We start from the raw sequence: 56,093 nt of genomic DNA on the forward strand, positions 1-56,093 counted from the left end.
CCGCACCGTCTACACGCCGATGCACGGCGTCGGCAGGGACACCCTCCTCGCGGCCTTCGCCCGGGCCGGCTTCCCGGCCCCGGCCCTCGTCGCCGAGCAGGCCGACCCCGACCCGGACTTCCCGACCGTCGCCTTCCCCAACCCTGAGGAGCCGGGCGCGATGGACCTGGCCTTCGCGAAGGCCCGCGAGACGAACCCCGACCTGATCATCGCCAACGACCCCGACGCCGACCGCTGCGCGGTGGCGGTCAAGGACGGCGAGGGTGCAGCTGCCGACTGGCGCATGCTGCGCGGCGACGAGGTCGGCGCCCTCCTCGCCCTCCACCTCGTCAAGCGGGGCGCCCGAGGCACCTTCGCGGAGTCGATCGTCTCGTCCTCCCTCCTCGGCCGGATCGCCGAGAAGGCGGGCCTGCCGTACGAGGAGACGCTCACCGGCTTCAAGTGGATCGCCCGCGTCGAGGGCCTGCGCTACGGCTACGAGGAGGCGCTCGGCTACTGCGTGGACCCTCAGGGCGTGCGCGACAAGGACGGCATCACCGCCGCGCTCCTGATCACGGAACTCGCCTCCGTCCTCAAGTCCGAGGGCCGCACGCTCCTCGACCTGCTGGACGACATCGCGGTCGAGTACGGCCTGCACGCCACGGACCAGCTCTCGGTCCGCGTACAGGACCTGTCCCTGATCGCCGACGCCATGCGCCGCCTGCGCGAACAGCCCCCGACCCGCCTCGCGGGCCTGCCCATCACCAGGTCGGAGGACCTGACGCGGGGCACGGACAGCCTCCCGCCCACGGACGGGCTGCGCTACACCCTGGACGGCGCCCGCGTGATCGTCCGCCCGAGCGGCACGGAACCCAAGCTGAAGTGCTACCTGGAGGTCGTGGTCCCGGTCGCCTCGCACACCGACCTCCCCGCGGCACGCGCGAAGGCGACGGACCTGCTGACGACGATCAAGCACGACCTCGCGGCGGCAGCAGGCATCTGACCAGCCCGTGCCGCCCCCGTGACACAGCCCCGGTCAGTTCACAGACCGGGGCTGAACGCTCGACCCAGGACCGCTCAAACCAGGGCCGCTCAAGCCAAGGTGGCGCAAACCAAGGCCGCTCAACCCACCGCGAGCAGGACCACCAGCAGCACCGCTCCCGCGATCGCCGGGGCCATGATCTCCCACGACCACCGCACACTCGGCTCGCCCTGGGAGTCCGCGGCCTTGGCCCGCGCCTCGTACAGCTTGCGCAGGTCGTCCATGATCTGGTCGGAGGGGGCGCGCACGGGCCCCGTCTCCAGGGACGTCTGCCCACTGAGGTCCATCCGGGCGGGCGTCCGGCCGTCGTCCACGCGGGCCTGCCGCCGGTGGGCCTTCTTGCGGGCACGGAGCGAGACGGGGACGGACCAGAGCTGGTACTTGGTGCCGGACTCGTCGATCACCTCGTTCGTGTAACCGGAGCGCAGCGAGGCGATCGTGCCCCAGGGCAGCACGATCACCCGGAACGGGTTGCGCACCCGCAGCCGGTCGTCGTTCGCGAAGACGGCGGGCCGCACCGAGAAGGCGATCACCAGGGGGACGAGGCACAGCAGCGTGGCGAGCGCCAGCCACGGGGTACGGCCGTGGCCCGTGACGATCGCGTCGACGCCGAGCCAGCCCGCGATGGCGAGGAGCAGCACACCGCCCACGATCCCGCCGGGCGAGCGGTAGGCCCGGTCGTTGTACGCGGGCTTCGAGGGCTTGGCGGAATCCGAGGACTTCACGGACTCCGAGGACCCCGAGGACTTCACGGAATCCGAGGACTTCACGGACTCCGAGGACCCCGAGGACTTCACGGACTCCGTGGACTTGACGGACTCCGAAGACTCCGCAGCCTGCGAAGACTTCTCAGGCTCCGAAGGCTCCGGCTCGGGTGACTGCTGGTCGGAGGTGCTCATGGCCCCGATTGTGCCCGACGCCTCCGAGACCGCCCCGCCCGCGGTACCCCCATGACCCCGCTCCCCCCTCCCCGCACACCTCCCCGCACACCGCTCCTCTCGCCGCCTCACTCACCGCCTCGCGATCCAGCCATCAGGGCTGTACAGCCGCTACGCGCGTAGATATGCTCGTCTGGTGACCATGCCCATCCATGCACCTGCCTCGCACGCACTCACCGATGTGACCGCGTCCGACAGCACGCTGCGCCGCTTCCTCCACGGACTGCCCGGCGTCGACGCGGTCGGCCTGGAGGCGCGCGCCGCCTCGCTCGGCACCCGTTCCATCAAGACGACCGCGAAGGCGTACGCGATCGACCTCGCCATCTCGATGGTCGACCTGACGACGCTGGAAGGCGCGGACACCCCGGGCAAGGTCCGGGCGCTCGGCGCCAAGGCGGTCCGCCCCGACCCGACCGACCGTACGACGCCGTCGACGGCCGCGGTCTGCGTCTACCCCGACATGGTGGCCGTCGCCAAGGAGGCCGTCGCGGGTTCGGACGTGAAGGTCGCCTCGGTGGCCACGGCCTTCCCGGCGGGCCGCGCCGCGCTGGGCGTGAAGCTGGCCGACGTGCGCGACGCCGTGGCCGCGGGCGCGGACGAGGTCGACATGGTGATCGACCGCGGGGCGTTCCTCGCGGGCGACTACATGAAGGTGTACGACGAGATCGTCGCCGTGAAGGAGGCCTGTGGGACGAGCTCGCGCCTGAAGGTCATCTTCGAGACCGGCGAGCTCTCCACCTACGACAACATCCGCCGCGCCTCCTGGCTCGGGATGCTGGCCGGGGCCGACTTCATCAAGACCTCGACGGGCAAGGTGGCGGTGAACGCGACCCCGGCGAACACCCTCCTCATGCTGGAGGCGGTGCGCGACTTCCGGGCGCAGACCGGGGTACAGGTCGGGGTGAAGCCGGCCGGCGGCATCCGCACCTCCAAGGACGCCGTCAAGTTCCTGGTCCTGGTCAACGAGACGGTCGGCGAGGACTGGCTCGACAACCACTGGTTCCGCTTCGGCGCCTCCTCCCTCCTGAACGACCTGCTCATGCAGCGCCAGAAGCTGGCCACCGGCCGCTACTCCGGCCCCGACTACGTGACGGTGGACTGATCACCATGACCACGGAAAACATGGACAAGCAGCCGTCAAACACGAATAACCCGTCATCAAGCACGGACAAGCAATCATCAGGCATGAACAAGCGGTCGTCCGCGTTCGAGTACGCACCGGCACCCGAGTCCCGGGCGATCGTCGACATAGCGCCCTCGTACGGCCTGTTCGTCGACGGCGAGTTCACGGAGGCGGCCGACGGCAAGGTCTTCAAGACCGTCTCGCCGTCGACCGAGGAGGTCCTCTCCGAGGTCGCCCAGGCCGGTTCCGAGGACGTCGACCGTGCCGTCGGGGCCGCCCGCAAGGCTTTCGACAAGTGGTCGGCGCTGCCCGGCTCCGAGCGCGCCAAGTACCTGTTCCGTATCGCCCGCATCATCCAGGAGCGCAGCCGCGAGCTGGCGGTCCTGGAGACGCTGGACAACGGCAAGCCCATCAGGGAGACGAGGGACGCCGACCTCCCCCTGGTCGCGGCGCACTTCTTCTACTACGCGGGCTGGGCCGACAAGCTCGACCACGCCGGCTTCGGCGCGCACCCGCGGCCGCTGGGCGTGGCCGGCCAGGTCATCCCCTGGAACTTCCCGCTCCTGATGCTGGCGTGGAAGATCGCCCCGGCCCTGGCGGCGGGGAACACGGTGGTCCTCAAGCCCGCGGAGACCACCCCTCTCTCCGCGCTCTTCTTCGCGGACATCTGCCGTCAGGCGGGCCTGCCCAGGGGCGTCGTCAACATCCTTCCGGGCTACGGCGACGCGGGCGCCGCGATCGTCGCGCACCCGGACGTCGACAAGGTCGCCTTCACCGGCTCCACGGCCGTCGGGAAGGAGATCGCGCGGACCGTCGCCGGCACCCGTAAGAAGCTCACCCTCGAACTCGGCGGCAAGGGCGCCAACATCGTCTTCGACGACGCTCCGATCGACCAGGCCGTCGAGGGCATCGTGACCGGCATCTTCTTCAACCAGGGCCAGGTCTGCTGCGCGGGCTCCCGCCTGCTGGTCCAGGAGTCGATCCACGACGAGCTGCTGGAGTCGCTCAAGCGCAGGCTCTCCACCCTCCGCCTCGGCGACCCGCTCGACAAGAACACGGACATCGGCGCGATCAACTCGCCCGAGCAGCTGGCCCGGATCACCGCACTCGCCGAGCGGGGTGAGGCGGAGGGCGCCGAGCGCTGGTCCCCGGCCTGCGAACTGCCGTCCGCCGGCTACTGGTTCGCCCCGACGCTCTTCACGAACGTCACCCAGGCCCACACCATCGCCCGCGACGAGATCTTCGGCCCGGTGCTGTCGGTCCTGACCTTCCGTACTCCGGAGGAGGCGGTCGCCAAGGCCAACAACACCCCGTACGGCCTCTCGGCGGGCATCTGGACCGAGAAGGGATCGAGGATCCTCGCCGTCGCGGGCAAGCTGCGCGCGGGCGTGATCTGGTCCAACACGTTCAACAAGTTCGACCCGACCTCGCCGTTCGGCGGCTACAAGGAGTCGGGCTTCGGCCGCGAGGGCGGCCGCCACGGCCTGGAGGCGTACCTCGATGTCTGACAAGCCCAAGAACACCGAGAAGGCGGAACCGCGGCGCCTGAGCGTCTTCAAGACCTACAAGCTGTACGTGGGCGGGAAGTTCCCGCGTTCCGAGAGCGGCCGGGTGTACGAGGTGACGGACCCCAAGGGCAACTGGCTGGCGAACGCGCCCCTCTCCTCCCGCAAGGACGCCCGTGACGCGGTCGTGGCCGCCCGCAAGGCGTTCGGCGCCTGGTCGGGTGCGACGGCGTACAACCGCGGCCAGGTCCTCTACCGCGTGGCGGAGATGCTGGAGGGCCGCAAGGAGCAGTTCGTCCACGAGGTCGCCGACGCCGAGGGGCTGTCGAAGCCGAAGGCGACGGCACAGGTGGACGCGGCGATCGACCGCTGGGTCTGGTACGCGGGCTGGACGGACAAGATCGCCCAGGTGGTCGGCGGCGGCAACCCGGTCGCGGGTCCGTTCTTCAACCTCTCCTCCCCGGAGCCGACCGGTGTGGTCGCGGTCCTCGCCCCGCAGGAGTCGTCCTTCCTGGGCCTGGTGTCCGTCATCGCCCCCGTGATCGCGACCGGCAACACCGCGGTCGTGATCGCGAGCGAGAGGTCCCCGCTGCCGGCCCTGTCGCTGGGCGAGGTGCTGGCCACCTCCGACGTGCCCGGCGGTGTCGTCAACGTGCTGTCGGGCCGTACGGCGGAGATCGCGGCCCCCCTCGCGGCACACCAGGACGTCAACGCGATCGATCTCGCGGGCGCCGATGACGTCCTCGCGAAGGAGCTGGAGATCGCGGCGGCGGACAACCTGAAGCGGGTTCTCCGTCCACAGCCTGTGGACAACGCGGACGGCGTCGACTGGTTCGCGACTCCGGGCATCGAGCGCATGACCGCGTTCCTGGAGACGAAGACGGTCTGGCACCCGACGGGGTCACTGGGCGCGTCGGGCTCGTCGTACTGACGCAGAGCACCCGGAGACAGCCGAAAGAGCTGACGGAGCCGAACGAGCTGACAGAGCTGAGAGGGGCGCGGGGCGGGGACGACATGCGACCGCATGCGACTCCGCCCCGGTCGCCCTCAACCGTGCAGCAGCCCCGGAATCTGCCCCAGCAGCGGAATGCCGCCCACCGACGGCGCCTGGGCCACGGGCCGTGTCACGGCGCGGGAGGTCATCGGCGTGAAGTCGGCGACCTGTGTGCCGAGGCCGTTGTCGAGCGGGTCGACGCCCGTGCCCGCCAGCGCGTTGGGCTTGAGGGTCTCGACCGGGGCGGTGACGTGCCGGACGGACCCCGTCATGGCCTCGGCCCCGGCGGTGGGCTCGATCCCGCCGAGGACCACCGGCCGGGTGAGCACCCGGTCCTGGCCGGGTCCGGAGTCGGCGGCGGTCCCGGTGGCGCCCACTCCGAGGCCGATTCCCGCGGTCGTGAGGGCCAGCACCGCGCGCCGGGCGGTCGAGCGGCGGGGGGCCGAGTGTCGTGCCATCGCTTGTGCCACCTTCTGTCACTGAATCATTGCTCTGCGTAAACAGATGGATACATAGGGTAGTTGAGATGTGATCTCCGCTCCAACGGCGACCCGCTGTCTCGGCGGGAGCCGCGCGATGCCTCACACTGGACTCTCGTGAGTTCGCATCCTCCGACACCGACCCGAGTCGTCCTGCTGTCCGGCCCGTCCGGGTCCGGCAAGTCCCTTCTCGCCGCCCGTTCCGAGTTGCCGGTGCTCCGGCTGGACGACTTCTACAAGGAGGGCGACGACCCGACGCTGCCGCAGGTGGCGGGGAGTTCGGACATCGACTGGGACCATCCGCTGTCCTGGAGCGCGGACGACGCGGTCGCGGCCATCGAGGAGCTGTGCCGCACGGGTTCGACGACCGTTCCGGCGTACGACATCTCCCTGAGCGCCCGCACCGGCACGGAGACCCTCGCGATCGGGCGAACTCCGGTGTTCATCGCGGAGGGCATCTTCGCCGCGGAGATCGTTCTGCGCTGCCGCGAACTGGGCGTCCTGGCCGACGCCATCTGTCTCAGCCGCGGCCCGCTCACCACGTTCCGCCGCCGCTTCCTGCGCGACCTGAAGGAGGGCCGGAAGTCCGTTCCCTTCCTGCTGCGCCGCGGCTGGCGCCTGATGCGCCTGGAGCGCTCGATCGTGGCCCACCAGACGGCACTGGGCGCGCACCCCTGCGACCGGGACGAGGCCCTCGGGCGGCTGGCCGCGGCGGCCGCGGGGCGGGTCGTACAGGCGCGGACGGCCGCGTAGCAGGGGCACCGGCTCTTCGTACACGAAGGGCGGGAGAACACGAAAAGCGGGACTGGACGGACCCCCCGGCCCTCCAGTCCCGCTCTTCTGGTACTCCCCCGTACCCCCGTTTTCCCCGTACCCCCCGCTTTCCCCGTTCCCCCGCGTTCCCCCGTATCCCCCATTCCCCTTACCCCTCGGGCATTGCTCCCCCGTTGGCAGGCCTTCAGGCGACGAGTTCGCCGAAGGACTCCTCCTCGTCACGGCCGAAGCTGAGGACCTCGTCCTCACGCAGCCGGCGGAGCGACCGCCAGATGCTGGACTTCACCGTGCCGACACTGATGTCGAGGATCTCCGCGATCTCCGGGTCCGTGCGGCCCTCGTAGTAGCGCAGGACCAGCATGGTGCGCTGGAGCTCGGGAAGCCGGGCGAGCGCCTGCCACAGGACGGCGCGCAGTTCGGTGCCGCGCATCGCGTCCGTGTCGCCGACGGTCTCCGGCAGTTCCTCGGTCGGGTACTCGTTCAGCTTGCGGCGGCGCCACGCGCTGATGTGCAGGTTGGTCATGGTGCGGCGGAGGTAGCCCCCGACCGCGGCCTTGTCACTGATCCGGTCCCACGCCTTGTACGTCGAGAAGAGGGCGCTCTGGAGCAGGTCCTCGGCCTCGAAGCGGTCACCGGTCAGGTGGTAGGCGGTTGCGTACAGGGAGGCGCGGCGCTCCTGGACGTAGGCGGTGAACGCGGCTTCGGCGTTCACCGCCTCCGCCACCGGGCGACGCTCCCCCGAGGCCTCCCCGTACTCCGCCGCCCCCGTTCCCCCGTGGGCGTCAACCACCGTCATGTAGGGCTGGCGCCCTTGCTGCGCAGACGCGGTGTGCTGACGCCCGGCGCCGCGAGCGCACCCCCGCATTCCCCCACGCTCGAATGCGCTCGCGCGGGAGGGACCCCCATCGGCACCGGACTTCTCCGCACTCCGGGCGACATCGTGGAGCCGCGTGACAACTGCGCCAGTCCTGGTGCTCGGCAGCGTGTTCATCTCGCGCCCCCCGTCGTGGAGTTCCGGTTCTCGGTGGCTCGTCGGCCCCGCCCTCTCGTTCCCCCGGGGCGGTGCCTCCTTGCCTGTGCCGAAAAGCTTGCCGAGCCCACTTCATGGCCGTGTCCGCCGACTGTCACAGACCTGTCACAGGGGCCGTCCTCAGCCGGGGCACCCCGGACCGCACCCGGGTCGCGCTTGGATCGAACCGGCATCGCACCTGGCTCACCGCCGGATCACGGAGAAGAGCCGTACGGCTACACAGACGGCACGATCATGTGGCGGTCACGAGCAGGAGCCCGCCAACAGTCGATAGAGCACCTCACCATGGGCCAGAATGTGCCCGTGCCTTCCCTGTTGCTGATCGAGGACGACGACGCCATCCGCACGGCCCTGGAGCTCTCACTGACGCGCCAGGGGCACCGTGTCGCCACCGCCGCCAGCGGCGAGGATGGTCTCAAGCTGCTGCGCGAACAGCGGCCGGACCTGATCGTTCTGGACGTGATGCTGCCCGGCATCGACGGTTTCGAGGTATGCCGTCGGATCCGGCGCACCGACCAGTTGCCGATCATCCTGCTGACGGCGCGCAACGACGACATCGACGTCGTCGTCGGGCTGGAGTCCGGCGCCGACGACTACGTCGTCAAGCCCGTGCAGGGGCGGGTGCTGGACGCCCGCATCCGGGCCGTCCTGCGGCGCGGCGAGCGCGAGGCCAACGACGCGGCGACGTTCGGCAGCCTCGTCATCGACCGGGCGGCGATGACGGTGACCAAGAACGGCGATGACCTCCAGCTGACCCCCACCGAGCTGCGGCTGCTCCTGGAGCTGAGCCGGCGGCCCGGGCAGGCGCTGTCCCGCCAGCAGCTGCTGCGCCTGGTCTGGGAGCACGACTACCTCGGTGACTCGCGGCTCGTCGACGCGTGTGTGCAGCGGCTGCGCGCCAAGGTCGAGGACGTACCGTCGTCGCCGACCCTGATCCGTACGGTCCGCGGCGTCGGCTACCGGCTGGACACGCCTCAGTGAGTGATCGGCCCAGGGGATTCGGCGGCTGGTCCGCGGCGCGCAGGGCGGTCTCGTCGGGTCTGCGCTTCACGAGCCTCCGGCTGCGGCTCGTCGTCGTGTTCGGGCTCGTCGCGCTCACGGCCGCGGTGTCGGCGTCCGGTATCGCGTACTGGCTCAACCGCGAGGCCGTGCTGACGCGTGCGCAGGACGCGGCGCTGGACGACTTCGAGCGCGAGATGCAGAGCCACGCCGGCACGCTGCCCGTGCATCCGACCGAGGGACAACTGGCGTACGCGGCCCGGCAGATGGGCGACGACGGCGAGCGCTTCAGCGTGCTGCTGATCGCGGAGGGCAAGAACGGCGAGACCGTACAGGGCAGTTCCGGCAAGTCGGCGCTGGACGACTTCACCCTGCGGGACGTGCCGGAGTCCCTGCGGAAGGCCGTCACCAAGAAGCAGGAGCTCTCCTCCGGCAACAAGAACGAGTACCACCTGTACTGGCAGCGGGTCATCGACGGTGACACGCCGTACCTGGTGGGCGGCGCCAAGGTGATCGGCGGCGGGCCGACCGGCTACATGCTCAAGTCGCTGGAGCCGGAGGCGAAGGACCTCAACTCGCTCGCCTGGTCGCTGGGCATCGCCACGGGGCTTGCCCTGATCGGCTCGGCACTGCTCGCGCAGGCCGCCGCGACGACCGTGCTGAAGCCCGTCCAGCGCCTGGGTGTGGCGGCCCGGCGGCTCGGCGAGGGCAAGCTCGACACCCGGTTGCGCGTGTCCGGTACGGACGAACTGGCCGACCTTTCCCGGACGTTCAACCGTGCCGCGGAGTCCCTGGAGAAGCAGGTCGCCGACATGAGCGCCCGCGACGAGGCGTCCCGTCGCTTCGTGGCGGACATGTCCCACGAGCTGCGCACCCCCCTGACGGCGATCACCGCCGTGACGGAGGTGCTGGAGGAGGAGCTGGACGCGGAGACGGGCAGCGTCGACCCGATGATCGAGCCGGCCGTACGCCTGGTCGTCAGCGAGACGCGCCGCCTGAACGACCTCGTGGAGAACCTCATGGAGGTCACCCGCTTCGACGCGGGCACGGCCAGGCTGGTGCTGGACGACGTGGACATCGCCGACCAGATCACCGCGTGCATCGACGCGCGCGCGTGGCTGGACGCGGTGGACCTGGACGCCGAGCGCGGCATCATGGCCCGCGTCGACCCGCGCCGCCTGGACGTGATCCTGGCCAACCTGATCGGCAACGCCCTCAAGCACGGCGGCTCGCCGGTCACGGTGTCGGTCCGCGAAGACGCCGACGACCTCCTCATCGAGGTGCAGGACAACGGCCCCGGCATCCCCGAGGACGTCCTCCCGCATGTCTTCGACCGCTTCTACAAGGCGAGCGCCTCCCGCCCCCGCTCCGAGGGCAGCGGCCTGGGTCTGTCCATCGCCCTGGAGAACGCCCACATCCACGGCGGCGAGATCACCGCGGCGAACTCCCCCAAGGGCGGAGCGGTCTTCGCCCTCCGCCTCCCCCGGCACACCTCCCCCCTGGCCACCGAGGACCAGCCCAAGGCCACGGAGGGGAGCGGCGGATGAGACCACGGATAGCAGGCAGGCTCCGGGCGTCGGCCCGGCCGTGGCTCGCGGCCGGGGTGCTGGCGGTGGTGCTCACGGGGTGCGGGATACGGGCCACACAGGTGCCGACGGACTTCGGTCCGGCTCCGTCGCGGGTGCCGTGCGCGCCGGCGGTCGCGGACATCGCCCCGCAGAGCACGCAGGGGATCCCGGTGCAGGTCTTCCTGCTCTGTGCGCAGCAGTTGGTCGCGGTCGGGCGTGCCGTGAGCATCCCCGACGGCACCCCCGAAGCCCAGCGGCGCGTCCTCGTGGCGCAGGGGCTGCTCGACCAGCTCTCCGAGCGGCCCTCCGCCACCGAGGACCAGGCCGGATACGACACGGACGTGCCGAGCGGTCTGCGGGTGAGCGGTCCGCGGCCGGATGACCCCGAGGACGCACTGCGGCTGTCCACGGCCCCCGAGCAGCTGACGGAGTACGCCCTCGCCCAGATCGTCTGCACCTTCGCCGACTCGGCGGCGGCCGGGGGCGACGGCTCGGTGGTCCTCGGCGGCCCCGGCACCGAGCCGCTTCGACGCTACGAGTGCACCACGGAGGTCCGCTCGGAGCCCGGCGCCGAGAAGCCGCCCTCATCGGAGGTCGGAACGTCCTGAGGGGGCGTGGACGGGGGCGCCCACGGCCGTACGTGTGGCGCATCCCTCACCCGGTCGGGTCAACCAGGGCCTGTTCTGAGTGCCCCGTCGTCCGCGCGGAGCGCGGGCGCAGCGGCGGAGTGGGGGTACCTCCCGCCCGAGCCGTGCGAAGCGCGGTTCGAGGGTGGGGGAGCGTGCGATCGGCGTGCGGTGTCGCAGGTCATGTGGCGTGCCACCTGTCCTGCGACACCGTGCGGCATGGGGGTCCCCCCGGTCGAGCGAAGCCGAGTGGGGGAGTGCGTGCCGGGCGTCGCTGCGCAGGCGGGGAACTCAGAACAGGCCCCGGGGCACCGGCGCGGAACCGATCGTGCCGGGGGGCGCGTCTTGGGGTGCGTGCGTCAAGGTTCGAACGGCGGCAGCGCCGGGATCCGCGTCCGTGCGACGGGAGGTGCCCTCCTCGTCGCACACCTCGCGCTCGTCGCCTGGATCACGCTGCGCCCGCTGGACGTCCCCTGGGTGAGCGCCGCGAACCTGCGGCCGTTCGCCGGGATCAGAGCCGATCTGGCGCTGGGCTGGCCGGAGGCTGCCCGCCGTATCGGCGAGGGGCTCGCCCTCCTCGCGCCGCTCGGGGTGCTGCTGCCGATGGCGGACGGCAGACTCACCGTCTCCCCGCTCGCCTCCCTCACCCGTACGGTCGCCGCCGGCTCCCTGCTCTCGCTGGGCATCGAACTGTTGCAGACCGGGGTGCCCGGCCAGGTCGTCGACATCGACTCGATCCTGCTGGGCACGCTCGGTGTGGCTCTCGCCCACCTCGCGATCGTCCCCGCCGGTCGCGCCCGGCTGCGCCGTAGGGCCGAGACCAGGCGCCGGGCCGCCCTCCCCACGGAGGAAACGCCTCAGGGCCCGGCCGGCCCTCAGGGTCGCACCCCGACGATTCCCAGGGTCGGAATAGCTCCTTGGAGTGACGCTTCGTCCGCTTCGTCACCGTAGCGTGGAGGGTGTTGAGGACGACGGGGCAGCCAACGGGGAGGCCTCCGTCCACGGCTGACGAAGGAGCCCCCATGAGCCGCCTTGCCCGCCCCACCGACGGCCGGATGCTGGGCGGAGTGTGCGCAGCGCTGGCACGGCGCTTCGGCACCTCCGCGACCACGATGCGCGTGATCTTCCTGCTGTCGTGCCTGCTCCCGGGCCCGCAGTTCCTGCTCTACATAGCCCTGTGGATCCTGCTGCCCTCGGAGGACAAGGCCCGCACGGCATGGTGACCGGCACCGACCGGTGACCGACACGACGCATGGGGCACACCCACCGAGGGTGCGCCCCATGCGCGTCCGTTGGAGAACGGAGAGCCGAGAGCCGGGTACCGGGCGCCGAAGAGCGCCGGCACCGGGAAGGAGTATGGCTCAGACGGCACCGCCGAGCGGCAGTCCGTTCACGCCCTTCCCCTTGCCGGACAGGGCCTTCACCGGGAGACCGCCGAGCAGCTTGGCCGCCGGGTTGGTCGGGCCTCCGGACACCACCTTGTCGGTGGTGGGCTGCGCGGACTCCAGGCCGGCGCCGAGGGCGGACTGACCCTGGGTCACCACCCCACCGGCACCCGGCAGTGCCTTCGAGACGTTCTGCGCCGGCAGCGCCTGAGTGACGGTGCCGAGCGCCTGGGGGGCGGCCGGGACACCGGGGGCGGCGTTCGCGGCGCCCGCGCCCGCGGCGGCGAAGGCGGCACCGAGGGCGGCGACTGAGAGGGTCTTGGCAGCAGACTGCTTCATTTCAATGCGTCCTTGAATGCGTGATGACGGGGATGTGAGCGGTCTTGAAACGTAAACACCAAAGACCGGGTCGGGGCAAACACGGAAAAGCGGCCGGGCCATCGCGACCCGACCGCTTCCCGGAACCGTCCCTCAGTCCTCGCCCCTCACAGAACCGCTGGTCGAAGCGGACTGCCGGAACAGCCATTCGGATTTCAACTCGGCATATCCGGGCTTGATGACGTCATTGATCATGGCCAGTCGTTCATCGAAAGGAATGAATGCTGACTTCATAGCATTGACCGAGAACCACTGCATGTCGTCGAGCGTGTAACCGAAGGCGTCGACAAGGTGCTCGAATTCCCGGCTCATGCTGGTGCCGGACATCAGGCGGTTGTCCGTGTTCACGGTCGCCCGGAAGTGCAGGCTGCGCAGCAGCCCGATGGGGTGCTCGGCGTAGGAGTCGGCGGCGCCCGTCTGGAGGTTGGAGCTCGGGCACAGCTCCAGCGGGATGCGCTTGTCGCGGACGTACGAGGCGAGTCGGCCGAGCTTCACCGAGCCGTCCTCGTGAACGTGGATGTCGTCGATGATCCGTACGCCGTGGCCGAGCCGGTCGGCACCGCACCACTGGAGGGCCTGCCAGATGGAGGGCAGACCGAAGGCCTCACCGGCGTGGATGGTGAAGTGGTTGTTCTCGCGCTTGAGGTACTCGAAGGCGTCGAGGTGACGGGTGGGCGGGTAACCGGCCTCGGCACCCGCGATGTCGAAGCCGACGACGCCCAGGTCCCGGTAGCGGTTGGCGAGTTCGGCGATCTCCAGCGCGCGGGCCGCGTGCCGCATGGCGGTGAGCAGGGCGCCGACGCGGATGCGGTGGCCGTTCGCCCTGGCCCGCCGCTCCCCTTCCCGGAAGCCCTCGTTGACGGCCTCGACGACCTCTTCGAGGGTGAGCCCGGCCTCCAGGTGCTGCTCGGGCGCGTACCGCACCTCGGCGTAGACGACCCCGTCCTCGGCGAGGTCCTCGGCGCACTCGGCGGCGACGCGGACGAGCGCCTCGCGGGTCTGCATGACGGCGCAGGTGTGGGTGAAGGTCTCCAGATACCGCTCCAGGGAGCCGGAGTCGGCCGCCTCGCGGAACCAGACGCCGAGCCGGTCCGGGTCGGTCTCGGGAAGGCCCGTATAGCCCGTGGCTCGGGCGAGGTCGACGATCGTGCCGGGGCGCAGCCCGCCGTCGAGGTGGTCGTGCAGCAGAACCTTGGGTGCCCGGCGGATCTGGTCCGAGCTCGGGGTGGTAACGGTCTGGACAGTCTGGCTCGTCATCTTCGCACTGTAGCGCCTACGCGCGTAGACCGCCCGTGAAGAAGATCCGCCGATACCCAACGGTGACCGTGCGGACAGGTGGCATACACCGTGGCTTCTGACACTGTTCTGTCATGTCACAGCAAGCAACGCCGGTGCGCAGCCCGAGACTTGGGCGGGTCGTGGGACCGGAGCCGTCGGCCGTGAGCGGGGTCGTGCTGCTCCTCCCGAGTGGCGACGAGGTCTCGGAGCGCAGGCCCTCCCCGATGATGGCGGCGGCCTCCCTGCGGGCCCTCGGCCGCCGGCTCGCCCGCGCCGGACACGACGAGGGTCTGGCCGCGCACGTGGTGCACTACCGCTACCGCGGCTGGAACGGCGGCGAGGCCCATCTGGCGCAGGACGCCTCCTGGGCCGCCGACGAAGCCGTACGGCGCTACGGGGACGTCCCGGTCTGTCTGGCCGGCGTGGACATGGGCGGGCGGGCGGCGCTGCACGCGGGCGGGCACGCGGCCGTCAACTCGGTTCTCGCGATCGCCCCCTGGCTGCCGGAGGACGATGTGGCCGCGCCACCCGAACCGGTGAAGCAACTCGTCGGACGCCAGGTCATGATCGTGCACGGCACCAACGACCAGCGCACGGACCCGGAGCTGTCGTTCCGGCTCGCGGCTCGGGCGAAGAAGACCAACCGGGACATCTGCCGGTTCGAGGTGCACTCCGACGGACACGGGCTGCATCAGCACCGGGACGAGGTGCACGCGCTGGCGGAGGACTTCGTGATGGGCACGTTGTTCGGGCGCGTGTTCACGCGCCCGGTGGAGGATGCGTTGGCGGCTCCGCCGCCGTTGGGGCTTCGGATGCCGTTGGCCTCCGGCTTTGGGCGGTTTCGGTCTCGCTCCGGGAGGGGTGGCTGAGGTTGGCTGCGCGGCTGCGGGGGTGTTTGTGGTTGCTCGCGCCCACGCGGCGGAGCCGCATATCCCATACAGCCTCGCGCCCCTTGTGCGTGGGCTCGCCCTCAGTCTGGTAGGAGCCGGCCCCTTCGTGACAGCAGGAACCTCTTGAAGGCCGCCACCGGGGGTGTGTCCGGGTGGCCCGCGAGCCAGGCGACGCCGATCTCGCGGGCCGCGCGGGGCGCCGTGACCGTCACCTCGGCCACTCCCGGGCGGGGGACAGCCGGGGGTGGCAGCAGGGCGACGCCGAGGCCGGCCGCGACCAGGCCCCGCAGGGTCTCCGCCTCCTCGCCCTCGAAGGCGATGCGGGGCTTGAAGCCCGCCTGCCGGCACAGGTCGTCGGTGATGCGGCGCATGCCGTAGCCGGGTTCGAGGGTCACGAAGGTCTCGTCGGCGGCCTCGGCGAGGCGGACGCGTTTACGGGAGGCGAGGCGGTGGTCGGCCGGGACGACGAGGCGCAGCTTCTGTTCGTCGAGGCGGCGGGCGACGAGATCGGGTGCGTCCGGGACGGGCGACGTCAGGCACAGGTCCAGTTCCCCGGCCCGTAGCCGCTCGATCATGGCCTCGCCGTAGTTCTGGACGAGGCTGAAGCGGACGCGCGGATGGTCCGCCCGGAAGGCGCGGATGAGCCCGGGGACCGTCTCCGAGCCCATGGTGTGCAGGAAACCGAAGGCGACCTTGCCGGTGGCGGGGTCGGCGTCGGCGCGCACCTCCTCCGCGGCGCGTGCGATCTCGGCGAGCGCGCGCTCGACGGAACCGAGGAAGGTGCGTCCGGCGGGGGTGAGGGAGACCGTGCGTCCCCGCCGGGCGAACAGGTCGACACCCAGGTCCTGTTCCAGCCGGACCATGGCCCGGGACAGCGTCGACTGCGGCACCTGCATCTCCTGCGCGGCACGGGTGACGTGCTCGGTGCGGGCGACCCCGGCGAAGTGGGCGAGACGCGGGGCGAGCACGGAAACGATGTCTTCTGTGTCACTGGATGGTGACAGGTGAGCTTCTGACCTCTGCTGATGCACCATGGGAACGATTATGGGGGTTCCATGCATTGGACGGATGAGTCGCGTGGTCCGTACGTTCGAGGCATGCCTTCCGTCAGTACCGGGGCGTCCACCACCGTGGGCGCCGGACCGACCGTTCCCGCTTCCGGCTCCCGCAGCCACTCCGACTCCCCCACTCACTCCCAAACCCACACCCACACCCACTCCCGCTCCAACCTGTCCTCCGACACCCGTATGACCCCGGGCGGGCCCGGTTACCGCCGGATGAGTCTGGCGCTGTTTCTCGCCGGGGTCGCGACCTTCGCGCTGCTCTACTCCACCCAGGCCCTCCTGCCGCTGGTCTCGGGCGACTTCGGGGTGACCGCGAGCGCGGCGAGCTGGACGGTGTCCGCGGCGACGGGTGCGCTGGCGTTGTTCGTGCTGCCGATGAGCGCGCTGTCCGAGCGGTTCGGGCGGCGTGCGGTGATGACGGCTTCGCTGGCGGTCGCGGTGACGGTCGGGCTGCTGGTCCCCTTCGCCCCGAACCTGGGCGTTCTGGTGGTGCTGCGGGCGGTGCAGGGCGCGGCGCTCGCGGGGCTGCCGGCGTCGGCGACGGCGTACCTGGCGGAGGAGGTCCGTCCGAAGGCCCTGGTCACCGCGATCGGTCTGTTCGTCGCGGGCAACAGTGTCGGCGGCATGAGCGGCCGGGTCATCACCGGCTGGGTCGCGCAGGAGTGGGGCTGGCGGGTCGCGGTCGGGGCGATCGGTGTCGTGGCGGTGGGGTGCGCGGTGGCCTTCCGGCTGCTGCTGCCGGCGCCGAGGCACTTCGCTCCGGGTTCGCTGCGGCCGCGTGTGCTGGCCCGTACGGTTCGTGACCATCTCTCGAACCCGCTGTTGCGCCGGCTGTACGCGATCGGTGCGCTGTTCATGACGGTGTTCGGCGGCGTCTACACGGTGATCGGTTACCGCCTGACCGAGGCGCCCTTCTCGCTGCCCCAGGGCATCGTGGGCTCGATCTTCCTGGTGTATCTGGTGGGTACGGTGTCGGCCTCCACTGCCGGGAAGCTGGTGGGGCGGCTCGGGCGGCGTGGGGCGCTGTACCTGGCGGGCGGGACGACGACGTCGGGGCTGCTGCTGTCCCTGGCTGACACGCTGCCGTTGGTGTTGCTGGGGCTGGTCCTGATCACGGCCGGTTTCTTCGCCGGGCACGCGGTGGCGTCCTCCGCGGTGAGCCACACCGCGGCGCACGGGCGTGCGCAGGCTTCCGCGCTCTACCAGTCCGCGTACTACGTCGGTTCCAGTGCCGGGAGCACGATCGGTGCGGTGGCGTTCCACGCCGGGGGCTGGGCCGGGACCGTGGGGGTCGGGCTGCTGGCGGTGCTGGGTGTCGTGTCGATCACTGTCGTGGGGTCGCACGCGGCGCGGGTGCAGGCGCGGCGGGGGGCTGTGGCGGTGGGCTGAGCGGGTTCGCTCCGCGGGTTCCCTCCGGTTTTTCTCGCCCCCGCCGCCCCTACCCGTCCCATCCCTTCCTGGGGGCTGCCGCCCCCAGACCCCCGCTGTCGGCCTGAACGGCCTCGTCCTCAAACGCCGGACAGGCTGACATTCAGCCCCTCCGGCGTTTGAGGAGCGGAGGTCCGGGGGCTGGCCCCCGGAAGACGCGGGTCGGCTGACCTGCGGTTTCGGGTGTCGAGGGGCCGTTGTCAGTGGGCTGCTGTAGCTTCCGAAGTGCTGGGCGTAAAGAGGCGCGCCAGGGAGCAGCCACAGGGGTGGATGGACGATGAGCAAGGGCACGGCGACAGCAGCAGACCTCGACCTGCAACTGGAGAAGTACCGGGTCGAGCTGACCGGTTACTGCTACCGGATGCTCGGCTCGTCCTTCGAGGCGGAGGACGCGGTACAGGACACCCTCGTCAGGGCCTGGCGGAGCTACGAGAAGTTCGAGGGCCGCTCCTCGCTCCGTTCATGGCTGTACCGCATCGCGACGAACGTATGCCTGGACATGCTGACGGCAGGCAACAAGCGGGCCCGCCCCGTCGACCTCAGCGACTCCACCCCCCTGGCCCAGGCGGCCCTCTCCCCCCGCCCGGACAACACCTGGCTGGAGCCCGTCCCCGACGCCCGCGTCCTGCCCACGACCAGCGACCCGGCGGAGGCGGCCGTGGCGAAGGAGTCCGTCCGGCTGGCCTTCGTCGCGGCCCTGCAGAAGCTGCCCGCCAAGCAGCGTGCCGTGCTCATCCTCCGCGAGGTGCTCGCCTGGAAGGCGAGCGAGGTCGCCGAGCTGCTCGAAACCTCGGTGGCGTCGGTGAACAGCGCGCTCCAGAGGGCACGGGCGACGCTGGCCGACGCGCACAACCAGGGCGCGGACAGCGCCGTCTCCGACCCGCTGGACGAGGAGCAGCAGAAGCTCCTCGACCGCTACATGGCGGCGTTCGAGGGCTACGACATGGCGGCGCTGACCGCGCTGCTGCACGAGGACGCGGTCATGACGATGCCGCCGTTCGACCTGTGGCTGCGCGGCACGGCCGACATCACCGGCTTCATGACGACGCTGGGCGCACCCTGCGCGGGCTCGCACCTGGTGCCGGTCGCCGTGAACGGCCTGCCGGGCTTCGCCCAGTACAAGCCGGATCCGGACAAAGGTGGCTTCTCCCCGTGGGCGATCCAGGCCCTGGAGATATCAGAGGGCCGGATCGCCGGGTTCCACTGCTTTCTCGACACAGCCCGCCTGTTCCCGCTCTTCGGGCTGCCCCTCCATCTCGAAGGCGAGACCGACGAGACCGAGTAGCGCGCGCAGCGCCGGGTCGGGGCCCCGCAGCCGGATGCGGCCCCCGGCACGCCGGGCGGCGAGCTGAAGCCTGGCCAGTACGTCGACGGTGGCCAGCCCCGCCGGTCCGATTCCGGCGACGTCGCACACCACGACCCCCGCCCCCGTCACCGTCAGCAGCGCGCGCACATCGGCACAGAGCCGGGGCACCTCGTCCTTGGCGACGGGTCCCGGCAGCACGAGTACAGCGGGTGTCGTGGCATCCACGTTCGGTAGACCGTCCTGGGGCTCGTGACTCATCGCGGGGCAGAGACCGGATCGACGCCAAAGATCACATTGACCTGTGCCCCGCCTTCCCCGGAGGGTTGGGTGTATGCCCCATGGATCTGCACCACCCGCGATACCCGACGGCCTCCTTCCCTCCGAGGAGGCTCTGTGCAAGGGGTGCTGACAGGGTTCGCGGTGATCGCCGTCGTCATTGGCGTCGGCTTCGTCATCGGACGCCGTGGCTATCTCGGCGAGCACGGACGGGAGGTGCTGACCAAGCTCGCGTTCCATGTGGCCTCACCGGCCCTGTTGTTCACCACACTCGCCGAGGCCGACCTGTCGGTGATCTTCTCCAGCCGCCTGCTCGTCACGGCGCTGAGCACGGCAGCGGCGGCCGGAGTCTTCGTCGCGGTCGGTGTCGTACGGCGCTGGGGCATCGGCCGGACGACCATCGGCGCGCTGTGCTCCAGTTACGTCAACGCCGGCAACCTGGGCATCCCGATCGCCGTGTACGTGCTGGGCGACGCCTCGCTCGTGGCGCCGGTGCTGCTGTTCCAGGTGATCGCGCTGACACCGATCGCGCTGACGATCCTGGACCTGTCGGGGCGGGGCGACAAGGGCCCGCTATGGCGGCGGCTGATCACGCCCCTGCGCAACCCGATCGCGGTGGGCTCGCTGGCCGGGGTCGCGGTCTCGGCGTCCGGTCTGACGGTACCGGGGGCGGTCATGGATCCGCTGACGCTGATCGGGAACATGTCGGTGCCCGCGGTCCTGCTCGCCTTCGGGATCTCCCTGTGCGGCAGCACGATGCCTGGCCGTGGCACCGACCGGCACCCGGTGCTGCTCTCGGTCGCCCTGAAGTCGGTGGGCCAGCCGGTGGTGGCCTGGGCGCTGGCGGCCGGGGTCTTCGGCCTGCACGGGGCGCCTCTCCTCGACGTCGTCGTCACCTCGGCGCTCCCGGCCGCGCAGAACCTCTTCACGTATGCGAGCCGCTATCGCGTGGGCGAGGTACTGGCCCGGGAGTCGATCCTGCTGTCGACGGTGCTGTCGGTGCCGGTGCTGGTGGTGGTGGCGGCGTTGTTGGGGTGAGGTGTATGTCAGTCGACGGGGAACTCGCTGGTGTCGATGACGAGGTCGAAGGGGTCTGGGAGCTTGAGGGCCTCGCCGAACTTGGCGGTGCTCAGAGGGCGGTAGACGTCGCCCTTCGGTTCGCCGTAGAGCGTCGCGGTCGGGCCCTCGGGAGCCCAGCGATCGACGAGGAGGTAGAGCGGGATGCCCGCGGCGGCGTAGGCGGCGGGCTTGCTGATGCGGTCGTGGCGGGCGTTGGACTTGGAGGTCACCTCGACGACGAGCTCGGCGAGGGCGGCCGGGATGTGGGTGTTCGTGTCCGCGTGCTCCCGCCTCGGAGCGACCACGATGTCCGGGATGAGCATGCCCAGGCGCGAGGGCACGGCGACCGACAGCGTCTGGAAGACCCCCCAGTCCTCGGGGATCACGGAGTAAAGGCGGCGCTGGATGCTTTCCGCGATCAGGTTGTGGCGGAACGCGGGAGCAGGTGACACGGTGATGATCCCCTCGATGATCTCCACCTTGCTGCCCTCAGGCCATTCCATCTCCTCCCAGAACCGGACGAGGTCGTCCCAGCTCTGATCGGGGTCCTGGCTGATGGTGAGTGCGCTCATGGCGGTCTCCTCTTCGGTACGTCACCGATCCCAGCATGCCGAACGGAACCGGCGCCGGTCCACCGATCCCGTTCACCCGAATGGGGAAACCGCAGCTCAGCCGATACGTTCCAGCACCACCGGTGACACCGCGAACTCCGTCCCGGCCGCCCCGATGTCGTAGGAACCCTCCACCGCCTCCAACGCGTAGGCGAACCGCTCCGGCGTGTCCGTGTGCAGCGTGAGCAGGGGCTGGCCCTCGGTCACCGGGTCGCCCGGCTTGGCGTGCATCTCGACGCCCGCCGCCGCCTGGACCGGGTCCTCCTTGCGGGCGCGGCCGGCGCCGAGGCGCCAGGCGGCGATGCCGATGTCGTACGCGTCGAGGCGGGTCAGGACGCCCGAGGAGGGGGCCGTGACCACGTGCTGTTCCCGCGACGTCGGCAGCGGAGCGTCCGGGTCGCCGCCCTGGGCCTTGATCATGCGGCGCCACACGTCCATCGCCGAGCCGTCGGCCAGGGCCTTGGCCGGGTCGGCGTCCTTCAGGCCGGCGGCGTCGAGCATCTCGCGGGCCAGGGCCAGGGTCAGTTCCACGACGTCCGCCGGGCCGCCGCCCGCGAGCACCTCCACCGACTCCCTGACCTCCAGCGCGTTGCCCGCGGTCAGGCCCAGGGGGGTGGACATGTCCGTGAGCAGGGCGACCGTGCGTACACCGTGGTCGGTGCCGAGGCCGACCATCGTGGAGGCCAGTTCCCGCGCGTCCTCGATCGTCTTCATGAAGGCACCCGTGCCGACCTTCACGTCCAGGACGAGCGAACCGGTGCCCTCGGCGATCTTCTTCGACATGATCGAGGAGGCGATCAGGGGGATCGCCTCGACGGTGCCCGTCACATCCCGCAGGGCGTACAGCTTCTTGTCCGCCGGGGCCAGGCCGTCGCCCGCCGCGCAGATGACCGCGCCGACGCCGTCCAGGACGGACAGCATCTCCTCGTTGGAGAGCTGGGCGCGCCAGCCGGGAATCGACTCCAGCTTGTCCAGGGTGCCGCCCGTGTGGCCGAGGCCCCGGCCGGAGAGCTGGGGGACCGCGGCGCCGCAGGCCGCCACCAGCGGGGCCAGCGGAAGCGTGATCTTGTCGCCGACGCCGCCCGTGGAGTGCTTGTCGGCGGTCGGGCGGGTCAGGGACGAGAAGTCCATACGCTCGCCGGAGGCGATCATCGCGGCCGTCCAGCGGGCGATCTCACGGCGGTCCATGCCGTTGAGCAGGATGGCCATCGCGAGCGCCGACATCTGCTCGTCGGCGACCTCCCCACGGGTGTACGCGTCGATGACCCAGTCGATCTGTTCGTCGCTGAGCTCACCGCGGTCCCGCTTGGTGCGGATGACGGAGACGGCGTCCATGGCCATGGCTTTGCTTTCCTTCCGAGGTTCCGGAGGTTCCGAAAGTGACTTCCGGGGTTCCGGAAGTGAGCGGCCCCTCCGACCCGACCCAACCGGTCGTCAGGAGGGGCCGCACGCGTTACTTGGTGAGATGCTCCGGGCCGAACGCCTGCGGCAGCATCTCCGACAGGGGCAGGACGCCCTCCGGGGTCTCCAGGAGCATGTCCGGCCCCCCGAACTCGTACAGCAGCTGGCGGCAGCGACCGCACGGGACGAGGATGGCGCCCTGCCCGTCCACGCACGTGAAGTGCGTCAGCCGCCCGCCGCCGCTGTTCTGCAGCTGCGAGACCAGCCCGCACTCGGCGCACAGCCCGAGACCGTAGGAGGCGTTCTCGACATTGCAGCCCGAGACGATCCGGCCGTCGTCGACCAGGGCGGCGACGCCGACCGGGTAGCCGGAGTACGGGGCGTACGCCCGGGACATCGCGTCCCGGGCCACCACCCGCAGCTCGTCCCAGTCGACGCCGTCGACACAGGCGGGCGACGTCACTTGCCCTGTCCCTTCCGGTACGGCAGACCGTCCGCCTTGGGCATGCGCAGCCGCTGCGCGGAGAGCGCGAGGACGACCAGCGTGATGACGTACGGCGTGGCGGAGACGACCTGGTTGGGGACCTCGTCGGTGGTCACGTACCAAGTGAACAGCAGGGCGCCGATCAGGACGGTGATCGCGGCGGTGGTGTACTTCTTCCGGACCGCCAGCCAGATGGCGCCGATGACCAGCAGGAGGGCGCCGAGCAGCAGCAGCGCGTGGACGTTCTCGGCGCCGCCGCGCAGGTTGAGGCTGTCGGTGTAGCCGAACAGGCCGGCGCCGAGGGCGAGTCCGCCCGGCATCCAGTTGCCGAAGATCATCGCGGCGAGACCGATGTAACCGCGCCCGCTGGTCTGGCCCTCCAGATAGAAGGGGTTGGCCACGATGGACAGGAAGACACCGCCGAGGCCGGCCAGTCCGCCGGAGATGATCACAGCCAGGTACTTGTACTTGTAGACGTTGACGCCGAGCGACTCGGCGGCGACGGGGTTCTCACCGCAGGAGCGCAGACGCAGACCGAACGAGGTGCGCCACAGCACCCACCAGCTGCCGGGGATCAGCGCGACGGCGATGAGGGTCAGCCAGGAGACATGGGTGACCAGGCCGCCGAGCAGGCCCGCGATGTCGGAGACCAGGAACCAGCCCTTGTGGTTGAGTTCCTGAAGCGCGTCCGAGAGCCCCGGCACCGTGAAGTCGCCGAGGGACTCCACCGGCGGGGACTGCTTGGCCGAACCGCCCTGCGTGCCCTCGAAGGCGAGGGGGGCCAGGTAGCGGGTGGCGCCGAGGGCGAGGATGTTGATGGCCACACCGGAGACGATGTGGTTGACGTTGAAGGTGACGGTGACGAGGGCGTGCAGGAGGCCGCCGATGGCGCCGCCGGCGATGCCGACGAGGACGCCGGTCCACGGGCCCCACTGGTAGCCGGCCCAGGCGCCGAACCAGGTGCCGAGGATCATCATGCCTTCGAGGCCGATGTTCACGACGCCCGCGCGCTCGGCCCACAGGCCGCCGAGACCGGCCAGTCCGATCGGGACGGCCAGCTCCAGCGCGGTGGACATCTGGCTGACGTTGGTGATGCCGTCGGCGCCGGTGACGATGCGGACGATCGAGGTCAGCGCGAGGCCGCCGGCGATGACGAGCATCAGGACGGGCAGCGACAGTCTGCGGCCGGCCGGGGCGGCGGGCTGCAGCGTGGGCTGGTTGACAGCGGTCGCGGTGGTCATCGGCCAGCCACCTCCTTCTGGGCGTTGGTGTCGGCGGCGTTGCCGGTGGCGCTGTCGGTGGCGCCGAGGACGTGACCCGCGGCGAGCTCCGCGCCGACGCGGCGCTGCTGGCGGCGCAGACCCCACTCGCGCACGGCCTCGTAACTGACGACGACGGCGAGCACGATCAGGCCCTGCATGATGACCGCGATCTCTTTGTCGTAGTCGTGGAAGTCGAGCTCGGGCGAGGCCTTGTCGAGCCAGGCCCACAGCAGGGCCGCGAACGCGATACCGGTCGGGTTGTTGCGGCCGAGCAGGGCGATGCCGATGCCGAGGAAGCCGATGCCGGTGGGGAAGTTCAGGCTGTAGGTGTGGGTGTCGCCGAGGAGGATCGGCAGGCCCGCGAGACCGGCCATGCCGCCGGAGATCAGCATCGCGGTCAGCACCATCCGCTTGGGGTCGACACCGCTGGCCGCGGCGGCGCTCTCCGAGGCACCCGAGGCCCGCAGGTCGAAGCCGAAGCGGGTGCGGTTGAGGACGACCCAGTAGACGACGCCGAGCAGGACGGCGAGGAACACCAGGCCGTAGATCTCGCCGGCCGCGCCCAGGTCGATACCGGGCACCCAGCCGGACTCGTGCATCTCGCCGGTGGTGTTGTTGTTGCCGACCTTGACGCCGAAGACGCTGGGCAGCCACAGGTAGGCGATCACGGACGTCGCGATCGCGTTGAGCATGATCGTCGCGACGACCTCGCTGACGCCGCGGGTGACCTTGAGGACACCGGCGATGCCGGACCAGAAGGCGCCGGTGAACACCGCGGTCAGGAGCAGCAGCGGGATCTGGAGGAACGCCGGCAGGTTCACATGGGCGCCGACGACCGCCGCGATCATCGCGGCGAGCTGGTACTGGCCGTCGACGCCGATGTTGAACAGGTTCATCCGGAAGCCGATGGCCACCGCGAGCGCCGCGATGTAGTACATCGAGGCCTGGTTGATGATCAGGACCTGGATGTCGGAGAACGTGGCCTGCTCGAACATCAGGGTGTACGGCTCGACCGGGTTCTTGCCCGAGGCGATCAGCACCACCGAGGTCAGGGCGAAGGCCACGGCGAGCGCGATGACCGGTCCGGCCACCGCGAGGAGCACACGCTCCTTGTCGAACTTCTTCATCAGCGGGCCTCGTCTTCCGGGGCGTCTGCCTGGGTCTTCGCCGGACCTTGGGAGGGGATGTTCGCCGCGGTGTCGGCCTGGGTCTCCGCCGGGGCGTCGGCTTCGGTCCGGGCCGGGGCGTCGGCTTGGGTCTGGGCGGGGTCGTCCGACCCGGACTCCGCCGGCCCGTCCGCCGGGGGCTCCTCGTGTTCGAGGTGGCCCGTGGCCGCGCCGGTCATGGCCGAGCCGAGTTCCTCCGGGGTGATCGTGGCCGGGTCGGCGTCGGCGACCAGCTTGCCGTTGTAGATCACCCGGAGCGTGTCGGACAGGCCGATCAGCTCGTCCAGGTCGGCGGAGATCAGCAGCACGGCCAGGCCCTCGCGGCGCGCCTCACGGATCTGGTCCCAGATCTGGGCCTGCGCGCCGACGTCCACCCCGCGGGTGGGGTGGGCGGCGATCAGGAAGCGCGGCTTGTGGCTCATCTCGCGGCCGACGATCAGCTTCTGCTGGTTGCCGCCGGAGAGCGAGGCCGCGGTGACGTCGATGCCGGGCGTGCGGACGTCGTACGCCTCGACGATCCGCCGTGTGTCCTCCTGGGCGGACTTCGGGTCCAGCCAGACGCCCTTCGCGTTGGGCGCCTCGGTGACGTGGCCGAGGATCCGGTTCTCCCAGAGCGGGGCCTCCAGGAGCAGTCCGTGGCGGTGGCGGTCCTCGGGGATGTAGCCGATGCCCTGCTCACGGCGCCTGCGGGTGGGCCAGCCGGTGATCTCGTCCTCGGCGAGCGTGATGACGCCGGAGTCGGCGTGCTTGAGGCCGATGAGCGCGTCGACGAGTTCGGTCTGGCCGTTGCCCTCGACACCGGCGAGCCCCAGGACCTCGCCCGCGTGGATGGTGAAGCTGATGTCGTCGAGCAGCGCCTTGCCGCCGGGGGCCTCAAGGCGGAGCTTCTCGACGGTCAGTACGGGGCGGTCGGTGACCGTGGACTCGGCGGTCTCGGGGGTCGGCAGCTCGCTGCCCACCATCAGCTCGGCGAGCTGGCGCGGGCTGGTCTCGGCGGGCACGGCCGTGCCGACGGTCGTGCCGCGGCGTATGACGGTGATCTCGTCGGCGACCGACAGCACCTCGCCCAGCTTGTGCGAGATGAAGATGACCGACAGTCCCTCGGACTTCAGCTCCCGCAGGTTGGCGAAGAGCGCGTCGACCTCCTGCGGTACGAGCACCGCGGTGGGCTCGTCCAGGATCAGGGTGCGGGCGCCGCGGTAGAGGACCTTGAGGATCTCCACGCGCTGGCGGGCGGCGACGCCGAGTTCCTCCACCAGGAGGTCGGGGCGTACCCCGAGGCCGTAGCGGTCGGAGATCTCCTTGATCCTGCGGCGTGCCTTGCCGCCGATGCCGTGCAGCTTCTCGCTGCCCAGCACCACGTTCTCCAGCACCGTGAGGTTGTCGGCGAGCATGAAGTGCTGGTGGACCATGCCGATGCCGCGGGCGATGGCGTCGGCGGGACTGCTGAAGGTCACCTGCTCGCCGTCGACGGCGATCGTGCCCTCGTCCGGCTTCTGCATGCCGTAGAGGATCTTCATCAGCGTCGACTTGCCGGCGCCGTTCTCGCCGACGAGGGCGTGCACGGTGCCCTTGCGGACACTGAGGTGGATGTCGTGGTTGGCCACGACGCCCGGGAAACGCTTGGTGATTCCGGCGAGTTCGACGGCGGTCGCCTGACCGTTGACCGCCGCGCCGGCCGGAGGGCTGCTGGACGCGTTGATGGCGCACTCTCCTGTGGAAGGGGGTCGCCTACGCGTGTGGCACCCCTATGGCAACTGGCAACGAACGGGGTGACGCGCCGTTCGACAACGGGGTACAGGGCGAAAGGCTCCCCGTACCCCGTTGAGCGGAGGTCACCCCGCGGTTACTGGCTGATTGAGGCCCTGCTGTGTCAGCTGGTCCTGACCTTGATCTCGCCGCTGATGATCTTCTCCTTGGCCGTTTCGATGGCTTGCTGGAGCTCGGTGTCGTCCTTGAACCTGGGGTTGGAGTCCGCGAGGCCGACCTCACCGGTCTTCAGATCGCCCCGTACGATACCGCTCTCCGGCTTGCCGTCCTCGACGGACTTCGCAAGGTTGTAGACCGCCTTGGCCACGTCCTTCGTCGCCGAGGTGAGGATGTGGTCCTTGTACTTCGCGAGGGCCTGCTGCTCGTACTGGTCCGAGTCGACGCCGATCGCCCACACCTTGTTGGCTGCGGCGGCCTCGATCACACCCTGGCCCGACAGGCCGGCCGCCTGGTAGACGACGTCGGCCTTCTTCTCGATCTGGCTCTCGGCGGCCGTCTTGCCCTTGTCGGGGCTGGAGAAGCCGCCCTCCTCCGCGGTCTGCGTGAGGTACTGCGAGAGGACCTTCGCCTTGGGGTTGGTGTCCTCGACGCCCTGCTTGAAGCCCGCCTCGAACTTGTGGATGAGCGGGATGTCCACACCACCGACGAAACCGACGGTGTTCGTCCTGGTCGCCTTGGCGGCGGCGACACCGGCGAGGTACGAGGCCTGCTCCTCGGAGAAGACCAGGTCCGCGACGTTCTCCGCCTGGATGGTGGAGTCGTCGACGATGCCGAACGTGACGTCCGGGTACTTCGCCGCGGCCTCCTTCACGGCTGCCGCGTAGGCGTAGCCGACACCGATCACCGGGTTGTAGCCCTGCTTGGCCAGCGAGACCAGGCGCTGGGTCTTGTCGGCGTCCGTCTCGCCCTCGGTGGGCTCGACGTCCGTGGTCTCGTAGCCGAACTCCTTCTCCGCCTTCCGCAGGCCCGCGTACGCGGCGTCGTTGAAGGACTGGTCGCCCTTGCCGCCGACGTCGTACGCGATGGCGAGGCCCTTGTCGCTCTTCCCCTCCTGGTCCTGGGAGGACGCCTCGGTCGAGGTGCCGCCGCAGGCGGAGAGGGCGAGGGCGAGGGACGCGGTCGCTGCGCCTGCGACCGTGAGGCGGGAAACCCGGCGCATGTGGTGTGCTCCTGTCGTACTGCGCCGTACGGTGGTTCTTCACGGCTTCGGCGCGTGGTGGCTCCGCCGCAGAGTAACGCGCGTAGACCTGCGGGTGAAAGCCTGCGGTACGGCTTGTTATGCGGCCGCAACGCTCCGCTGGTTGGGTGGGTTCTGGTCGCGCCGTTTTTTGTGCGGTGCGTCCAGGGCTGCGGGTTGGTTTTGGCTGGTCGCGCGGTTCCCCGCGCCCCTTTCGGGCGCGCCCCGCGTTCCCTGTGAACGGCAAGCGGGCGGGCGCCCGGGGGTGCCCGCCCGCTTGCCGTGGTCGTCGGCTACTCGGTCTTGACCTTGATGGAGCCGTCGACGATGCCTTCCTTGGCCTTGGTGACGGCGTCCGAGAGGCCGGGGATCTTCGCGAACTCGGGGTTGCTGTCGACCAGGCCGACGCCGTTCACCTTCAGGTCGAAGGTCTGCGTGCCGGTCAGCGGCTTGCCGTCCTCGACGGACTTGGCCAGCGCGTACACCGCGCCGCCGATGTCCTTCGTCGCCGAGGTCAGGATGTACTTCTTGTACTTGGCGAGGGCTTCCTGCTTGTACTGGTCGGAGTCGACGCCGATCGCCCACTTCTTCGCGGTGGCGGCGGCCTCGATCACGCCCTGGCCGGAGAGACCCGCGGCCTGGTAGACAACGTCCGCGTTCTTCTCCAACTGGGCCTCGGCGGCGGCCTTGCCCTTGTCCGGGCTGGAGAAGCCGCCCTCCTCGGCGGTCTGCGTCAGGTACTGCGACAGGACCTTCACCTTGGGGTTGGTGTCCTTGACGCCCTGCTCGAAACCGGCCTCGAACTTGTTGATCAGCGGAACGTCCACGCCGCCGACGAAACCGACGGTGTCCGTCTTGGTCGCCTTGGCGGCGGCGACACCCGCGAGGTACGAGGCCTCGTTCTCGGCGAAGACCAGGGAGGCCACGTTGTCGCCCTCGACGACGGAGTCGACGATGCCGAAGCTGACCTTCGGGTACTTCTTGGCGACCTCTTCCATCGCGGGGCCGTACGCGAACCCGACACCGACGATGGGGTTGTAGCCCTGCTTGGCCAGCGAGGTGAGGCGCTGCACCTTGTCGGCGTCGGTCTCGCCCTCGGTCGGCTCGATGTCGGCGGTCTTGTAGCCGAACTCCTTCTTGGCCTTCTCCAGGCCCGCGTACGCGGCGTCGTTGAAGGACTGGTCGCCCTTGCCACCGATGTCGTAGGCGATGGCGAGCCCCTTCGCCTCGCCGCCGCTCTCGCCGCCGCCGCCACTTCCGGCTTCGCTGCTCGTACCGCCACAGGCCGTGGCCGCGAGGGCCAGCGACGCGACCCCCACCGCGACGCTTGTCAGTTTGGATATCCGACGCATTGTGAAGTTCCCCATTCTCCCTAGCCCCGCAGTGGGTGCTGGTTCAGCCCCCGCCGTGGGTGCCGAGTCCGGCGCAGATTAACGCGCGTAGACCATCGAGGGAACGGGGTACCGCGTGGCTGTTATCCATTCGTGCCGATGGCCGGTTAAGTCCGCGTGAATCACGAGCCCAAAAGGGGCGATCAGGACATAACGCCCCCTGGTCGGCCGGGGAGGGGTGACGGCCGGTCACCCCTCCCCGGCCGCGCCGCGACTACCGTCCGCCGTCGAGGAGGGCGGCCGCGGTGAAAAGCTCCACGCCGACGGTGATGGCGTGCTCGTCGGCGTCGAAGTCGCCCTGGTGGAGGTCGCGGACCAGACGGTCGCCGGGCCGGCGGACGCCGAGGCGGGCCATGGCGCCCGGGACGTGCTCCAGGTACCAGGAGAAGTCCTCGCCGCCCAGGCTCTGATCGGTGTCCTCGACGGTGTCCGCGCCGCGGCGCGCGGTCATGGCGTCGCGCAGCAGTTCGGTCACGACCGGGTCGTTGACGACCGGCGGAACGCCCCGGATGTAGTTGATCTGGGACTTGGCGCGGTGGAGGGTGGCGACTTCGTCGATCGCCGCGTGCACGAGGTCGGGGGCCTGCCGCCAGGCCTCGATGTCGAGGCAGCGCACGGTTCCGGAGAGCTCGGCGTGCTGCGGGATCACGTTGCAGGCGTGCCCGGACTCGATACGCCCCCAGGTGACGGCGAGCCCGCTGCGGGCGTCGACGCGGCGGGCCACCAGCGCGGGCACGTCGGTGGCGACGCGGGCGGCGGCGGTGACGAGGTCGGTGGTGAGGTGGGGGCGCGCGGTGTGGCCCCCGGGGCCGTCGAGTGCGACTTCCAGGCGGTCACAGGCGGAGGTGAGGGGCCCGTTGCGCAGCCCGATCCGCCCGGCCTCCACCCTGGGGTCGCAGTGCACGCCGATGATCCGCCCCACGTTCTCCAGAGCACCGGACTCTATGGCGTCGGGCGCGCCACCGGGCAGCACCTCCTCGGCCGGCTGGAAGATCAGCCGCACGGGCCGGGGCAACCGCCCCTTCCGGTGCAGGTCGGCGAGGACGAGCCCGGCACCGAGGACGACGCTGGTGTGCACGTCGTGGCCACAGGCGTGCGCGCGGTCGGGCACGGTGGAGCGGTAGGGGCTGTCGACCTTCATGTCGGGAATCGGCAGGGCGTCGATGTCGGCCCGCAGGGCGAGCATGGGCCGCCCGCCGTCCCAGTCACCGATGTCACACAGGAGCCCGGTCCCGGTTTCGAGTACGCGCGGCCTGAGCCCGGCCTTCTCCAGACGGGCCTTGATCGCGGCGGTGGTACGGAACTCCTGGTTGCCGAGCTCGGGGTGCATGTGCAGGTCGCGGCGGAAGGCGACGAGTTCGGTGCGCAGGGCATCCGGCAGGGTGCCGGGAAGCGCCGCTTCCCCGGGCAGATCGGCCTCGGACTCTCGGGACATCAGTTGGTTCACCCTAAGAAGAGTAGGGCGATCTGGCGGTCACCTAACCCGCGATCAACAAAAATTCAGCCCGTCAGAGAAGAAAATCTGACCGGTTGGCGCATGGCGATCACGGGAGGTGGGTATACCCGCCCGGCTTTTCGGGACGATTGGGCGATCAGCTCGGCTCGGGGTCGTAACACGACCCGGCGGGATCACCACGAGTTCCTGGGCGCTGGGGATGGCCGCTGGGACCGCGGGCCGCCGGGTGTGCGGGGCGCGGAAGTGCGACAGTTTCCGGAAATCTGTCGCACTTTACGGAGGGGTGGCCGCTGAGTCGGGCCGCGTCAGTGCGGAGCCGGACCATGCTCCGCACCCTCCGAGGGAACGGCGAACTCGGAGGTGTCGAGCTCGAAGTCGAAAGGTGCGGGCACATGGAGGGCTCGCCCGAAGGGCACAGTCGTGCGCGAACGGTAGCCCTTGGGTGAGGGGTCCCAGAACGCGGTGACCTCCTGGACCTGTATGTCGAGGACGAGGTACACGGGAACCACACGCCCGTACGTGTCCAGCTTGTCCAGCCAGTCGGCGTCCTTGGTGGCGTCCTCTGCGGATACGGGGGTCAGCTCGGCGACGAGGGAGAGCGCGGCTCCGTCGGCATGACGACCTTCGGCATCGAATGCGGTCTCGTGGGCAACGTGCAGGCCGGGGCCGAAGGCTCGCTCGGCCCCCGGGAAGGAAAAGAGGAACGGCGCGGCGTCGACGTGATGCCCTTCGGGCGCGTGCGGCTCCAGCTGCCGACGCAGAGACCGCATGACCGGCTGGTATCGCGGCTTCGGCCAAGGCGACACGACGATCTTCCCCCGGATGAGCTCGGCCTTGTAGCCGTCAGGTGTGTCCAGTTCCTCGACGGTCCGGAGCAGGTCCTCGAAGGCTCCGGACCCGGATGCGTCCATAGCCGCCGGGCGCTCGATCATGCTGGCCACCACGGTCCTCCCTGAGTACAGGGCGTGTTGATGCCTCCACCGTAGTGCCGAGCAAGACGCGCGGCGCGGCTTGAGCAGCTTCCCGCCGCGCCCGTACAGATCGTCACCGAGCAGGCAGCCGCCCCAGCGATCGGCCCACTCCCGTACGAGGAGCAGCCCACGCCCACCGAGCGATCCCTCGTCCGCCTGTTCCACCTGCCCCTGCGCGACGCCCGTCGAACTGCGCCGGGCGGGCGGCTTGTCGAACGGCGAGGGCAGGTGGGGGTCGGTGTCCCACACGGCAACCCGCACCCCGTTCCGGGGCTCGGCATCGAGCCGGTCGAGCGCGCGCAGCCGCAGGAATGCCGGCCCTTTGGTGTGCTGGTAGGCATTGGTGACCAGCTCGCAAGCTACTTGCGAAAGTACGTCATGGCTATCGCAGCTCGGAGCGGTCCTCTCAGCCCGGACATGGGAGGGCCCCGACTCTTGGGGGCGAGAGTCGGGGCCCTGGTCTTGCTTGCCTCACCTCGGTCTATGACACGTGCGGCTCGATGCCGGGATCAGTCATGGTGGCGTCGAAGTACTGGAACGCCGACAGCTCGTAGCCGCTGTGGTGTGTCAGGCCCGCGTGCTTGAGACACCACACCTGGGCGTTGTCCGCGTCGGCTGTGTCGGCGGAGCGTTCGCCGCACGTGAGGCACTTGCCGAAGTGACGGACGGCCATGGCCGGTATGGCTGAGAGCGTCCACTTGGCGAACTGGTAGCGGGCCCTCACGACGCGCCCCCGGCGTCCCGCCGCTGGGTGTGCTCACCGTCCGTGTCGCCTTGGTCGTCGTCGGCGTCGTCCGGCAGGCGGGCGCCTCGGCTGTCCGCGACGCGCAGCACATCGCCGAGGGCCTGCGTCGTGGCCCGCAGGGCGAGCCGCAGCGCGTGCTCCCCGGCCTTGCGGTCGTCCAAGACGGCTCGCGCACCTTTAAGTACGTTGGCGCCGCCGGTCAACTGGCCAGCCTCGATCTCGTCCGCGAGCCGGGACAGCATGCTCTCGCTGCCGTTCGTGGACAGAAAGCACGGCTTGCCGCAGTCGTTCTCCCATGGCAGCAACCGCAGGCCCGGAGGGGGCGCGGCAACGGTGTTCCGGTCGTAGCTCATCAGGCCGTCACCTCCACACCGTGAATCCGGCGCGGGCCGATGTGGACGCCGTACGTCGCGAGTACCAGTGCGCGCCGTCGTGCCCGTCGCTTCTGCTCCTCCTGGCGTCGCTCGTGCGCCACGAGGTAGGGGCGGACAAGCCGGTTGTCCTCACCCCGCAACATGGGTACGCGCGGCAGGCGGACGGTCGGCGTGTCCACGGCCCGTGCGGCTGGTGGCGGCTCGGGGGAACGGTGACGGCCCCGAGCGGGCAGCAGCAGGCGTAGCAGCGATTCGAAGATCCACGCGATAGCGTGGGGCATGTCGTCAACCTCCAGAGGGTTGGTGGCCACGCCCCCGGACCGTCCAACCACGGTCGCGGGGGTCTTCCGTCACGAAGACCCTGGCGTCGGAGGCCGGTTGAACCCATCCCATGGCCCTATAGCGGCGCCCTATATTTGGAGGTATGGAGGATGCGCTCAGCGGGGACGTGTGGTCTCATCCCCAGTTGGCGGCGGCGGTCGTCGGTGAGGACTGGGGCACTGTCTTCCGGACGTACCGGAGGCTGACCGGGCTGAGTCAGACCAAGTTGGGGGAACGGGTTGGTCTCGTTCAGCCGGATGTCTCTGACATTGAGCGTGGTCGTCGCCGTGTGACCTCGGTGGAGGTGCGGCAACGTGTTCTCGCCGGGCTCGGGGTTCCTGCCGATCTCCAGTCCGGCGGGGCTCTGTCAGCTCCGGGTGGGTCTCCGGTGGCGGGCCTTGTGCTCCAGGGAGCGGGGCCCGATGAAGATTTGTTGGCACGTGTGACAAGCGTGGTGGATGCCTCCCGCCGAGTGGACGCGCCCACGCTCGACTGGCTGGACCGCCTGTTGGCCGAGCATCGCCGGGCCGAGGATCACATCGGGTCACGGCCGCTGGTCGACGTGATGCGTCAACAGCTCCGGACCGTGGTGGACCTGTATGCGGGGGCCCGTGGTCCCTTGGCCGACCGTGTGGTTCGTCTGGCTTCCGAGCACGCGCAGTTCCTCGCATGGATGGCTCAGGATCAGGCGCAAACAGCGGCAGCGCTGGCGTGGTACGACCGTTCGCACGAGTGGGCGTTGGAAGCCGGAGACGCCAACATGGCCGCTACGACACTCAGTATGAAGGCGCACATGGCGTGGTCCGGCGGTCGCGGAAGCCGCTGCGTGCGCTTGGCGGAAGCGGCGCGCTGGTCTGCTCCCGGTACTTCTCTGGGAGTACAAGGCATGGCTGCGCAGATGGCAGCACGTGGCCATGCGCTCGACGGTGAAGCCGACGATGCTCACCGCCTGTTGGACGAAGCTCAGACACTGATCAGCCGGGCGGCCGAGCATCCTGAGGATGAGCCGGTCTGGATGTACTTCTACGACGAGACGTGGTTCACCCTTCAGCGGGGCATGGCGGCGCTGCACCTGCATGACTGGCAAGCGGCCACGGACCACCTCACGGTCGGCCTCGATGCACTGCCGGACGAGTACCGGCGTGACAAGACGTGGTACCGGGCCTGTCTCGCCCATGCCCTCGCCGGGGCGGGCGAGTCGGCGCAAGCAGTGTCCGTGGCGGTGGCGAGCGTCCCCGACGCCGCTGCGGTCGGACGGCCCCACTCCTGGAACGAACTGCACGCCACGGCAGCCGTATTGCTACGCAGGGGAGCCACGGAAGGGCAACAACTCGTGTCTGCCCTCCGGGAGTACGACTGACCAGGCACGCTGCTGCGTTCCGTCGCGGTAGTGGGCCTGAGCTGGGGTAATGGCGCGCTGTGGGCACGCCGCCGGCCGTAGAGGCTTGGGGCGGGAGCTGCCATGGGGCGAGAGAACTGGGGGCCTTACGCTCGCCAGCGGATCGGGCAGTCTTTGGGACCTGCCCGCAATAGCCCGATCGGCCCCCTGTTCTTGGCGGCTCGCCCCATGGTGGCTGCCTCAAGCCTCGTAGGCCGTCGGCCCCAGCCGCATCCCGTGACCGGACACGCCACAGTGGCCGCCTTCAAGAACAGTGAAGAAGAGTTACGCCGATCCGGTCGGCGGAACGTCGTACGACTCCGGCGCGGCCTGTGGCTGGGCGGTGGCCGTCCGGACCGGACCGGCCGTCAGGCCGCATGCCGGGCCGAGGCGGCCGAGCCGCCCGGCGCGCCCGCAGGGCGCGCCCCAGAAGTGGAGCACCACGCGACCGCTCTACGCGTGGCTCACGTCATCAACATTCCCGGTCTGCTCCAGACTCCAGATCACGCGCGGGCACTGTTCGCACAGACGGTCCCGCCGCTCAAGCCGCACGAGATCGAACACCGGGTGTCGCACAGGGTGAAACGCCAGGAAGTACTGCACCGCGAGCAGCCACCTCCGTACACCGCGATCATCCATGAGGCCGCATTGCGCATGCGGTTCGGCGACCGGGCCACCACGCGTGGCCAGCTGACGCGTCTCGTCGAGACGAGCGAACTGGGCCACGTGACGCTGATGGTGGTGCCCTTCGAGACAGGCCCCTTCCACACCTCGGGCCAGGGCTTCGATTACTTTCACGGCCCTGTGAGCCAGCTCGACACGGTCCAGATCGACACCGACCACGGTGGTGAACTCATCGACTCTCCCGCCCCGTTGGAGCGCTACCGCCTCGTACTGGACCGTATGTCGGCAACCGCCCTGGACCCGGCCAAGTCGCGCGACTTCATCACCCACCTGATCAAGGACCTGTAGAGGAGCCCCGCCCATGCCTGAACTCCGTTGGCAGAAGTCGTCGTACAGCCAGGAGGCCTCCGCCTGCGTCTACCTCGCCACCGCCCCCGACACCACCCTCCGCCTCCGCGAGAGCGACGAGCCGGACGTCGTCCTCCACACGAGCCGTGCGGCGCTGGCGGCCCTCATAGCAACGGTCAAGAAAACAGGGCGCCTCCGCCGAGGCGCCCTGTCGTCAGGTCACAGCCCTACTGGGGCTTGAAGGAACGGATCTGGTAGTTGCCCTGCAGGTTGCCGCCCGCGCCCGCGGGGGTGGAGCCGACACGGGACTGGTAGTTGGTGCCGGTGTAGTACTGCACGCGGTGCCCGGTCCCGTTCCAGAGCGAGCGTACGTTCTGCCCCCTCCGGATGAAGGAGCAGTCGTCGGCGGTGTTCGCCCTCCTCGCGCTCGACCACTGACAGCGGGTTCCCCCGCCGTTCCAGCCGCTGTAGATGCAGAAGTATCCGGGGGTGCAGTTGTAGGCGGCCCGGCTCTCGGGGGCCGCGGGGGCCGCGTTCGCGGCGGGTACGACGCCCAAGGCCGTGACCAAGGCGGATGCGGCGACGGCGAACGAGCGGATACGACGCATGGAGTTCTCTCCTCTTCCTCGCTGCGGTATGGAGGAGCCACACCGACGCCGACATACTGAACAAATCGGGCAGCGGGTAAACCACTGAACAGGCGAACGAGGGAGACACGAACGAGGGAGGCACGACCGCGGCCGGGGGCAGCGGTGAGCCCCCGCCGCTTACGACCGTGTGGCCGTCCCGCACCCCGCATCGCCGGCGTCCCGCATGCGCGCGTCCATCGAGTCGCTCCGGTCGTACGGATCGACCTCGCGACCGTCTCCCTGGCCCGAGGTCCCGCGCTCGGCGCTGAACTCGGGGGTGAAATAGCCGAAGGCGTCGCAGCCGCCGTTGGCGGTGTCCGTCTTGTAGGAGACGAGGGAGAACGTACCCGGCTCGACGACCACCTTCGCCGGGTCGTCCCAGCTCATCACGACCTCGCGGCGCACGATGGTGCGCGCGACTTCGTCGCTTCCCTTCGCGGCGCGTACGACCGGGTAGACGTACGTGACATCGCTGGTCACCTCGACCGCGCCGCGCTCGCCCTCCCGGAACGTGATCCGTCCTCGTGTCTTGACCACGTCACCCACCAGCCGCACCTTCGACTCCTCGAAGCGGCTGAACAGCGACAGAGGGTCGTCCTCACGGCTGGGGGCGCGGAACGCGGTCGCCAGGTAGTCCTGGACGTCCTGCTGGTGCGGATTGATCAGCTCGATCGCCTGCCGCGGCCGCTCCCCGCCCAGCACACCAGGGTCGAGACTGGACTCGGCGAGGAAGTCCCGGCTCCGGTCGAGCGCCTGCTCGACCTGTTCCTTGTTCATCCACCCGGTCGCCCGTGCCGCGGGCAGGCTGATGCCTGCCGTACCGTCGGCCCACCGTGCGGCCGGTGATCCCTTGAACGGCTGTTCCAGTGTGGGGAGTTGGGATGCCGCCTCCGTCGCCGGTGGTTTGTCCGGGCGTTCGGACTCCGCGGCGAGCGGGGCCCTGTCGCCGCCCCCGTCTCCGCCTCCGAACCATCCGACCACCCGCCCGGGAGCCAGCGCCACGAGCAGCAGTCCGGCCGCCACCAGCAGTCCGACCGCGTACCAGCCCTTGCTCCGTCGCCGCCGGGGCGGCTGGTGAGTCCGCCATCCCTCCGGCGGGCCGGGCTCCTCCCGCAGGCGCCGCGCCACCATCCGGGCCCGCGCCGAGGGCTCCTCGGGCGCACCCTCGGTCCCGGCCTCGGCCTCCCGCAGGAAGCGCTCCCACTCCTCGTCCGGTATGGACGCCCCGTCCTTGCCCACGATGCGACTCCCGCCCGTTCTCACACACGCCCGGCCCTCCCCAGGGCCGGCCATTGTCGGTGCATCATCACATGACCCGATGCGCCTCTTCCCCTGGGAAGTGCCCCGGGTCGCCGCGGGAGCAAGGGGCGCACATCTCGGTTTCCTTGCGGCCGCTTCCCGCTTCTTCACCTCAACTCCCTGTTGTTGTCACTATGTTGTGCGAGCTTTGAGAGCAGACGTGTGGGGCGCCGGACGGTCGGACGGGCGGGGGAGATACACGTGGAGATCAGGTTCTGGGCCGGGGGCAGTGACCAGGACGAGAATCAGAGGCAGGATCTACGGTCGCTCCACGAGTGGCTCGGGGACGATCGTGATCTGCGGCTCGCGGGCGTGCGGATCGAAGCCGTGGCCGGTGCGGGGCAAGGGCGGATGGGGATCGGACCCGAGGAGATCGGGGCCCTGTGCGGAGGCCTGTCCCTTGGGCTCCAGCTCGTGGAGAGCATCTGGGCGTGGAGGCAGGGACGTCAGCCGACCACCACCATCAATGTCTCCGTCCTCGGCGGAGAACCGGGGCAGGCGGAACAGGTCGCGGCGGCGCTGCGCTCCGCCGGGTTCGTGCCCCAGGACCGCGACGAGTCGCATGAACCGACCGTCTCCCCCGATACCCCGCCCGCCGACCACAACGATGATCCCGGTGACAGCGAGGACGACTTAGACAGCGCCGGCGGCGGAGACAGCGGCGACGACGGAGACAGAAGGTGACCGAGTCCGTCGTCCCCGCGGCCCCGACTCCTGACTCCGCCCCGACTCCTGACTCCGCCCCGGCTCCTGACTCCACTCCGGCACGAACGGCCGAGGCACCCCAGCGGCTCGACCCGGCCCGGTCGGTCTGCCTGCTGATCGGGGTCGACGCCTACAGCGGCCCCGCACACGACGGCCTGGAGAAACTCAACAGCGTCAAGCACAACCTCGCCGGCCTCCGGAAGGTCTTCCTCGACCAGCACATCGGAGGGTTCCCCGAGGGCCGCGTCATCACCCTGCCCAATCCGGCCGAGGCGCCCGAGATCATGGACGCCGTCGAAGAGGCGGGCACGCGTGCCGAGGACACGCTGATCGTGTACTACGCGGGTCACGGGCTGCTGGGCACCGATCAACGTCTGTATCTGACCCTGCCCAAATCGCGGCTCGGCCGTCCGGCCGGATGGGTCGACACCCGCCACCTCCGGGGCGCGATCGAGAAGAGCTCCGCCCGGCGGGTGGTCCTCATCCTCGACTGCTGCTTCAGCGGCAAGTGGATCCAGGAGGAGGGAGAGTCGTACTCCGCCCCGGACAGCGCGGAACTGGCGTTGAGCACCCTGACGCAACTCGACGCCGGGACGTACGCGTTGACGTCCACGGCACACAACCGGCTCTCCCACGCCCCTGACCCCGACAAGTGCTCCGCGTTCACCGGGGCCCTGGTGGACGTCCTCAGCAAGGGCGACTCCGGTGGCGGCGAGGTGCTCACCCTGGGCGAGGTGTTCCGGCTCCTCAGGAAGACGATGAGCACCATGAGCCTGCCTGAGCGTCAGGAGCCGCGCGCCCAGGACGAGAACGGGCTCTCGGCGCTCGGCTTCGTGCGCAACGCGGCGAAACCTCCCCTCCCGGAGCCCACGTCCCCGGCCGAGGTCGTCCCGGCCCCGCCACCCGGCCGCCTCCGCCGAAAACTGCTGGTGGCGCTCGCCTCGGGGCTCGCCGTCGGCCTCGCCCTCGGCCTCGCGGCACCGCCCGCGTGGGACCGCCTCCACCCGCCCGCACGCGTGGAGGCCCGCGGCGACTGCTCCTCCCGGGCCGCCCTGCTGGACCACTCCGACGTGCTGGACAAGCAGGAGGTCGACAACGAGGGGGTCGAGGGCCTGTCGGGTCTGGCCTTCGCTCCCGGCCGCGACGACAACATGTACGCGATCGCTGACAACGAACCGGGACGGATCTTTCCCATCGGCATCGGCACGCCCGAAGCCCTCAGGCTACGGGCCCAGCGGGCCACGACCCTGCGCAAGGCGGACGGCGGCGAACTCGGCCGGTGGTTCGACGGGGAGGCGATCGCCATCGAGAAGGGCGGGCGGACAGCGCTCGTCGCCTCCGAGACCGGGCCCGCGATCCGCCGCTTCGAGCTCGACAGCGGCCTGCAGAAGGGGCCCGACTTCCCCCTGCCCAAGGGTTTCCGTGTCTGGCCCGACGGCGGCGCCATGGCGGGCCGCACGATCGAGTCGCTCGCCCTCACACCGAGCGGCACGTACCTGTACGTCGGTCTGGAGTCACCTCTCGCCCAGGACGGCGACGACCGGGGCAAGAACCTCCTGCGCATCCAGCGGTACACCGGCACCCCCGGCGGGGCCTACACCCTGGACGACCAGTACGCCTACCGCACCGACGAGGGGCTGGGCCTGGTGGAACTGGTGGCGGTCGACGACAACCGGCTCCTGGCGCTGGAGAGGCAGTACTCGGCGGGCCTGGGCAACGCGATACGGGTCAAGAACGTCCTCCTGGGTCCCAAGGCCCGGGACGTGACAGGGAAGGAGTCGCTGTACGACCTGCCCGCCGATGAGTTCCTCACCAGCACGCTGCTGTTCGACCTCGCCGTCTGCCCCGAAGGCAGCCCCGGTGAGGTGGCGCTCAAGGGGACGCAGCCCAACCCCCTGCTGGGCAACGTCGAAGGCATGGCGCTGGGCGGCACGGTGAGCGACGGCCCGTACCGGGGGCGGCGGTCCCTGCTGATGGTGACCGACGACAACGGCAACGCCCAGCAGATCACCCGCTTCTACTCGATCGCCGTGCGCCTCTGAGAACCGCGACGGACCGCGACGGGACGGACCGCGACGGGACGGACCGCGACCGGACCGCGAGAGCCTACGCCGACGTCACCGCCGACAACCGGTGCACGTCCCGCGCCGTCCCCGTGACCCCCGACAGGAAGCCCTGCGCCCGGGGTGAGGCGTTCTCCGTCAGCCACGTGGGGTCGATGTCGCAGACCGCGACCTTGACGTCCGTGCCCGCCAGGGCGAGCGGCAGGGTGTGGACCACGGTCGACGGGAAGCTCAGGATCGTGCTGCCGATGGGGCCTCGGCGGGCGATGAGTTCCAGGGGGAGGTCCGGGCGGACGATCTCCAGGCCCGTCTCCTGGGCCAGCCGGTGGAGTTTTTCGGTGCTCTCGCGGCGGTGGGCGAAGTAGCGGGTCGCGCCGTGGGCGCGGGCGAGGCGGGTGACCGCCTCCAGGTAACGGTCGCCGTCGACGACGCCCGTCTCGACCAGGGACGTACCGACCATGTCGGCGCCCTTGGTGATGCGCGGGGGGCCGAAGCGGGCGCGGGTCCAGGCGAAGTCGTTCGCCGTGACCGTGATGCCCTCGGGGGTCTCGTCGATCGGCATGGAGGAGAAGACCTCCACGTGCCGGTCCCCGCCGGGGGTGAGGCGGTGGCGGGCCTTGGAGGAGACCGGGGCGAAGAGCAGGTCGCGGGGGCCGGGGCGGCCGCCCTTGCGGTGCCAGCGGACCAGGCGTTCGCCGCGGGCGAGCTGGGAGACGAACTCCATGGTCGCCGTGCCGTCGTCCACGACCACCAGGTCCTGGGCCCGGGTGATGGTGAGCAGGAGTTGTACGTAGCGGGAGAAGGGGTCGCCCATGACGACCCGTTCCGCCCGGCGCAGCAAGGGCGCCAGGCCCGCGATCGTGTGGAACGGGGCCGTCGTGCCGCCCCGCGCCTCCTCCCACCGCACCTCGTGCCCCTCGTCCCGCGCCAGCTCCGCCATACGGCGCAACTGGCCCCGGGTCATGGGGTCGTTGGGTGAGAGGACGACAAGGGTGAGCCCCGCGCCGGGTGCCCGCGCGGAGTCCGACTCCGTGCCGAGGGCGTGGGCGTGCGCCCACTCCAGGACGTTCAGGAGCTGGACCGGACTCTCGACGAAGGCGAGGGTGTGGGGGCCGGCGGTTCCGGCGCGGGGGCTCATCGACGTACGACCGTCGCTTCCCTTGGTGTGGGGGTGGAGGGGATCAGACCGTGACCGGCTCGCCCGCCGCCGCGGCGATCTCCGCCTCGGCGACGACGCCCTGGACGCGGCGCAGCTTCTTCATCGGGCCGAGCTCGGAGTCGTACACCTTCTTGATGCCGTCGCCGAGGGACGCCTCGATGGTGCGGATGTCGCGGACGAGGCGCGAGAGGCCCTGCGGCTCCACGGAGGCGGCCTGGTCGGAGCCCCACATGGCGCGGTCGAGGGTGATGTGGCGCTCGACGAAGGTGGCGCCCAGGGCGACCGCGGCGAGCGTGGTCTGCAGGCCCGTCTCGTGGCCGGAGTAGCCGATCGGGACGTTCGGGTACTCGGCCTGCAGGGTGTTGATCACGCGCAGGTTGAGCTCCTCGGCCTTCGACGGGTACGTCGACGTGGCGTGGCACAGGAGGATGTTGTCGCTGCCCAGGACCTCGACCGCGTGGCGGATCTGCTTCGGGGTCGACATGCCCGTGGAGAGGATGACCGTGCGGCCGGTGGCGCGCAGGGCGCGCAGCAGCTCGTCGTCGGTCAGGGACGCCGAGGCGACCTTGTGGGCCGGGACGTCGAACTTCTCCAGGAAGGCGACGGCCTCGGTGTCCCACGGGGAGGCGAACCAGTCGATCCCCTTCTCCTTGCAGTACGCGTCGATCTGGCGGTACTCGTCCTCACCGAACTCCACGCGGTGGCGGTAGTCGATGTAGGTCATGCGGCCCCAGGGGGTGTCGCGCTCGATGTCCCACTGGTCGCGCGGAGTGCAGATCTCCGGCGTGCGCTTCTGGAACTTGACCGCGTCGCAGCCGGCCTCGGCGGCCACGTCGATCAGCTTGAACGCGTTCTCCAGGTCGCCGTTGTGGTTGATGCCGATCTCGCCACAGACGTAGACGGGCTGACCCGGACCGGCGGTACGTGAACCGAAGGCACGCAGGCGGGAGTTGGAGCTCATGAGAAACGTTCCTTACTTGTCGAGAGGGTCGAGAGAGTCGAGAGAGGGTCCGAGGATCCAGCCGGCGATCTCTCGGATCGCGCCGTCGCCACCGGGGACGGTGGTGACCGCGCGTGCGGCGCCGCGCACGACGTCGTGGGCGCTCGCGACCGCCACGGGCCAGCCGACGAGGGCGAAGCACGGGAGGTCGTTGACGTCGTTGCCGACGTAGAGCACGCGCTCAGGCGCGATGCCCTGCTCCTCGCACCACTGCTTCAGTGCGAGGTCCTTGCGGTCGATGCCGTGGAGGACCGGGATCTTGAGCTTCCGGGCCCGGGCGGCGACCACAGGGTTCTGTTCCGTGGACAGGACCAGCATCTTCAGGCCGCTCTTGCGGAGGGCCGCGATGCCGAGTCCGTCCCCGCGGTGCACGGAGACGAACTCCCGTCCGTCGGAGTCGATCAGCACCCGGTCGTCGGTCTGGGTGCCGTCGAAGTCGAGGACGACCGCGTCGATGTCGTCGGCGGTCGGGAGGGCGCCGGGACGGTCGGCGTCGAAGAGGGGAGCGAGCGCGCGGGCGCGGGCCAGGTCGTGCGGGTCGTCGATCTCCAGGACCCGCGCGGGGTCGGTGCGCACGAGTTCCGTACGGCCGAAGAAGCGGTGCTGGTGCTTGCGCAGGCCGGCCGCGTCCATCGCGTAGGCGGCGCCGGTCTCCAGGAGGTCCTGGGGGCGGTCCTGGCGGCGGGGGCGGAACGACTTGTCGTGGTTGACGCCGTAGCCGCCGTGCGTGTCCGTGGAGTGGGTGACGGTCGTCGTGCCGCCCACGGCTCCCGTGCGGGCGGACTCGACGACGGGCGGCGCGTCCGCGGCGTCCCGCCAGATGAACCCGTGGAAGGGGGCGACGGTCAGCGCGGTGTCGGCGCCGTTCTCGACGACCGCGGCCGCGACGCCGTCGATGTCCTCGCGGACGATGAACGGGCTGGTGCACTGGACCAGGAGGACGACGTCCACCGAAGCGCCGTGGCGGGCCTCGTGCGCGTCCACCGCGTGCAGGACCGCGGCCTCGGAGGTGGCGGTGTCGCCCGCTATCGCGGCGGGGCGCAGCACGACCTCGGCGCCGGCCTCGCGGGCGGCGGCCGCGATGGCGTGGTCGTCGGTGGAGACCACGACGTCCGTCACCAGCCGGGCGGCCCGGCACTCGCGTACGGCGCGGGCGACCAGCGGGACGCCGCCGACCGGGGCGAGGTTCTTCGCGGGGACGCCCTTGGAGCCGCCGCGCGCGGGGATCACGGCGAGCACGCGGCGTACCGAAGTCGCCGGGCCCGCTTCCGGGTTGGGCATGGGATGCACTCCTTGCGAGGGGTTCACGGCGTATGCGGGCGTGCTCACAGCTCTCCCATCCGCCGGATGACGGGGGCGACCCGCTGGACCCCGTGCCGGTACGCGCCGCGTGCCGCCCGGCGCACGATCTGCCGTACGGGGCTGGGCTCCTTGTCGGCGACGGGGGCCCCGGGCAGCGGGGCGCCGTCCGGGCCGAGGTGGTGGCGGGCGAGGAGGCCGGGCAGGTAGCCGGGCGCGGTGACGGGCGTGTAGTACGGGTCGAGGGGCGGGAGTTCGGCGGCGAGCAGCTTGGTGATGCGGTCGCGCGCCGTGTCGAAGGCCGTCTCGTACGATCCGTAGGCGGCGACCCCCTGGCGGGTGACCCACGCGGCGTCGGGCGACGGCTCGTGCCCGGCGTCGAGCTGGTCCCAGGAGGCGAGGCAGCCGGAGCCCACGAAGTGGTGGTTGCCCAGCGCCTCGCGGATTCCCAGGTCGGTGAGGACGACGGTGGGGATGCGGCGGTGCAGGGACTCCAGGGCGGCCGTGGAGCTGACCGTGACCAGCAGGTCGGTCCGGTCGAGGACCTCGCCCATGTTGCCGTACACCAGGCGGAAGTTGTCCGGCAGGTCGATCCGCTGCGCCAGCTTCTGGTAGGGCAGTTCCTCGATGTGGGTGGTGTGTTCACCCGGCTTGGAGCGCAGCTTCAGTAACACCTCGCGCTCGGGGTGCAGCCTGGCGTGCTGGACCAGCCGGTTCAGCAGGTAGGTGCGGTCCTTGCGGCTGTCCGGCACGGAGGGCTGGGCGGCGAAGACCACCGTGTAGGGGTCGTGCTTGGTGTAGGGGGCACCCCCGAGGAAGGGGAGGGCCACCTCGGTCACCGAGGAGGCGTCGGCGCCCACTCCCTCGTACACGGCCCGGAACCGGTCCGCGTCCTGGCGGGAGTTGGCGAGGACCAGGTCCGCGCCGTGCCGCAGCAGCAGGCCGTCGGCGAGCTTCTCGTAGACGACACCGACGTAGCCGGTGACGACGACGGGCCGCCGGGTCCGTGCGCCCCAGGCGTTCCTCAGTCCGTGCAGCATCGCCTGGACGCCGCCCCCGACGAGGGAGAGCACGACGAGGTCGTACGGCGGCTCCTCGTCGTCGGCCGCCCCGTCCATCACCCGCAGGAACTCGACGCCGGTGACCTCGCGGAGCGAGTCCGCGCGGACGCCGACTTCTTCGAGCTGGCGGGCCGTGGGGGTGGCACGGCCCCGCAGGAGATAGCCGTCCAGACGGATGTCCGAATTCTCCGGTGCGATGCGGCTCGCGGTGAGCGCGCCCCATTTCCACCGGGTGTCGGAATCCGCGAGAACGGCGATCCGCAGGGTCTTCCTGGTACTTGCTGGCACGCCGAAGACGCTAGGAAGCCATTTCGCCCCGCGGCCCAACCAGAATCCAACAAACGGTTAACAGCACGTCGACGAATGGCGAATCAGGCCATGATCGGCGCGGAATATCGCCTGGTTCACGGTACCGCCACGTGTCGTTCACCTGGCATCAAGCCGGGAGTCAAGACGAATGCCGGGCCGCCCCCTAACGTCGGGCACGTGGTCAAGCTCTCCGTCATCGTGCCGTTCTACAACGTGCAGCAATACGCGCCCGACACCCTGAAGAGCCTGCGCGCCAACGCGCGGGACGACTTCGAGTTCATTCTCGTCGACGACTGCTCGCGCGACGAAACCCCGGACATTCTCGCGCGTGCGGAGCGCGAGCTCCCGGGCGCGGTGTATGTCAGACACGAGAAGAACGGGGGACTGGCGACCGCCCGCAACACCGGAATCGACAAGGCGCGCGGCGAGTACCTCACGTTCCTCGACGGGGACGACTGGCTCGCCCCCGGCTACTACCCGCAGCTCCTCTCCGCGATCGAGGACCTGGGCGTCGACTTCGTCCGCACGGACCACGTCCAGTGCACCGCGCGGGCGCGTTCCATCCACCGGGTGCCGCACGGCCGGCGGGGGGTCGTCCTGCGGCCGCGGGACGTGATCCTGCCCGCCGACCGCTCCACGTCCGTCGACTACGCGTACGCGTGGGCCGGCGTCTACCACCGCCGGCTGGTCGACCGCGGGCTGCTGCACTTCACGGACGGGCTGCGCACCGCGGAGGACCGGCCGTGGATCTGGAAGCTGCACCGGGAGGCGGAATCCATGGCCGTGGTGGGGCTGCTCGGTGTCTTCTACCGGCGCGGGGTGGCGTCCTCACTGACCCAGATCGGCGATGTACGGCAGCTCGACTTCATTCGCGCGTTCGACCAGGTCATCACGGAAACCGCCGCCGACCCGGACGCGTCGAAACTCCTCCCGAAGGCCGTGCGCACCTATTGCGCGATCATTTCCCATCATCTGGGATCCATTGAAAGGTTCGAGCCACAGGTGGCACGGAAACTGAAGTCGATGAGCGCCGGTGCGCTGCGGCGCATGCCGCAGGACGTGCTCGACGAGGCCCTCGACTCCATGGACGTCCAGCGCGCGACGCGGCTGCGCCGGCTGCGCCGCCGTCCCGCCGCCGCGGGGGTGGCGGCGTGACCACCCAGATCTTCCTCTCCTCCACCCTGTACGGCACGGCCACGCTCGCCGCCGCGCTGGACACCGACTGCTTCGCGCCCGCGTACCGGCGGATCCTGCTGGTCTCCAACAACGCGACGACGCCCGAGACCTCGCCCTCGCTGGACGAGATGCCCGGCTTCGAGCGGCTGCGCGGCCGGTTCGACGACGTGATCTCGTGGAACGAGACCATCTCCCCCTTCCACCCCGGCGGCTGGCAGCCCCGCCTGGACGACGCCCCGCTGTGGGAGCGGCACCTGCGGCTCGCCTGGAACCTGGGCGAGGACGACATCGAGCTGGCCGTGGAGTCCATCCAGGTGCAGCCGGCGCTCGGCATCGCGCAGATCTTCACGGGGGCGCCCGTGACCGTGTACGCGGACGGCCTGATGAGTTACGGCCCCACCCGTAACAAGATCGACCCGCTGGTCGGCACCCGTGTGACCCGGCTGCTGCACCTGGACCTCGTCCCGGGTCTGAAGCCGCTGCTGCTCACCGAGTTCGGAGTGGAGCCCGAGATCGTCCCCACGGACGCGTTCTCGAAGGTGCTCGCCGAACTGGAGGACACCGGCGACGCGCTGCCCGCCGTCGAGGAGCCCGCGCTGATGCTCGGCCAGTACCTCTCCGCGCTCGGCATCCTCACCGCCGCCGAGGAGGAGGACCTGCACGTACGGATGCTGAAGGGCGCCGTCGAGCTGGGTCACACCCGCGTGGTGTTCAAACCGCACCCCAGCGCGCCGGCCCGCTGGTCGCGCGGCCTGGAGAAGGAGGCGGAGAAGCTCGGCGCCGATCTGACGGTGGTCGACACGCCGGTCCTCGCCGAGGTGCTCTACCAGCGGATGCGGCCCGCCCTGGTCGTCGGCTGCTTCTCGACGGCACTGCTCACCGCGTCCGCGCTGTACGGCCTGCCGGTCGCCCGCATCGGCACGGAGACCCTGCTGGAGCGCCTCACGCCGTACGAGAACAGCAACCGCGTCCCCGTCACCATCGTGGACGCCCTGCTGCCGGAGCTGACGGACCGCGCGGCGGTGACCGGGCAGCGGCCGGGGCTCGACACGGAGGAGCTGACCGGTCTCGTGCGGGCCGTCGGCTACGCGATGCAGCCGAAGATCTACCCGGAGCTGCGGCCCGAGGTCGAGCGGTACCTGACGGACCGGCTGAACCAGCACACCTGGCGCTACTTCAAGCGCCGCCGCCTCACCTCGCTGGCCCTGCCGGGCGCGGTCCCGGCGCAGCTGGCGTTCATCCCCCGCAACGCGACGGTCCGCAGAGTCGCCCGTCGCGCCCGGTCATTGAAGAGGGCCACGCTCGGTTGATCTGATGAACATACCTGCGAAGACAGCACCCCCCACCACGTCCTCACAGGAAACGACCCCCATGGGGCCCTCGGGGCCCATAGGGGTCACCCGGCCGGGCAACCGGCCGGGTGACCCCTCGCGGAGAGCGGGACCGGACACGGTCCGCATCCCGCCCCCGACCACCCGCCGGGCCCCCGCCCCACGCCTGCGCGCACTCGACGGACTCCGGCTGATCGCCGCGCTGATGGTCGCCGCGTACCACTACGGCGGCCGTGACGGCGAGATATCCGAGGCGTGGGGCACCTCGTCCAAACAGCAGTTCCCCACGCTGCACGAGTGGTTCGCCTACGGCTGTCTCGGCGTGCAGATCTTCTTCGTGATCAGCGGCTTCGTGATCTGCATGAGCGGCTGGGGCCGGCCACTGCGCTCCTTCTTCGTCTCCCGCGCCTCCCGGCTGCTGCCCGCGTACTGGGCGGCGGTGATCCTGGTGACGGCGGTGTTCGCGCTGCCGGCCGTCGCGTACGAGGCGGTCTCGCCGAGCGACGCGCTCGTGAACCTGACCATGATGCAGCAACCCCTGGGCGTGGACCGGGTGCTGGGCGTCTGCTGGACGCTGTGGGCGGAGGTCCGCTTCTACGTGCTGTTCGCCCTGTGCGTGGTCCTGCCGGGCGTGACCCGCAGACGCGTGATCATGTTCTGCGCGTGCTGGACCCTCGCGGCCGTCATCGCCCAGTCGGCGAACGAGCCGCTGCTGGACGCCGTGCTGATGCCCGAGTACGCGCCGTTCTTCATCGGCGGGATCGGCCTCTACCTGGTCCACCGCGACCGGCGCGACCCGTACGCGTGGGGCATCGTGGCGGTGAGCTGGCTGATCGGCCAGCATTACGCGGTCCGCGAGCTGTGGCACGCCCCGAACCCGGAATTCTTCTCCTACCGCACGTCGTACGGCATCGTCCTCGTCATCACCCTCGGCTTCGTGGCGGTGGCGGCCATCGCCCTCGGCTGGCTGAACCGGATCAACTGGCCCTGGCTGACGGTGGCGGGCGCCCTGACGTACCCCTTCTACCTGGTTCATGAGCACCTGGGCTGGGTCTCCGTGGACGTCCTGCACCAGGGCCTGGGCCTGCCGGCGGACGCCACGCTCGGGCTCACCCTGCTGGCGATGCTGGTCCTCGCCTGGGGGCTGCACCGCGGGGTGGAAGTACGAGTAGGGCCCGCATTGCGGAGATCACTGGAACGCAGCCGCCCCTAGTTACCCACTGGGGATTACCGGGGAATTTCCGTGGAATTCATCTGGCCCGTCGTTTGGAGAGCCTCTCGCGGGTGAGCAGCGCAGCATTCCTTGACCGCACCACAGACGCCTCATAGGTTCCAACGACTGTTCGGTCCAGCGCCGGTAACGAAAGCACGTCACGCCCCCGCGAGAGAGTGTCTTCCCCCATGACCGTTGCACCAGGCATGACCCGACCGCCCCGTGAGCTCGCCGATGTCCCCGGCTGGTTCCCCGTACTCGACCAGATGCTGTTCACCTGGTTCCTGGACCGGCAGGAGGCCCGCGAAACACGCGGAGACCTTCTGGAAGTCGGCGTGTACATGGGCAGAAGCGCGATTCTCCTGGGTCACCACCGGCAGGAGGGCGAGCAGTACACGGTGTGCGACCTCTTCGAGGGCGACGCTCCGGACGACGCGAACCGGGCCGAGGCGAACAAGTCGTACTCCCGGCTGACCCGGCAGATCTTCGAGGAGAACTACCTCTCCTTCCACGACGAGCTGCCGCGCGTCCTCCAGGGTCCGAGCTCGATCCTCCCGGACGAGGTCGAGCCCCGCTCCTGCCGCTTCGTCCACATCGACGGCTCGCACCTGTACGAGCACGTGTACGGGGACATCGGCGCGGCCCACGACGTTCTGCTCCCCGAGGGCATCGTGGTCCTGGACGACTTCCGCTCGGAGCACACACCCGGCGTGTCCATGGCCGCCTGGGAGGCGGTACTCAACCGCGGGCTGCGCCCCATCTGCCTGAGCACCCAGAAGCTGTACGGCACCTGGGACGACCCGGAGCCCGTGCAGGAGGAGCTCCTGGCCATGCTGCGGGAGCGCGACGACTGCCATCTGAGCGTCCAGCAGGCGGCGGGCCGGCGCATCATCCGGCTGAAGTCCAAGGGGATGTCCGCCCCGCCGTTCCCGCACTCCAGGCACTACGAGGAGATACCGGACCCCGCCCCCGAGCCCGCCCCGGGGCCCGCCCCCGCTCCGGCCCCACGCCCCGCGCCGACGTCCCCGCGCCCCCGCCCTCGGCGCAGCCGCGCCCGCCGGCTCGCCGTGGACCTTCTCCCGCCGGTCGTCACACGAGCGATACGCCGGGCGAGGGCGGGCGGGCACCCGCGCGGCGCCTGACCGTCACGGAACCACTCGACCTTGGGGCCGAGGTGCGAGCGTAACCGGAGACATGCGGGTTCGGCTCGTGCTCACTCATAGGGAGTAACCGCCCAGCTCAGAACACATCGCTGGGCACGTACGTCCCCCAAACCTCCCGCAGCGCGTTGCACACCTCGCCCACGGTCGCCCGGGCCTTCAGGGCCTCCTTCATGGGGTAGAGGACGTTGTCCGTGCCCTCGGCGGCCTTCTTCAGGTCGGCGAGGGCCGCGTCGACGGCGGGCTGGTCGCGCTCGGCACGGAGCTTGGCGAGGCGTTCGGCCTGCTGGGCCTCGATGGCCGGGTCGACGCGCAGCGGCTCGTACGGCTCCTCCTCGTCGAGCTGGAAGCGGTTGACGCCGACGACGACGCGCTCGCCGGAGTCCGTCTCCTGGGCGATCCGGTAGGCGCTGCGCTCGATCTCGTTCTTCTGGAAGCCCCGCTCGATCGCGTTGACCGCGCCGCCGAGTTCCTCGACCTTCGTCATCAGCTCCACGGCCGCGGCCTCGACGTCGTCGGTCATCTTCTCGACGACGTAGGAGCCCGCGAAGGGGTCGACGGTGGCGGTCACGTCCGTCTCGTAGGCGAGGACCTGCTGGGTACGGAGCGCCAGGCGGGCGGACTTGTCGGTCGGCAGCGCGATGGCCTCGTCGAAGGAGTTGGTGTGCAGGGACTGGGTGCCGCCCAGGACCGCCGCCAGGCCCTGCACCGCGACCCGGACCAGGTTCACCTCCGGCTGCTGGGCGGTCAGCTGCACGCCGGCCGTCTGGGTGTGGAAGCGCAGCATCAGCGACTTGGGGTTCTTCGCGCCGAACTCCTCCCGCATCACCCGCGCCCAGATCCGCCTGGCCGCACGGAACTTGGCCACCTCTTCGAGGATCGTCGTGCGGGCCACGAAGAAGAAGGAGAGCCGGGGCGCGAAGTCGTCGACGTCCATGCCCGCCGCCACCGCCGTACGCACGTACTCGATGCCGTCGGCCAGCGTGAAGGCGATCTCCTGCGCGGGAGACGCGCCCGCCTCCGCCATGTGGTAGCCGGAGATCGAGATCGTGTTCCACCTGGGGATCTCGGCCCTGCAGTACTTGAAGATGTCGGCGATCAGGCGGAGCGAGGGCTTGGGCGGGAAGATGTACGTCCCGCGCGCGATGTACTCCTTCAGCACGTCGTTCTGGATCGTGCCGGTCAGCTGGTCCGCGCTGACGCCCTGCTCCTCGGCCACCAGTTGGTAGAGGAGCAGCAGCAGCGCGGCCGGGGCGTTGATCGTCATCGAGGTCGACACCTTGTCCAGCGGGATACCGCCGAACAGCACCCGCATGTCGTCGACCGAGTCGATCGCCACGCCCACCTTGCCGACCTCGCCGTGCGCGATCGGCGCGTCGGAGTCGTGGCCCATCTGGGTGGGCAGGTCGAAGGCGACCGAGAGGCCCGTCGTGCCATGGGCGATCAGCTGCCGGTAGCGGGCGTTGGACTCGACGGCCGTCCCGAACCCGGCGTACTGGCGCATCGTCCACGGCCGTCCGGTATACATCGACGGGTAGACGCCACGCGTGAAGGGATAGGCCCCCGGCTCGCCCAGCTTCTCCTCCGGATCCCAGCCTTCCAGGGCGTCCGGACCGTACACGGGCTCGATGGGCAGTCCGGACTCCGACTCGCGCGCCATGATGTGCCTCCGCATTGCTATGGTTACCCGCTGGTACGACGACCCTCGCTGACGGACTGTAGCGGCGGCCGTGCTCCCGGTGGAGGGGGCCACGCTGGGACCTTGCTCACAAGGGTCCGCCCCCTGCGCGTTCCCCACAATGGCGCGGGTTCGCAACCGGACGCGGCAGGGGAACATCTCAGGAGGACTCAGGGCGAGACGGCGGGGGGCCGGTATGCGTACCAGGGGCATGCGGAGATCGGTGGCCGCGCTGGCGGCGCTCGTCGCGGCCGGCGGATGCACGGCCCAGGGGGTGGACGTGCGGAACGGCCGGCACCAGCCGATACGCATCGACATCACGGCCACACCGGACGGGGCCGGAGGAAGCGGCGAGAACAGCGGCACGGCCGGTACGGAGCGGAAGGCGGGTACGGACCAGAAGGGCGGTGCGGACCAGAAGGGCGGTACGGACCAGAAGGGCGGTACGGACCAAGAGGGCAGGAGGACCTCAGCCCCCTCGCTCCCCTCCGCACCCCCGCCCCAGGTCCTGTGGCACCGGGGCGACACGGGCCGGGACATACGGGAGGTACAGGCCCGGCTGCGGCAGGTCGCCTGGCTCTTCGACGGGCCCACCGGCGAGTACGACGACCTGACCGTCCAGGCCGTGAAGGGCTTCCAGGGCAAGCGCGGGCTGCCCCGGACGGGTGCGACCGACAGCGTGACCTGGGCGCGGCTGCTGGGCATGACACGGGAGCCGACCCAGTGGGAGCTGTACGCGTTCGGCGGGCAGCCGGCCGCCCAGCCCGATCCGCGGTGCATGACGGGCCGGGTGCTGTGTATCAGCAAGACCAGCCGGACGCTGCGCTGGATGATCGACGGGCGGACGCTGTCGACGGTCGAGGTGCGGTTCGGCTCGGAGTACACGCCGACCCGCGAGGGTGTCTTCAGGGTCTCCTTCAAGTCCCGCCACCACTGGTCGACGCTCTACGACACCCCCATGCCGTACGCGATGTTCTTCAGCGGCGGCCAGGCGGTCCACTACTCGTCGGACTTCGCGGCCCGCGGCTACTACGGGGCGTCCCACGGCTGCGTCAACGTACGCGACGAGGCGAAGATCGCGGAGCTGTTCGCGCAGGTGCGGAGCGGGGACAAGGTCGTCGTGTACTGGTGACCTCGGGAGGAAGTGCGGGCGCGGGCGGGACCGGGGGAACGTGTCCCGCCCGCGCCGATGTGCACTGAGCTTGGGGTACGGGGGGAACCCCGGCTCTGTGCGACGGCCGATGACCAGTCGGCTCACTGAGTACTGCGCTGCGGCGGCCGAAAACGTCACACCCAGCGGAGAAAAAATCCGCCGCGCGGCAAAACCGCAGGTCAGGCGGGTCGGGTCAGGGCAGGTCGGGTCGGGTCAGGTCGAGTCATGGACGAGGTGGCCTCGCCGCGGCCGCCCTAGTCCTTGGCACCCTTTCCCTTGCCGTTGCCGTTGTTCCCGTTGCCGTTGTTCCCGTTCCCGTTGCCGTTGCCGTTGTTGCCGTTGCCGTTCCCGTTGTTGCCCTGGCCGTTGTTCCCGTTGCCGTTGTTGCCTTGACCGTTGTTCCCCTGGCCGTTGTTGCCCTGGCCGGAGTCCGCGCCCGCGCCGTTACCGGTGGTGCCGGGCTCCCCGCCCGAGTTGCCCGTGGCGGTGCCGCCGCCCTGGGCGTCCAGGACGGCCGCGCAGTACTGCTTCACCTTGCTCTTGCCGCCCGCCGCGTCCTCCAGGTTGCGCATGCGGCCGAAGCCCAGTTTCTTGCCGTCCTGGACGTCGCGGCAGGCCGAGAGAACCCAGCCGCGCCACCCGCGGCCGGTGCCCTGCGCGTCCTTCCCGGAGTTCCCGGACCCTGGCTTCTCCGCGGCGCCACCACCTCCGGCCGCGTCGTCCCGGGCGCCCCCGGGGCCGGCTCCGTCCGCGCCCTCGCCGGGCGACGGCTCACCGGACGACCCGTTCGCGGAGTCCTCGGGCGACGCCGACATGAGCGGCCGCTCCGGTGTCGCCGGGGCCGACACCGTCGAAGCGGGCTCCGGCCGGTCGTCACGGAACGGAGTCGGCAGGACTCCCGTTCCGGCCGCCACGGCGACCCCGCCGAGCATCCCGGCGGCCATCGCCGCGGCCATCGCGAACCGCACGGGACGGCCCCAGCGGGCCCGCCGCTCCTCCGGCGCAGGCAGCCCGAGCCGTACCAGACCGGCGTCGGCCGATCTCTCCTCGGCATCCGTACGACCACGGCTGGAGAGCGCCGTGTCCTCGCTGTCCCGCTCCGCGCGTGCTGTGCGGAAGGCGGCCAACGCCGCTTCCTCGCCCGGGAGTTGGGCGTCCACGGAGGGAAGGTCGACGGTCAGTGCGTCCAGGGCCCCAGTGAGCCGGGCGACGGCGGGACGGGCGTCGGCATCGACGGCTTCGAGCGGCTCACCACGCAGCAGGCGCTCCGCCGCATCGCGGTCCAGCCACTTGTACTGCTCGTCGGCCATCACATGTCCTTCTGCGTCCTCGAACGCATTTGCGTCACACCGGCGGACGTCACCGCGCGTGTCCGTGGTTCTCTCTGCGGGGGTACCACGTCGAGTGAACCAGTTGATTCCGGGTCCGCGCCGAGCAGTTCCGCGAGCCGCTTCAGTCCGCGGTGGGCGGCGGTGCGGACGGCACCGGGCCGCTTGCCCAGGGTCTCGGCGGCCGTCTTGGCGTCGAGGCCCACGACGACGCGCAGGACGACCGCCTCCGCCTGGTCCTGCGGGAGCTGGGCGATCAGCGAGAGCGTGCGGTCGGTGGCGAGCGCCTCCATGGCCTCGCCCGCGGTGTCCGACTCGGCGGCCTTTCCGGTCAACTCCGTCTCGTCACCGCTGATGGCCGGGCGCCGACCGCGCATGCGTATGTGGTCGAGCGCGCGGTTGCGGGCTATCCGGGCGGCCCAGCCCCGGAACCGGTCCGCGTCCCCGCTGAACCGGTCCAGGTCCCTGGCTATCTGCAACCACGCCTCGGAGGTGACGTCCTCCGCGTCCGGGTCGCCGACCAGCGTCCGGACGTATCCGAGGAGTCGTGGGTGCACCGCGCGGTACACAGTCCGGAACGCGGTCTCGTCTCCGTCCTGTGCCGCAAGTACGGCGGCGGTCAGCTCCGCGTCGTCCCCCAGCACTACGCGCGCCCCTTTTTCGCGCCTGAACCGGCGTCGCTCTCGCGGACCGGGTCCTGGCCGTCGTGGTTGCTCAATCGATGGTTGCGGTTTTCAGGCCGGCGGCGGTTGCGTGAGGTCGTCCGCACTCCGCGCTCCGGCGCGAATGGCACGTTACGGCCTGAAACCGGCCCTCGTCCATGTCCGCAGAGCATGCAACTGACTCGTGATGCGGTGAGGTGTGACAGAAATCGTGCCCGCGGCGCTGTAGAGAGTACGGGTCGCCGCGCGGCCCGTGCCGTGCGACGGCCGGGGCCTCTCCTGTGGGGGGTGGCGGCCCCGGCCGTTGCCGTCGGCGGAGTTGGCCGGGTGTCTTGCGAGTACGGGGGTCTCGCGAGCACGCCGGCCTTACTTCTTTCCGGACTCCTGGACGCCTGGGCTACCTGGCTACCTGGACTTTGTGGATGTCTCCGGCGCGGGGCGCCGGCTAGTCCTTCTTCGGCTTCCCCGTCTCGGGGGTCGCGGCCCGCGTGGAGGCGGCGGGGTCGCCCGCGCCTACAGTGCCGCCGGTACCGCCAGTGCCTCCGGTGCTTCCTGTGCTGCCCACCGCACTGGACGCCGAGGGCGGGCTCGCGCTGTTGGCCTGGCCCCGCCCAGGCTCCTGCTCCTGCCCCGGCTCCTGCTCCTGCCCCGGCTCCTGTCCCTGCTCCGGCTCCTGCCCCTTGCCGTCGCCGTCGCTCTCGCTCAGCTGCCCGGCGCAGTACGCGCGCACGTTCGCCTCGCCGCCCGCCGCGTCGACCAGGTGCCGCCAGGCGGTGGCCTCCATGGCCTTGCCGCGCCCTTCGGCCTTCTCGTACGCACGGCAGTGGGCCTCGGTGTCCTGGGCCTGCGACGGGTGGTCCGAGGGTCCGTCCGACCGAGACGCCCCCGGTGCGGACGCTGCCGCGCCGGCCGATTCCGACGGTGTGGCAGAGGGCGCCTCGGGGGCGCTGCTCGACGGGCCGCCGCGCCCGTTCCCCTCGCCGTCGCCGTCGCCGCCCGACGAGACGCCGATCGCCGCCACGGCGACTCCGCCGAGGGTCACGCTGGCCAGCAGCGCCGTGAGCGTGGCCCGCAGCGAACGCCCGACCCGCCGCTCGGCGTGGGGACGCCAGTCGTCGCGCCGACGGGTACGGGCCGTGTGGGCCGCCTGCTCGCGTGCCTCCCGGAACGCCGCTACGGCCCGCGCCTCGCGCTCGCTGTCCACGTGAGCGGCCCGCACGGAGGCGAGGAGCACGTCCACAGCGACGGAAGAGGCGCCCGTGGGGAAG

Annotated in this window: 55 protein-coding genes (2 of these 55 running past the window's edge); 24 read left to right on the plus strand and 31 right to left on the minus strand. The window is 70.5% G+C overall.

What is annotated here, in order from left to right; translation table 11 throughout:
* Positions 1–982, plus strand: the 3' portion of a protein-coding gene (locus tag IE262_RS11280; protein ID WP_134039677.1) for a phospho-sugar mutase. 698 nt of this gene lie to the left of the window's left edge; 982 of the gene's 1,680 nt are visible here — the last part of the coding sequence; its start codon lies beyond the left edge, outside the window; its stop codon occupies positions 980–982.
* Between the two features lie 119 nt (positions 983–1,101).
* Here IE262_RS11280 and IE262_RS11285 read toward each other — a convergent pair whose 3' ends face one another.
* Positions 1,102–1,920: a PH domain-containing protein gene (locus IE262_RS11285; protein WP_189873257.1), complete on the minus strand. Its 819-nt coding sequence runs from the start codon at positions 1,918–1,920 to the stop codon at positions 1,102–1,104.
* Between the two features lie 181 nt (positions 1,921–2,101).
* Here IE262_RS11285 and deoC point away from each other — a divergent pair, with 181 nt between their 5' ends.
* The 3 genes from deoC to IE262_RS11300 all read left to right on the plus strand — a co-directional run bounded on the left by deoC (position 2,102) and on the right by IE262_RS11300 (position 5,518).
* Positions 2,102–3,061, plus strand: a complete 960-nt coding sequence (gene deoC / locus IE262_RS11290) for a deoxyribose-phosphate aldolase (RefSeq protein ID WP_134039676.1) — start codon at positions 2,102–2,104, stop codon at positions 3,059–3,061.
* 83 nt (positions 3,062–3,144) lie between these two features.
* A complete protein-coding gene (locus IE262_RS11295; protein WP_189873259.1) occupies positions 3,145–4,590 on the plus strand; it encodes an aldehyde dehydrogenase family protein in 1,446 nt (481 codons plus the stop codon).
* Positions 4,583–5,518, plus strand: coding sequence for an aldehyde dehydrogenase family protein (locus IE262_RS11300; protein WP_189873261.1), 936 nt, complete (start codon positions 4,583–4,585; stop codon positions 5,516–5,518). The genes IE262_RS11295 and IE262_RS11300 overlap by 8 nt, the downstream gene beginning before the upstream one ends.
* A gap of 116 nt (positions 5,519–5,634) precedes the next feature.
* Here the strand turns inward: IE262_RS11300 and IE262_RS11305 are convergent, their stop codons facing one another.
* Positions 5,635–6,039 carry a hypothetical protein gene (locus IE262_RS11305; RefSeq protein WP_189873263.1) on the minus strand — a complete coding sequence of 135 codons (405 nt, stop codon included), beginning with the start codon at positions 6,037–6,039 and terminating at the stop codon, positions 5,635–5,637.
* Between the two features lie 138 nt (positions 6,040–6,177).
* Between IE262_RS11305 and IE262_RS11310 the strand changes: the two genes are divergently transcribed.
* Positions 6,178–6,813 carry a uridine kinase family protein gene (locus IE262_RS11310; RefSeq protein ID WP_229877211.1) on the plus strand — a complete coding sequence of 212 codons (636 nt, stop codon included), beginning with the start codon at positions 6,178–6,180 and terminating at the stop codon, positions 6,811–6,813.
* 205 nt (positions 6,814–7,018) lie between these two features.
* Here the strand turns inward: IE262_RS11310 and IE262_RS11315 are convergent, their stop codons facing one another.
* Positions 7,019–7,825 carry a SigE family RNA polymerase sigma factor gene (locus IE262_RS11315; protein WP_189873265.1) on the minus strand — a complete coding sequence of 269 codons (807 nt, stop codon included), beginning with the start codon at positions 7,823–7,825 and terminating at the stop codon, positions 7,019–7,021.
* A 342-nt stretch (positions 7,826–8,167) separates the two neighbouring features.
* On the opposite strand from IE262_RS11315, the gene afsQ1 reads away from it, so the two are divergent.
* From afsQ1 to IE262_RS11340, 5 genes are all read left to right on the plus strand, one after another.
* Complete coding sequence (gene afsQ1 / locus IE262_RS11320) at positions 8,168–8,845, plus strand: two-component system response regulator AfsQ1 (RefSeq protein ID WP_189873267.1); 678 nt, start codon at positions 8,168–8,170, stop codon at positions 8,843–8,845.
* On the plus strand, positions 8,842–10,410 hold the full coding sequence (locus IE262_RS11325) for an ATP-binding protein (RefSeq protein WP_189873269.1): 1,569 nt from the start codon (positions 8,842–8,844) through the stop codon (positions 10,408–10,410). Before afsQ1 ends, IE262_RS11325 begins: the two co-directional genes overlap by 4 nt.
* Entirely contained in the window at positions 10,407–11,039 is a 633-nt protein-coding gene (locus IE262_RS11330) for a hypothetical protein (protein WP_189873271.1), read from the plus strand. Before IE262_RS11325 ends, IE262_RS11330 begins: the two co-directional genes overlap by 4 nt.
* 372 nt (positions 11,040–11,411) lie before the next feature.
* On the plus strand, positions 11,412–12,008 hold the full coding sequence (locus IE262_RS11335; RefSeq protein ID WP_229877212.1) for a VanZ family protein: 597 nt from the start codon (positions 11,412–11,414) through the stop codon (positions 12,006–12,008).
* 71 nt (positions 12,009–12,079) lie between these two features.
* A complete protein-coding gene (locus tag IE262_RS11340; protein WP_134039640.1) occupies positions 12,080–12,280 on the plus strand; it encodes a PspC domain-containing protein in 201 nt (66 codons plus the stop codon).
* Between the two features lie 138 nt (positions 12,281–12,418).
* Here the strand turns inward: IE262_RS11340 and IE262_RS11345 are convergent, their stop codons facing one another.
* The gene (locus IE262_RS11345) at positions 12,419–12,781 is read right to left on the minus strand and encodes an ATP-binding protein (RefSeq protein ID WP_134039639.1); all 363 of its coding nucleotides are present in this window, start codon (positions 12,779–12,781) and stop codon (positions 12,419–12,421) included.
* Between the two features lie 132 nt (positions 12,782–12,913).
* Entirely contained in the window at positions 12,914–14,077 is a 1,164-nt protein-coding gene (locus IE262_RS11350) for an adenosine deaminase (RefSeq protein ID WP_189873275.1), read from the minus strand.
* A gap of 113 nt (positions 14,078–14,190) precedes the next feature.
* Here IE262_RS11350 and IE262_RS11355 point away from each other — a divergent pair, with 113 nt between their 5' ends.
* Positions 14,191–14,967: a prolyl oligopeptidase family serine peptidase gene (locus IE262_RS11355; protein WP_134039637.1), complete on the plus strand. Its 777-nt coding sequence runs from the start codon at positions 14,191–14,193 to the stop codon at positions 14,965–14,967.
* A 101-nt stretch (positions 14,968–15,068) separates the two neighbouring features.
* On the opposite strand, the gene IE262_RS11360 is transcribed toward IE262_RS11355, so the two are convergent.
* A complete protein-coding gene (locus IE262_RS11360) occupies positions 15,069–16,022 on the minus strand; it encodes a LysR family transcriptional regulator (protein ID WP_134039636.1) in 954 nt (317 codons plus the stop codon).
* Positions 16,023–16,085: 63 nt separating this feature from the next.
* Here IE262_RS11360 and IE262_RS11365 point away from each other — a divergent pair, with 63 nt between their 5' ends.
* Entirely contained in the window at positions 16,086–17,441 is a 1,356-nt protein-coding gene (locus tag IE262_RS11365) for an MFS transporter (protein WP_134039635.1), read from the plus strand.
* 316 nt (positions 17,442–17,757) lie between these two features.
* A complete protein-coding gene (locus IE262_RS11370; protein ID WP_134039634.1) occupies positions 17,758–18,765 on the plus strand; it encodes a sigma-70 family RNA polymerase sigma factor in 1,008 nt (335 codons plus the stop codon).
* Here the strand turns inward: IE262_RS11370 and IE262_RS11375 are convergent.
* Positions 18,658–19,044: an STAS domain-containing protein gene (locus IE262_RS11375; RefSeq protein ID WP_134039633.1), complete on the minus strand. Its 387-nt coding sequence runs from the start codon at positions 19,042–19,044 to the stop codon at positions 18,658–18,660. The two genes, IE262_RS11370 and IE262_RS11375, sit on opposite strands and share 108 nt — an antisense overlap.
* Positions 19,045–19,179: 135 nt before the next feature.
* On the opposite strand from IE262_RS11375, the gene IE262_RS11380 reads away from it, so the two are divergent.
* On the plus strand, positions 19,180–20,100 hold the full coding sequence (locus tag IE262_RS11380) for an AEC family transporter (RefSeq protein ID WP_189873277.1): 921 nt from the start codon (positions 19,180–19,182) through the stop codon (positions 20,098–20,100).
* A gap of 8 nt (positions 20,101–20,108) precedes the next feature.
* On the opposite strand, the gene IE262_RS11385 is transcribed toward IE262_RS11380, so the two are convergent.
* The 13 genes from IE262_RS11385 to IE262_RS11445 all read right to left on the minus strand — a co-directional run bounded on the left by IE262_RS11385 (position 20,109) and on the right by IE262_RS11445 (position 33,210).
* On the minus strand, positions 20,109–20,693 hold the full coding sequence (locus IE262_RS11385; RefSeq protein WP_134039631.1) for a Uma2 family endonuclease: 585 nt from the start codon (positions 20,691–20,693) through the stop codon (positions 20,109–20,111).
* A gap of 96 nt (positions 20,694–20,789) precedes the next feature.
* Positions 20,790–22,073, minus strand: a complete 1,284-nt coding sequence (locus IE262_RS11390) for a thymidine phosphorylase (RefSeq protein ID WP_134039630.1) — start codon at positions 22,071–22,073, stop codon at positions 20,790–20,792.
* A gap of 112 nt (positions 22,074–22,185) precedes the next feature.
* Positions 22,186–22,596 carry a cytidine deaminase gene (locus IE262_RS11395; RefSeq protein ID WP_134039629.1) on the minus strand — a complete coding sequence of 137 codons (411 nt, stop codon included), beginning with the start codon at positions 22,594–22,596 and terminating at the stop codon, positions 22,186–22,188.
* A complete protein-coding gene (locus tag IE262_RS11400; protein WP_189873279.1) occupies positions 22,593–23,858 on the minus strand; it encodes an ABC transporter permease in 1,266 nt (421 codons plus the stop codon). Before IE262_RS11400 ends, IE262_RS11395 begins: the two co-directional genes overlap by 4 nt.
* Positions 23,855–25,006, minus strand: a complete 1,152-nt coding sequence (locus IE262_RS11405; RefSeq protein ID WP_189873281.1) for an ABC transporter permease — start codon at positions 25,004–25,006, stop codon at positions 23,855–23,857. Before IE262_RS11405 ends, IE262_RS11400 begins: the two co-directional genes overlap by 4 nt.
* On the minus strand, positions 25,006–26,748 hold the full coding sequence (locus tag IE262_RS11410) for an ABC transporter ATP-binding protein (RefSeq protein WP_229877239.1): 1,743 nt from the start codon (positions 26,746–26,748) through the stop codon (positions 25,006–25,008). Before IE262_RS11410 ends, IE262_RS11405 begins: the two co-directional genes overlap by 1 nt.
* Positions 26,749–26,918: 170 nt before the next feature.
* The gene (locus IE262_RS11415) at positions 26,919–27,974 is read right to left on the minus strand and encodes a BMP family lipoprotein (protein WP_189873282.1); all 1,056 of its coding nucleotides are present in this window, start codon (positions 27,972–27,974) and stop codon (positions 26,919–26,921) included.
* Positions 27,975–28,285: 311 nt separating this feature from the next.
* Positions 28,286–29,344, minus strand: coding sequence for a BMP family lipoprotein (locus tag IE262_RS11420; protein ID WP_134039625.1), 1,059 nt, complete (start codon positions 29,342–29,344; stop codon positions 28,286–28,288).
* Between the two features lie 253 nt (positions 29,345–29,597).
* Positions 29,598–30,818 carry an amidohydrolase gene (locus IE262_RS11425; RefSeq protein WP_134039624.1) on the minus strand — a complete coding sequence of 407 codons (1,221 nt, stop codon included), beginning with the start codon at positions 30,816–30,818 and terminating at the stop codon, positions 29,598–29,600.
* Positions 30,819–31,144: 326 nt separating this feature from the next.
* Entirely contained in the window at positions 31,145–32,059 is a 915-nt protein-coding gene (locus IE262_RS11430; protein WP_308432735.1) for a Uma2 family endonuclease, read from the minus strand.
* Between the two features lie 232 nt (positions 32,060–32,291).
* Positions 32,292–32,534, minus strand: coding sequence for a DUF7848 domain-containing protein (locus IE262_RS11435; RefSeq protein WP_189873284.1), 243 nt, complete (start codon positions 32,532–32,534; stop codon positions 32,292–32,294).
* On the minus strand, positions 32,531–32,908 hold the full coding sequence (locus IE262_RS11440) for a hypothetical protein (RefSeq protein WP_189873286.1): 378 nt from the start codon (positions 32,906–32,908) through the stop codon (positions 32,531–32,533). Before IE262_RS11440 ends, IE262_RS11435 begins: the two co-directional genes overlap by 4 nt.
* The gene (locus IE262_RS11445; RefSeq protein ID WP_189873288.1) at positions 32,908–33,210 is read right to left on the minus strand and encodes a hypothetical protein; all 303 of its coding nucleotides are present in this window, start codon (positions 33,208–33,210) and stop codon (positions 32,908–32,910) included. Before IE262_RS11445 ends, IE262_RS11440 begins: the two co-directional genes overlap by 1 nt.
* Before the next feature lie 143 nt (positions 33,211–33,353).
* Between IE262_RS11445 and IE262_RS11450 the strand changes: the two genes are divergently transcribed.
* Complete coding sequence (locus tag IE262_RS11450) at positions 33,354–34,610, plus strand: helix-turn-helix domain-containing protein (protein ID WP_189873290.1); 1,257 nt, start codon at positions 33,354–33,356, stop codon at positions 34,608–34,610.
* A 303-nt stretch (positions 34,611–34,913) separates the two neighbouring features.
* Here IE262_RS11450 and IE262_RS11455 read toward each other — a convergent pair whose 3' ends face one another.
* Positions 34,914–35,072, minus strand: a complete 159-nt coding sequence (locus IE262_RS11455; protein ID WP_189873292.1) for a hypothetical protein — start codon at positions 35,070–35,072, stop codon at positions 34,914–34,916.
* A gap of 15 nt (positions 35,073–35,087) precedes the next feature.
* On the opposite strand from IE262_RS11455, the gene IE262_RS11460 reads away from it, so the two are divergent.
* Both IE262_RS11460 and IE262_RS11465 read left to right on the plus strand, forming a co-directional pair.
* Entirely contained in the window at positions 35,088–35,600 is a 513-nt protein-coding gene (locus IE262_RS11460; RefSeq protein WP_189873294.1) for a DUF5753 domain-containing protein, read from the plus strand.
* Between the two features lie 13 nt (positions 35,601–35,613).
* A complete protein-coding gene (locus tag IE262_RS11465) occupies positions 35,614–35,841 on the plus strand; it encodes a DUF397 domain-containing protein (protein WP_189873296.1) in 228 nt (75 codons plus the stop codon).
* Here IE262_RS11465 and IE262_RS11470 read toward each other — a convergent pair.
* The gene (locus IE262_RS11470; RefSeq protein WP_189873298.1) at positions 35,828–36,208 is read right to left on the minus strand and encodes a peptidase inhibitor family I36 protein; all 381 of its coding nucleotides are present in this window, start codon (positions 36,206–36,208) and stop codon (positions 35,828–35,830) included. The genes IE262_RS11465 and IE262_RS11470 overlap by 14 nt on opposite strands.
* A gap of 159 nt (positions 36,209–36,367) precedes the next feature.
* Positions 36,368–37,468, minus strand: coding sequence for a hypothetical protein (locus IE262_RS11475; RefSeq protein WP_189873301.1), 1,101 nt, complete (start codon positions 37,466–37,468; stop codon positions 36,368–36,370).
* A 261-nt stretch (positions 37,469–37,729) separates the two neighbouring features.
* On the opposite strand from IE262_RS11475, the gene IE262_RS11480 reads away from it, so the two are divergent.
* A complete protein-coding gene (locus IE262_RS11480) occupies positions 37,730–38,212 on the plus strand; it encodes an effector-associated constant component EACC1 (protein WP_189873302.1) in 483 nt (160 codons plus the stop codon).
* Positions 38,209–40,275 (plus strand): caspase, EACC1-associated type, encoded by a 2,067-nt coding sequence (locus IE262_RS11485; RefSeq protein ID WP_189873304.1) that lies wholly within the window; start codon positions 38,209–38,211, stop codon positions 40,273–40,275. The genes IE262_RS11480 and IE262_RS11485 overlap by 4 nt, the downstream gene beginning before the upstream one ends.
* A gap of 64 nt (positions 40,276–40,339) precedes the next feature.
* Here the strand turns inward: IE262_RS11485 and IE262_RS11490 are convergent, their stop codons facing one another.
* From IE262_RS11490 to IE262_RS11505, 4 genes are read right to left on the minus strand one after another with little or no spacing between them, the layout of a single operon-like run.
* Positions 40,340–41,434 (minus strand): hypothetical protein, encoded by a 1,095-nt coding sequence (locus tag IE262_RS11490; protein ID WP_189873306.1) that lies wholly within the window; start codon positions 41,432–41,434, stop codon positions 40,340–40,342.
* Positions 41,435–41,477: 43 nt separating this feature from the next.
* Positions 41,478–42,416 (minus strand): N-acetylneuraminate synthase family protein, encoded by a 939-nt coding sequence (locus tag IE262_RS11495; RefSeq protein ID WP_189873308.1) that lies wholly within the window; start codon positions 42,414–42,416, stop codon positions 41,478–41,480.
* Between the two features lie 12 nt (positions 42,417–42,428).
* Positions 42,429–43,736, minus strand: a complete 1,308-nt coding sequence (locus IE262_RS11500; RefSeq protein WP_189873310.1) for an N-acylneuraminate cytidylyltransferase — start codon at positions 43,734–43,736, stop codon at positions 42,429–42,431.
* Positions 43,737–43,780: 44 nt separating this feature from the next.
* Positions 43,781–45,103 (minus strand): DUF6716 putative glycosyltransferase, encoded by a 1,323-nt coding sequence (locus tag IE262_RS11505; RefSeq protein ID WP_189873312.1) that lies wholly within the window; start codon positions 45,101–45,103, stop codon positions 43,781–43,783.
* A gap of 198 nt (positions 45,104–45,301) precedes the next feature.
* On the opposite strand from IE262_RS11505, the gene IE262_RS11510 reads away from it, so the two are divergent.
* The 4 genes from IE262_RS11510 (at position 45,302) to IE262_RS11525 (ending at position 49,986) form a co-directional block, all read left to right on the plus strand.
* Positions 45,302–46,279, plus strand: coding sequence for a glycosyltransferase family 2 protein (locus tag IE262_RS11510; protein ID WP_189873314.1), 978 nt, complete (start codon positions 45,302–45,304; stop codon positions 46,277–46,279).
* Positions 46,276–47,610, plus strand: coding sequence for a polysialyltransferase family glycosyltransferase (locus IE262_RS11515; protein ID WP_189873316.1), 1,335 nt, complete (start codon positions 46,276–46,278; stop codon positions 47,608–47,610). The genes IE262_RS11510 and IE262_RS11515 overlap by 4 nt, the downstream gene beginning before the upstream one ends.
* Before the next feature lie 61 nt (positions 47,611–47,671).
* The gene (locus tag IE262_RS11520) at positions 47,672–48,844 is read left to right on the plus strand and encodes an acyltransferase family protein (protein WP_134039606.1); all 1,173 of its coding nucleotides are present in this window, start codon (positions 47,672–47,674) and stop codon (positions 48,842–48,844) included.
* A 188-nt stretch (positions 48,845–49,032) separates the two neighbouring features.
* Positions 49,033–49,986: a class I SAM-dependent methyltransferase gene (locus IE262_RS11525; RefSeq protein ID WP_189873318.1), complete on the plus strand. Its 954-nt coding sequence runs from the start codon at positions 49,033–49,035 to the stop codon at positions 49,984–49,986.
* Between the two features lie 97 nt (positions 49,987–50,083).
* Here IE262_RS11525 and IE262_RS11530 read toward each other — a convergent pair whose 3' ends face one another.
* Complete coding sequence (locus IE262_RS11530) at positions 50,084–51,664, minus strand: acyl-CoA mutase large subunit family protein (protein WP_166681726.1); 1,581 nt, start codon at positions 51,662–51,664, stop codon at positions 50,084–50,086.
* A gap of 214 nt (positions 51,665–51,878) precedes the next feature.
* Between IE262_RS11530 and IE262_RS11535 the strand changes: the two genes are divergently transcribed.
* Complete coding sequence (locus tag IE262_RS11535; RefSeq protein ID WP_189873320.1) at positions 51,879–52,814, plus strand: L,D-transpeptidase family protein; 936 nt, start codon at positions 51,879–51,881, stop codon at positions 52,812–52,814.
* Between the two features lie 275 nt (positions 52,815–53,089).
* Here IE262_RS11535 and IE262_RS11540 read toward each other — a convergent pair whose 3' ends face one another.
* From IE262_RS11540 to IE262_RS11550, 3 genes are all read right to left on the minus strand, one after another.
* Positions 53,090–54,145 carry a hypothetical protein gene (locus tag IE262_RS11540; RefSeq protein WP_189873322.1) on the minus strand — a complete coding sequence of 352 codons (1,056 nt, stop codon included), beginning with the start codon at positions 54,143–54,145 and terminating at the stop codon, positions 53,090–53,092.
* Positions 54,145–54,807 (minus strand): RNA polymerase sigma factor, encoded by a 663-nt coding sequence (locus IE262_RS11545; protein ID WP_134039602.1) that lies wholly within the window; start codon positions 54,805–54,807, stop codon positions 54,145–54,147. The genes IE262_RS11540 and IE262_RS11545 overlap by 1 nt, the downstream gene beginning before the upstream one ends.
* A gap of 463 nt (positions 54,808–55,270) precedes the next feature.
* Positions 55,271–56,093, minus strand: partial view of a hypothetical protein gene (locus IE262_RS11550; RefSeq protein ID WP_189873324.1) — the 3' portion only. Its footprint extends 83 nt past the window's final position; 823 of the gene's 906 nt are visible here — the last part of the coding sequence; its start codon lies off the right edge, out of view; it ends in the stop codon at positions 55,271–55,273.

This window comes from Streptomyces bluensis, from assembly GCF_014650715.1.
Lineage (GTDB): Bacteria > Actinomycetota > Actinomycetes > Streptomycetales > Streptomycetaceae > Streptomyces > Streptomyces bluensis.

What these genes read in the sequence shown, in the direction of transcription:
- IE262_RS11420 (WP_134039625.1), bottom strand. Translation starts at nt 29,344, where the DNA reads ATGCGTCGGATATCCAAACTGACAAGCGTCGCGGTGGGGGTCGCGTCG.
- IE262_RS11525 (WP_189873318.1), top strand. Translation starts at nt 49,033, where the DNA reads ATGACCGTTGCACCAGGCATGACCCGACCGCCCCGTGAGCTCGCCGAT.
- IE262_RS11405 (WP_189873281.1), bottom strand. Translation starts at nt 25,006, where the DNA reads ATGAAGAAGTTCGACAAGGAGCGTGTGCTCCTCGCGGTGGCCGGACCG.
- IE262_RS11375 (WP_134039633.1), bottom strand. Translation starts at nt 19,044, where the DNA reads ATGAGTCACGAGCCCCAGGACGGTCTACCGAACGTGGATGCCACGACA.
- IE262_RS11295 (WP_189873259.1), top strand. Translation starts at nt 3,145, where the DNA reads ATGAACAAGCGGTCGTCCGCGTTCGAGTACGCACCGGCACCCGAGTCC.
- IE262_RS11300 (WP_189873261.1), top strand. Translation starts at nt 4,583, where the DNA reads ATGTCTGACAAGCCCAAGAACACCGAGAAGGCGGAACCGCGGCGCCTG.
- IE262_RS11355 (WP_134039637.1), top strand. Translation starts at nt 14,191, where the DNA reads ATGTCACAGCAAGCAACGCCGGTGCGCAGCCCGAGACTTGGGCGGGTC.
- IE262_RS11305 (WP_189873263.1), bottom strand. Translation starts at nt 6,039, where the DNA reads ATGGCACGACACTCGGCCCCCCGCCGCTCGACCGCCCGGCGCGCGGTG.
- IE262_RS11535 (WP_189873320.1), top strand. Translation starts at nt 51,879, where the DNA reads ATGCGTACCAGGGGCATGCGGAGATCGGTGGCCGCGCTGGCGGCGCTC.
- IE262_RS11390 (WP_134039630.1), bottom strand. Translation starts at nt 22,073, where the DNA reads ATGGCCATGGACGCCGTCTCCGTCATCCGCACCAAGCGGGACCGCGGT.
- IE262_RS11415 (WP_189873282.1), bottom strand. Translation starts at nt 27,974, where the DNA reads ATGCGCCGGGTTTCCCGCCTCACGGTCGCAGGCGCAGCGACCGCGTCC.
- IE262_RS11365 (WP_134039635.1), top strand. Translation starts at nt 16,086, where the DNA reads ATGCCTTCCGTCAGTACCGGGGCGTCCACCACCGTGGGCGCCGGACCG.
- IE262_RS11470 (WP_189873298.1), bottom strand. Translation starts at nt 36,208, where the DNA reads ATGCGTCGTATCCGCTCGTTCGCCGTCGCCGCATCCGCCTTGGTCACG.
- IE262_RS11540 (WP_189873322.1), bottom strand. Translation starts at nt 54,145, where the DNA reads ATGGCCGACGAGCAGTACAAGTGGCTGGACCGCGATGCGGCGGAGCGC.
- IE262_RS11360 (WP_134039636.1), bottom strand. Translation starts at nt 16,022, where the DNA reads ATGGTGCATCAGCAGAGGTCAGAAGCTCACCTGTCACCATCCAGTGAC.
- IE262_RS11285 (WP_189873257.1), bottom strand. Translation starts at nt 1,920, where the DNA reads ATGAGCACCTCCGACCAGCAGTCACCCGAGCCGGAGCCTTCGGAGCCT.
- IE262_RS11490 (WP_189873306.1), bottom strand. Translation starts at nt 41,434, where the DNA reads ATGAGCCCCCGCGCCGGAACCGCCGGCCCCCACACCCTCGCCTTCGTC.
- IE262_RS11345 (WP_134039639.1), bottom strand. Translation starts at nt 12,781, where the DNA reads ATGAAGCAGTCTGCTGCCAAGACCCTCTCAGTCGCCGCCCTCGGTGCC.
- IE262_RS11370 (WP_134039634.1), top strand. Translation starts at nt 17,758, where the DNA reads ATGAGCAAGGGCACGGCGACAGCAGCAGACCTCGACCTGCAACTGGAG.
- IE262_RS11495 (WP_189873308.1), bottom strand. Translation starts at nt 42,416, where the DNA reads ATGAGCTCCAACTCCCGCCTGCGTGCCTTCGGTTCACGTACCGCCGGT.
- IE262_RS11350 (WP_189873275.1), bottom strand. Translation starts at nt 14,077, where the DNA reads ATGACGAGCCAGACTGTCCAGACCGTTACCACCCCGAGCTCGGACCAG.
- IE262_RS11440 (WP_189873286.1), bottom strand. Translation starts at nt 32,908, where the DNA reads ATGAGCTACGACCGGAACACCGTTGCCGCGCCCCCTCCGGGCCTGCGG.
- IE262_RS11315 (WP_189873265.1), bottom strand. Translation starts at nt 7,825, where the DNA reads ATGAACACGCTGCCGAGCACCAGGACTGGCGCAGTTGTCACGCGGCTC.
- IE262_RS11465 (WP_189873296.1), top strand. Translation starts at nt 35,614, where the DNA reads ATGCCTGAACTCCGTTGGCAGAAGTCGTCGTACAGCCAGGAGGCCTCC.
- IE262_RS11385 (WP_134039631.1), bottom strand. Translation starts at nt 20,693, where the DNA reads ATGAGCGCACTCACCATCAGCCAGGACCCCGATCAGAGCTGGGACGAC.
- IE262_RS11445 (WP_189873288.1), bottom strand. Translation starts at nt 33,210, where the DNA reads ATGCCCCACGCTATCGCGTGGATCTTCGAATCGCTGCTACGCCTGCTG.
- IE262_RS11330 (WP_189873271.1), top strand. Translation starts at nt 10,407, where the DNA reads ATGAGACCACGGATAGCAGGCAGGCTCCGGGCGTCGGCCCGGCCGTGG.
- deoC (WP_134039676.1), top strand. Translation starts at nt 2,102, where the DNA reads ATGCCCATCCATGCACCTGCCTCGCACGCACTCACCGATGTGACCGCG.
- IE262_RS11425 (WP_134039624.1), bottom strand. Translation starts at nt 30,818, where the DNA reads ATGTCCCGAGAGTCCGAGGCCGATCTGCCCGGGGAAGCGGCGCTTCCC.
- IE262_RS11530 (WP_166681726.1), bottom strand. Translation starts at nt 51,664, where the DNA reads ATGGCGCGCGAGTCGGAGTCCGGACTGCCCATCGAGCCCGTGTACGGT.
- IE262_RS11340 (WP_134039640.1), top strand. Translation starts at nt 12,080, where the DNA reads ATGAGCCGCCTTGCCCGCCCCACCGACGGCCGGATGCTGGGCGGAGTG.
- IE262_RS11450 (WP_189873290.1), top strand. Translation starts at nt 33,354, where the DNA reads ATGGAGGATGCGCTCAGCGGGGACGTGTGGTCTCATCCCCAGTTGGCG.
- IE262_RS11400 (WP_189873279.1), bottom strand. Translation starts at nt 23,858, where the DNA reads ATGACCACCGCGACCGCTGTCAACCAGCCCACGCTGCAGCCCGCCGCC.
- IE262_RS11500 (WP_189873310.1), bottom strand. Translation starts at nt 43,736, where the DNA reads ATGCCCAACCCGGAAGCGGGCCCGGCGACTTCGGTACGCCGCGTGCTC.
- IE262_RS11520 (WP_134039606.1), top strand. Translation starts at nt 47,672, where the DNA reads ATGGGGCCCTCGGGGCCCATAGGGGTCACCCGGCCGGGCAACCGGCCG.